A 55901-nucleotide genomic window follows, 5' to 3' on the forward strand; every position below is an offset into this window, starting at 1 on the left:
GGGGCCGCAGGCAGCACCGCCGCGGGCACGCCCAGCCGCTGCCGGCGACGCAGCCAGGCCCAGGCGCCGGCGCCCGCCAGCAGCGCCAGGCCGCCCAGCAGCCCGAGCAGCCGCCCGAGGTCGAGCCAGCCGGCCAGGCCGGCCGCGGCCACCGGCCGCACCGGCGCCGGCTCGGCCGGGAACAGCGCGACGGTCACGTTGTCGTACGGCAGGCCCTCGATCGAATTCACCACCAGCGCCTTGATCTGGCCCAGCCGCCCGCTCATGTCCACCTGCGGCCGGTGCTTGATGAACACCGAGGCCGAGGCCGGCGGCGGCTTGTCGGCCAGCGGGTCCTTGTCGGGCACCGCCAGGTGCACCCGCGCCACCACCACGCCGTCGATGCTGTTGAGGGTGTTGGCGATCTCCTGCGACAGCGCGTAGTTCAGCCGCGCCCGCTCCTCCAGCGGGGAGGACACGAAGCCCTCCTTCTTGAACACCTGGCCCAGGCTCTCGAAGCCGTCGCGCGGGTAGCCGTGGGCACCCAGCAGCGCGATGGCGCGGGTGAAGCTGTCCTTCGGCGCGGTGACGCTGAAGCTGCCCGCTTCCTTGCCCGACTTGTCGGCCTCGATGCCCTGCTGGCGCAGCACCGCCACCATCTCGTTGGCCTGCCGTTCGGACAGGCCGCCGTACAGCTCCTGCTCGCCGCAGCCGGCCAGCAGCAGGCCGGCCAGCGCCAGCGCGGCGGCACGGCAGCACAGGGAGGATCGGGCCGCGTTCATGCCTGCTGGCGGAACAGTTGCTGCAGCCCGTCGGAGGTGCGGTTGGCCGCGTTCGACATCAGCTGGCAATGGAACATGAACTCCTGGCAGCGCACCGTGAGCTGCACCATCTGCCCGGGGCTCATCGGCTGGCCGCCGGCCACCGCGGCGCTGGCCGCCTGCTGCAGGCCGGCGGCCTGGGTGTTGATGGCTTCCAGCGGCCGGAACAGCGCCTGCATGCCGCGGCCCGGCGCCTGCGTGGCCGCCGAGGGCTGCACCGTGGCGGCGCCGCCCGCCTGGCCGGCGCGTTCCATGGCCTGGGCGAAGGCGCCCATGTCGGCCAGCGACACGCCGTAGCCCGCGCGCAGGCCGGGCGCCGCCGCGGCGGCCGCCTCGGCGCCCGGCACGGCAAGGGTCGGAGAGCTGAGCATCGCGGCCCCGCTCAGTTCTTCTGCGCCATCGTCTTCAGCGCCTCGCCCGCCGAGGTGATCGTCGAGTGCGAGCTGGTGGACAGGAAGCCCATCTGCATCGCCTGCGTGCTGAGCATGGTGACGGTGGCGGGCTTGTCGTCGCCTTCCATGATGCGGCCGGAGATGGACTCCAGGTCGGCGGCCTTGCGGTCCAGCGACTGGCCCCAGGCGGTGGCCATCGCCTCGTACCAGCTGCCTTCGCGCTCGCGCGATGCGCCAGCACGGGTGGTCAACGGGGCCATCGCCATCATCGACAGCGGATCGATCGAACTGCTCATCATTGCGCTCCTGGTTGTCTATACAAGTCGAGGTCTCAGAACACGAGCGGCGTCACGGCGCCGTCCCGATCCAGCAGCACGCGGTGCCGCTCGATGCCGGCGATGCGATGCCCCGTGGGCAGCAGCGCACCTTCGAAATAGCGGGTGCCGTCGGCTGTCACCACATAGGGCGGCTCGCCCGGCACGATGGACGCCACCCGCTTGCCCGGGTCGTCCACCACGGGCGCGGAGGCCGGCGGCGCGGGCGGCGGCAGGTTTCGCGCCTCGATGGCGGCCAGGCCGGGCACGTCGCGCCGCGCGGCGTCGCGCACGCGGTCGAGCCGGCGGTCGTCGGCCTCGCGGGTGGTCACGGCCACCGCGCCCTCGCCCACCGGCCGCGCCTGCGCCGGCACGCCGTTGATGCGGTAGACGTCGGCCACCGCATCGGCAACCTGCTGGTTGACATGCACCTGCCAGCGCGTGGGCAGCGGCTGCGCGGCGAGCAGCTGCTCGGCCTGGGCGCGCTGGGCGCCGGTGTCCAGGTAGCCGCTGACCAGCAGGCCGCCGCCGTCGCCATCGGGGCGCACCTGCAGCTGGCGCAGGCCGGCGGCCTGCAGCAGGGCCTGCGCCTGGCGGCTTGCGGGCTCGGCCAGCGGCTCGGCCGGCGGCTGGGTGTAGGCCGAGGCCAGCATGCCGATCGACACCGTGGCCAGCGCGGCGCCGCCGGCCAGCAGGGCCTGCCAGCCGCGGCGGATGGCGGGGCCGCGGCCGGCCGCGGCATGCGGTGGCCCGCCCACCGGCCGGGCGGGCTGGGCGGGGCGGTCGCTCAGTTCGGCGGCCACCTCGAGGGGCGGCGCGTCGTCGGCAGGCGCCGCATCCGGCGCGGGCACCTCCACCGCGAACAGGCCGAAGCGCACCGGCCCGAGCTGCAGGTCGGCATCGGCGCGGCACTCACGCCGCTGGCCGGCGGCGATCGTCTCGCCGGCCACCGTCACCTCGCCGCGCAGCACCTCCACCGACAGGCCCTGCGGCTGCAGGCACAGCCGCACCGCAGCGGGCAGCGTGGCCAGGCCACGCAGCACGATGTCGCAGTCGGCGCTGCCGCCCACGGTGAAGGCGGTGCCGGCCGGCACGGGCGCTCGGGCGCCCTGCTGCGGGCCGTCCAGCACCTGCAGCTGCAGGCCCGGCGGCGCCGGCTCGGCCGGTGTCGGTGCGGAGGAGGTCAGGGTGTTCATGGCTGGCGTGGAGGCGGAACGTCGGGCGCGGGGGCCGGCGGCGGCAGCGCCTGTGGCGCGGGGTCGGCCGGCGGCAGCGCCGCACGGGCCTGGCGGCCGCTGGACAGCCGCGGCGAGATCAGGAACATGCGCTCCACCCGGCTGTTGCCCTGGCTGGTGCTGCGGAACAGGCCGCCCAGCACCGGCACGTCGCCCAGGCCGGGCACCTTGGTCACGCCGTCGTTGCTGGCCTCGCGGGTGATGCCGCCCACCAGCAGGCTCTCGCCCTCGAAGATCAGCGCCTGGGTGTTGACGGCCGAGCGCTCCACCACCGGCAGCGTGTCCACCACGCGGGTGCTGGACAGCGAGCCGTCCTCGATCGACACCAGCATCTTGATGCGCACCTCGCCGCCGTCCTTGAACACATGCGGCGTCACGCGCAGCGTGGTGCCGGCCGACACGTTGAACAGGTCCACGTCCTCGCGGCCCGCCACCCGCACGTAGAAGGTGCTGCTGTTGTCGAACACCGCCTCCACGTTGGACAGCGTGAGCACCTGCGGGCTGGACACCACCTTGGCCGCGCCCTGGTCCTCCAGCAGGTTGACGCGGGCGATGAATTCGCGCGCATCGCCCAGCACCGCGGAGACGAAGCCGCCTCGGCCCACCGGCGTGATGTCGGCCGGCGCGGTGCCCGGCGCCAGGCCGCGGTCGCTGGCGTCGCCGCGGCCGAACAGCAGCGAGCTGCGACCGCGCGAATAGCGCCAGTTGATGCCCAGCTCCTTCAGCCGCTCGGTGTTGACGTCGATGATCGTGGCCTCGATCTCCAGCGTCTGCGGCTCGATGTCGAGCGCGGCCACCAGCTGCTCGTACTGCGCCAGGCGGTCGGGCGCGTCGCGCACGATCACCGCGTTGAGCCGGGCATCGGCCTCCACCCGCACCATCGCGCCCTCGGCCAGCGACAAGGCCTGCGGCGCCATCGGCGGCAGGGCCGAACCGGCGGCCGGCGCGGCACCGGGCGCACCCGGCCCGCCGGCGCCCGCGCCATAGGCCGCTGCCAGCACCGGAAGCGAAGCCGCGCCGGCATCGGCCTGCGCAGCGCCCAGCGTGCCCAGGCCCTGCCCTGCCGCACCCGCCGAGCCACCCATCGGCCGCTGGCTGCGCTGGCCGCGCAGGCCCGGCACCGTGCCGCTGGAAGGCACCTCGTTGGACTGCACCGCCACCTGGCTGCGCGACTGCTGCGTCATCAGCGCCCGCACGATGCTGGCCACGCCGGGCAGCACCACCTGCCGGCCGCCGAAGCTGATGCTGACGTCCTGCGCCCAGGCATAGCGCAGGTAGAAGACCTTGAAGCCGCTGGGCGGGCCGGCGCGGTCGCTCACCAGCTGCGCCCGCGTGATCTCCTCCACCTGCTCGATGAAGCGCCGTGTGCCGCTGACGATCAGCGTGCCGTCCTCGGTGCTGCGCACGGTGTTGCGCGCATCGGGCAGCCGCATCTCCAGCACGTTGCGCTGCACCCGCGCCGCCAGCGAAGGCGCCACCGGCAGCGTGCGCGTGACCATGTCGGCCGGCGAGTAGATGTGCAGCACCGCGCCGTCGTAGTACTCCACCAGGTTGAAGGCGCGGGCGATGTTGCGCCACACCCGCGCCGCCGGGCCACTGAAGCTGCCGTTGACCGCGCCCTTCACGCTGGGGCTCACCGACACCGGCACGTCCACCAGGCCGAACAGGTCCTGCAGGAAGGCGGCGATGGGCTGCTCGCGCGCGGTGAGCTGCACCTCGCGCTCCGCGAACGGGATGGGCATGGCCTGCGCCGGCGGTGCGGCCATCAGCGTGAGCATCACCGCGGCCACCAGCGCGGCCAGCCAGGTCAGCCCCGTCAGCCAGGCGCGCTTCATGCGGCCTCCAGCAGGGTGGCGCCCGGGGCGGCCACACGGTCGGCCACGTCGAGCTGCAGCGTGGGCACCAGCTCGTGGAAACTCAGCACAGGGGTATCGAAGCATTCGTTCTCGATCAGCTTGCGCACATGGCGCCGGATGTCCACCGCCACCAGCAGCGCGGCCGGCCGGTGCGCCTGCACCGACTGCACCAGCGCCGCCATGACGGCCTGCGCGTGCTGTGGCTCCATCGCCAGCTGCTGCACGCCGTTGCTCACGCGCACGGCCTGTCGCAGCGCCTCTTCCAGCTCGGGCAGCAGCAGCACCGCGCGCAGCCGGCCGTCGGGCGCGCAGCGGTGGCTGAGCTGGCGCTTGAGCGCGATGCGGGCCAGCTCGGTCAGCGCATACACGTCCTTCTCGCGCTGCGCGGCATCGGCCAGCGCTTCCAGAATGTCGCGCGCATGGCGGATCGGCACTTCCTCTTCCACCAGCCGGCGCAGCAGTTCGGCCACGCGCTGCAGCGGCAGCGCACGCAGCACTTCCTTCACCACCTCGGGCATGTCCTGGCCGGCGCGGTGCAGGTAGGCGCTGGCCTCCTGCGTGCCGAGGAACAGCGCCAGGTGGCGGCGCAGCGCCTGCCGCACCGTCTCGGCCAGCACGGCGGGCACCGCATCGGTGGCCAGGCCGGCCGGCACCGCGCCGGTGGCGATCGGCACGTCGAAGGCCAGCAGCCGCCAGCCGGGGCCAGGCACCGCATGCACCGCCACCCGCGGCAGCGGCAGGCCCAGCTCGAGGTTGATGCGGTCGAGCATCGCTTCCAGCGCCTGCACCAGCCGGCCGGCCATGCCGCCCTGCAGCGCCTGCGCGGGCACTTCCATCTGCAGCGCCAGCGTAGGCCGCGGCACCGGCGGCGCGGTGTGCAGCACCGCCGGCGCCAGGTCCTTGCGGCGCAGGATGGATTCACGCGCCGGCCGCGACCAGGCCACCCAGCGTGCCCGCAGGGCCGGCAGCAGCAGCGCACCGCCCGCCGCGAAGGCCAGGCCCAGCACCCCGAACACGTACCACGGGAAGCTCGGCACCAGCGCCAGCAGCAGGCACAGCCCGCCGGCCACCAGCAGCACCCGCGGCTTGGCGCCCACCTGGCGCACGATGGCGTCGCCCAGGTGGCGGTCCTGCTCGTCGTCGGAAGCGCGGGTGACGATCAGGCCGGCGGCCATCGCGGCCAGCAGCGCCGGGATCTGCGCCACCATGCCGTCGCCGATGGTCAGCACCGAGTACTTCACCAGCGCCGCGCCCACCGGCATGCCCTGCTGCAGCACGCCCACGCCCAGGCCGCCCAGCAGGTTGATGACGATGATGACGATGCCCGCGATGGCGTCGCCCTTGACGAACTTCATCGCGCCGTCGAGGCTGCCGTGCAGCTTGCTCTCCAGCTCCAGCTCGCGGCGCTTGCGGCGGGCCTCGTCCTTGTCGAGCAGGCCCGAGCGCAGGTCGGAATCGATGGACAGCTGCTTGCCCGGCATCGCATCCAGCGAGAAGCGCGCCGCCACCTCGGCCACCCGCTCGGCGCCCTTGGCGATGACGATGAACTGCACCACGGTGATGATGAGGAACACCACCAGCCCCACCACGAGGCTGCCGCCGGCCACCATGTGGCCGAAGGCATCGATGATGTGACCGGCATGGCCTTCCAGCAGGATGAGCTTGGTGGTGGCCACCGACACCGCCAGCCGGAAGAGCGTGGTGATCAGCAACACGCTCGGGAACACCGAGAACTCCAGCGGCGAGCCGATGTACAGCGACACCAGCAGCAGCAGCACGCCGATGGCGATGTTCACCGCCACCATCGCGTCGATGACCAGCGGCGTCAGCGTGAGCACCATCATCGCCATGATGGCCAGCACGCCGGCCACCAGCAGCAGGTCGCTGACGCTCGAACGCCGCGGCGCGGCGCCGTGATGGGCGGCGGCCGTCATGGCTGCTGCAGGCCTTGCGCGGGCTGCCGCTGCACGAAGCCGGCCAGCCAGCGATAGCGCTGCATCACCTGCTGCACGTAGCCCCGGGTCTCGGCATAGGGCGGTATGCGCCGGCCATGTCGCTCCACCGCGCCCTCGCCGGCGTTGTAGGCGGCCAGCACCAGCGGCAGGTCGCCGTCGAAGCGGCGCTGCAGCAGCTTGAGGTAGGTGGCGCTGACCTCCAGGTTGGCCGCCGGTTCGTTCAGCATGGACTCGGCCTGCACGCCGAAGCGGCGCGCGGTCATCGGCATCACCTGCATCAGCCCGCGGGCGCCGGCGGGCGAGCGGGCCATCGCATCGTGGCGGGACTCCACATGCGCGATGGCATGCAGCAGCAGCGGATCGATGTCATGCCGGCGTGCGGTGTCGTCCACCAGCGGCGCGAGCTGCATCGCGCGGCGGGCATCGGGTGCCAGCACCGGCGTGAACTTCATCGGCAGCGGCGACGTGGCCGGCAGCGGCTCGGACGAACGCGGCAGGGCGCTGGCGGGCTGCGGCGGCACCGGCTGGCGTGCCAGCGGCGGCACCGACCGCGTGGCGGCTCCTTGGGCATCGAACAGCTGCAGCGCGGCGGCAGCCCGCGGCGCCTCGGCCGCGGCGGGTGCCGCGCAGGCCTGCGCCAGCGCCAGGCGGAACTTGGCGAGCTGCGCCGCACTCCAGGCCGTACAGCCTTGTGCCGCCGCGGGCGGAGCCATCGTCGCCAGCGCCATCAGCGCCATCCACCGGGCGGTGGTCACGGGCAAGGCCGGACGGCCTGCCGGCACGGGGTTCTGCACGAGCTGTTGCTTTGGCATGTGTGCAGTTTTTCCGGCCCCGGCCATGGCTTTCGTGACAGCCCGCGGTCCGATTGTTTCAAGCGTTTAACGCAGGGCCCACTGGCCGCGCCTGTGCTGCGGTGACTAACAACGCGCGAGCGCGCACGCTGCCGTAGACGGCAGGATCGCCGCCTTCTGGACCGGCCTGTGGTTGCAAGCGGTGACAACGCCCCGCCCTCGGCCCTGACGATGGCAACCCTGATGACCCGGGCCGCCAGGCAGGCTTGCAGCGCTTCATGCGGCTGTCATGCCCGCCGGGTCACCATGCCCCTCGACGCTCCCACTTCCCCACGATGGCCGACAAGAACGACGGCGGCGACAAGACCGAGCAGCCGACACCGAAGAAGCTCCAGGACGCCCGCAAGAAGGGGCAGGTGCCGAAGAGCAAGGACGTCACCAGCACGGTGGAGCTGCTGGCCTGGTTCGCCCTGGCCACGCTGGCCATCGGCCCGGTGACGCGGCAGCTCGCAGGCGTCATGGATGCGGCGCTGGCCAGCATCGGCCAGCCCTTCGCGCTGGCCGCGCCCAGCCTGGCCGCGCAGGCCCTGCAGGCGCTGCTGGTGCTCAGCGCCTGGCTGCTGCTGCCGGTGGGCGCGGTGGGGCTGCTGACCGAATTCCTGCAGGCCGGGCCGGTGTTCGCGCTCGACAAGGTCAAGCCGAAGATGGAGAACATGAACCCGGTCGAGGGCGTCAAGCGCATGTTCACGATGGACAACCTCATCGAGGTGGCCAAGGCGGTGGGCAAGACCGTGCTGCTGCTGGGCGTGGGTTGGCTGGTGCTGCGTTCGCTGCTGCCGCAGATCGCGCTGCTGCCGCTGTCCACCCGGCCGATGCTCGTGGGCACCGCGTTGTGGGAGGTGGCGCGGCCGATGCTGCTGTGGACGCTGCTGCTGTTCACCCTGGTGGGCGTGCTGGATGCCGCCTACCAGCGCTGGAGCTTCACGAAGAAGATGCGCATGAGCCGGCGCGACATCCGACAGGAAGGCAAGGACAACGAGGGCGACCCGATGATCAAGGCCCAGCGCCGGCAGGCGCACGAGGAATGGTCGCAGCGCAATGCGGCGCAGGCGGCACGCCAGGCCCATGTGCTGGTGGTCAACCCCATCCACGTGGCCATCGCCATCGACTACGACCGCGAGCAGTGCCCGGTGCCCACGCTGAGCGCCAAGGGCGAGGACGAAGCTGCCCGCGCGATGCGCGAAGCCGCGGAGGAAGCGGGCGTGCCCATCCTGCGCAACATCGGCCTGGCGCGCGACCTGCTGGCCCGCGGCGAGGTGGGCGAGCTGGTGCCATCCGACCTGTTCGACGTGATTGCCGAGGTGATCCTGTGGGCACGCGCCGAGCGCCAGCGGCAGGCGGCGCAGCCATGAGCGAGACCGCTGCCGCCAGCCCCAGCTTGTCTATGCAACTGCTCAGCACCGCGTTGGCGCTGGGCCTGGTGCTGCTGCTGGCCTGGGCCGGCCTGCGGCTGCTCAAGCGGCTGCAGACGAGTCGTGCCGGCGGCTCGCCTTCCACCGCGCCGGTGGTGCTGCACAGCGTCAGTCTCGGCCCGCGCGAGCGGCTGGTGAGCGTGCGCCACCGCGGCCGCGAGTACCTGCTGGGCGTGACGCCCGGCGCCATCAGCGTGATCGATGCCGACGTGCGCCCGGCCCCGCTGGACTCCATGCCCGAAGCGGGCCGGGGCCGACCCTAGCTATGGCGTGCACCAGCTACACGCCGGCCGCCGCAACGCATGCAATGCACTCCATCGGCGCTCGCAAGGTTGCGGCGCGATCACCCCCCACGAAGGAGAGACGAATGTCTGGAGCTTTGAAGAGCGTGTTTGGCGGCGGCAACATCTTCGGTTCGCTGCTGAGCCTGGCCAGCCTGGCCTTCCCGCCGCTGGCCATCGCCGGCTCGATGAGCAACCTGCTGACGCAGGCCATCGGCACCGCGGTGAAGATGGCCGCGGACACGCTGATGAAGGAATTCGGCATGCCGAAGTTCGTGCGCGACATCGTCAACACCGTGGTCGACGGTGCGGTGTCGGGCAACACCACCGATTCCGACCCCGAGGTGGACAACTTCGTCGAGCAGCAAGCCGGTGCCGAAGTGCAGCAGTTCGCCCAGGAATCGTCGCAGGCCATCGTGCAGCGCGCCATGGCCAAGATGCGTTCGGAAGGCCTGGAGAACAGCGACGAGAACCGCAGCAAGGCCCGCGGCAGCAGCCGCGCCGGCTCGGGCAGCTGGCTCGAAGCCATCGCCGCGGCCATGGGCGAGGTGCTGGGCGAGAAGGCCTCGAAGATGGTTGAATTGTCGAACAAGATCGCTTCGACGGCCGGCGAGGAAGGCAAGTCGGCCGCCAAGGCCAACGCCGCTGCCACCACCGAGATGCAGGCCACCAGCCAGATGTTCTCGCTGATGCAGAACGGCTTCTCCAACACCATCAAGGCGATTGGCGAAGGCCTGTCGCAGATGGCGCGCAAGGGCTGATCGACAGCACCTGCAGCCGCGGGGCCCTTCGGGGCCCCTTCGGCGTTTTCTACCACCACCGATGAACATGAAGGAGTGCAACAACATGATTCGACACGGCATGCGATGCGTGGCCGCGGGCCTGCTGGCCGCGGGCCTGGCCGCCACCACCGTGGCGCAGGCGCAGGACGCCTTCATGTTCCAGTCCGGCGTGTTCTCCAACATGATGATGCAGCCCAACGTGGACCGCATGCTCAAGCGCAACATGGCGCTGGCCCGCGGCGACGGCCAGCTGCTGCAGCGGGCCACCCGGCGCGGCGGCGCGGCCAGCCTGGCCTCCGGCGAGTTCGATCCTGCCGGCATGGACCGCGCCGCGGCCGGCGGGGTGAAGAAGCAGACCACCGTCTTCAAACCCGCAGGTGCCAGCCGCATGCCGGCGCTGCTGGCCGAGGCCTACCCCGAGGCCGCACGCGGCCAGGCCGAGCGCAGCTTCAAGCAGCTGCTGTCGGGCTACCAGCAGATCGAACGGCAGTTCAACATCCCGCGCAACGACGTGGCCGGCGCGGTGGCCGCGCTGCTGGCCGGCAGCTGGATGGCCTACCGCAATGCCGACTTCCCCGACGAGAACTTCACGCCGCTGGTGCGGCAGATGCGCGGCGTGATCGCCCGCAACCCGGACTTCGCCGCCGCCGATGCGCAGCAGAAGCAGGAGATGTACGAGCAGCTGGCCATCCTGGGCATGCTCACCGCCACCACGCAGATGGCGCTGAAGGAGAACCCCGGCACCCCCGATGCACAGCGCATCCAGGCCAACCTGCGCGAGGCCGGCAAGGGCTACCTCGAGCAGTTCCTCAAGACCGATGCGGACCGGGTGCAGCTGACCTCGCAGGGGTTGGAGCTGCGGTGATCGAGGCCCGGCGGCCCTGCCGCTAGGGTCCACCCCAGCTGGTGGCCGCCCCGACTCGCGGGCGCGGCGGGCGGGCGGCACAGTGGCCTGATCGCAGCCCTTCCGCGAAGCCGCACCATGCATGCATCGACCTCCCTCCACGGCGCCTCGGGCGCACAGGCCTCGGCCCGCGCGGCACTGGCTTCGGCCGACACGCCGGCGCGGCATGACGCACCCACCGGCCGCGAGATCGTCGCGGCCCACACCCGCGGCCTGCACACCGACCTCGACGCGGTGAACCGCACGCTGCGGGACCAGGCCCAGGCCCGGCCCGCCGAGGCTGGCCGGCTGGTGCGCGATGCGCTGGCGGCGGTGAGTGCCGACGACCGGCCCGAGCTGGCCCGCCGGCTCGGCGTGGCCGGGGCTTCGCCTTCGTCGGGCGGCTGGTGGTCGTCGGCTTCGGGCTGGGTGCATGGCGCCTTGGACGTGGCCGGCTTCGTGCCCGGCCTGGGCGCGGTGCCCGACCTGCTCAACGCCGGCATCTATGCGGCCGAAGGCGACATGGCCAATGCCGCGATGTCCGCCGTGGCCGCAGTGCCGGCCTTCGGCGATGCGGCCAAGGGCGCGAGCCTGGCGGTGCGGGGCGGCAGCGCGCTGGCCGAGCAGGCCGCGCGGCACGGCGACGAGGCGGCCGCCGCGGCCCGCCAGGCCGATGACGCGGCCACGCTGGCCCGCCGCACGGACGACGTGCCGCGCCCGGGCGCCAACCCGCCGCACCTCAACATCACCCACAACGGCTACACCTACCGCACCGATGCGCAGGGGCGGGTGAGCCATGTGAGCGGCCAGCTCACGCTGAACAAGGGCCAGTCGCGCAACACGCGGGCGCAACTGGAGGCCGGCGGTGCCGACCGGCTGCCCACCGACCAGGGCGGCCACTTCATCGCCCGCCAGTTCGACGGCCCGCGCGAGGCCATCAACCACTTCGCCCAGAACGGCAACTTCAACATGGGCGTGTACCGCAGCCTGGAGAAGGAGTGGGACCGGCTGCTGCAGCAGGGCCATGAGGTGAAGGTGACCATCGTGCCGCGCTACAGCGGCGATTCGCTGCGGCCCGACAGCCTGGTTGTGCGCTACGCTGTCGACGGCAACCCCGTCACGCGGGTGTTCAACAACGTGCCGGGCGGGCGCTGAGCACGCTGCCGCGGCGCCCTTCCGCATCACCGCAGAGCCCTCCGATGACCCCCCAGATCGAATCCTGCTACCAGCGCATCGCCGACGTGCTGGTGCCCGCGCTGCCCGAGGCCTTCGACCGCGCCTGGATCTATGCCGAGCTGATGGACGACACCAGCACGGCCACCGCCTACGTCAGCAGCGGCCCCGGCCATGCGGCCCTGATCGACGACCTGATGCTCGACGCCGACCTGGCCGATGCGATGGCCGCGCTGCGCGACGCCTGGGCCGCCAGCGGCCAGCCGCCGTTCTCGGTGGCGGTGTTCCAGCTCGATGGCAGCGGCCGCTTCGACCTCGACGTGAAGCAGCAGGACGTCAGCGACGCCGGCCAGACGCTGCAGCGCCGCAGCGCCTGGGAGAAGACGGTCTTCGGCCAGCAGCCGATCGAGACGATCAGCAGCTAACGCAGCGCCTGCCGCAGGCGCAGGCGCCGCGGCGTGTCGCGCACGGCAGGCCAGGCCTGCGCCGGCATCACGAACCAGCGGGCCGGCGCACCGTCGCATGGGCGCTCGCCGTCATCCACGAAGCCGAGTGTTCGCAGCACATGCTGCACCGGCCGGTGCGCCGGATGGCAGGCCGCCCACAGCCGCGGCAACCGCAGTTCTTCGAAGGCCCGGGCCAGCAGCAGCTCGCCGCCCTGGTGCACCAGGCCGCTGCCCCAGTAGGCGGGCAGCAGCCGGCAGCCGATCTCGATGCGATCGGGATCGTCGGCCATGCGCATCAGGTTGAACCAGCCGGCAAAGCGCGGCCGCGGCTGCGACAGCTGCTGCAGGGCGTGGTCGCTGAGCGATGCCCTCACCTGCGGATCGGCCAGTTCCGCAGCCGAGAGCGCCGGCGCCCAGTGCTCGGCGCACCAGATGCCCAGGCCCTCGTGGCGGCGGTAGTAGGCCTGCATGCGCTCGATGAACAGGCCCGCCACGCGGGGGTCGTCCAGCGGCATGTCGTCGACCAGCAGCGCACGCACGCGCGGGTCGCGGTGCATGGCCACGAGCGCCGCGCGGTCGGCGGGCTGGAACTCGCGAAGGCGCAGGCCGCACGGCGCGGGATGGGCGCCGTGGCCGGGTGCCGCGGCCGGCGGGGCCGGCATGTCCGGGGTGGGAGATGCGCCAGGGCGCTCGGCAAGGGCCTGCATGATCACCAGCTTAGGTTCTGCGCCCGTGCGCCGCGCGCTGGGTGCGGCCCCAGCTAGGGCGCGCCCGAGCTGTGCCGGGCGATGGTGGCCGCCTACGGTGCCAGGCTGGATCAGCTCCTCACCGGGAACCGCCCATGCTGCTGCAAGATGGTGTCCGCCGCGCGCCTGCCCCCGTCGCACCGCCGCCTCCACCGCCCCCTCCGCCTCCGCCGCCCGAGCGCCATGTGCAGCACACGGTGGCCCGTGGCGAGACGCTGGGCGAGATCGCCGCGCGCTACCGCATCGGCCAGGAACCGCTGCGCCAGGCCAACCCGGAGCTGGCCGACCCCGACCGCCTGCGCGTGGGCCAGCAGCTGCAGGTGCCCATCGGCGAGGGCCACGGCACCGAGCCGGTGGCGGTGCAGGTTCAGCCGGGCGAAACCCTGTCGCAACTGGCGGCGCAGTACCGCCAGCCGCTGCAGCAGGTGGCCGCGGCCAACCGCCATCAGCTGCCCGACCCCGACGTGATCCGCGTGGGCCAGCAGATCTGGATCCCCGGCGGCCATGCGTTGACGCCGGCACCTGCGCCGGACGCGGCGGCCGGCGTGCAGCCCGCCGGGCCTTCACCGCTGGAGCGTGCGGCGACCACCACCGATGCCGCGGCCCGCCGGCAGGCGCAGGCGCAGGGCGCCTACGACGACATGTCCGCCAGCACCCAGGGCCGCGGTGCCGCCCTGCCCTGGCTGGCCGACAACCTCGCTGCCAGCCGCCGGCAGCTGGACACCGCGGTGCGCGCCGAGCTGGCGCTGCGCGAAGCCGCGGCGGCGCCCCTGCTACCGCCGCTGGCCGCCGCGCCGCAGGCCGATCCCGCCCAGGCCATCCTGCAGCGCGGCAGCGCCACGGACGGCACGCGCACCGCGCTGCAGGCATCGCTGGAGCGGGTGGACATTCAGCGCCGGGTGGACGGCGTGCTGCAGGTGGCGCAAGGCCGCGGCAGCACCACCGAGTCGCTGCAGTCGCTGGATGCAGGCTGGCGCGCCGCATCGCCGGCGGTGCAGCAGGCGCTGCTGGCCGACCCGGCCGCGCGGGCGCTGATCGAGTCTGCGGCGAGCGAAGCGCTGCAGCCGCTGCGCGAGCCGCCAGCCGATGCCGCCGGACCGCAGGCCGGCGGCCTGCAGGCGATGACGCGGTTGGACGAACTGACCGCGCCGTTGTCGCCTGAGGTGGCCGCGCGGGTGGTGGCCGCTGCGGTGCCCGGCATCGACCAGGCGGTTCAGCAGGGCTGGCAGGCTGGCGGCCCGCCGTTCGGCCCTGGCGGCGTCGAACACCTGGTGGCGCTGCTGGGCCGCGTGGCCGGCACGCCAGCCGGCGACGCCGCCATCCAGCGCGTGGCCGAACTCGGCGTGTGGAACGAAGGTGGCGTGATCCAGGCGGTGGCGCAGGGCGCCAACCCCGCCTTTGCCGTGGCGCTGGCGCGGCAGCCGGGCATCGACGGGGAACGGGTGATGGCCGGCGTGCAGACCGGCATCTCGCTGTTCCACCAGAAGGTGGCCGACGACACCGACGCCTATGCCAAGCAGATGGACGAGCTGGCCTGGCTGGTGCAGAGCCACGGCGGCAGCATGACGCCGCAGCAGCTGGAACAGGCCATCGCCGACTACACCCAGGCCCGTGGTGCCGACTGGCAGGCGCAGACCGCCGCGATGAAGCAGCAGCTGGCCGACAACGGCCGTGACCTGCTGGCGCAGCTGCAGGCACTGCCGGCCGACGATCCGGTGGCCGCCGAGGTGCTGAACGACCCCAAGGCACAGCTTGCGATCAGCACCGCGCTGGGAGCGCATCCGGAACTGGCGCAGGGCCCGGCCGGCCAGCAGCTGCTGGGCTGGTTCACCAGTTCGCAATTCGCCTCGAATGCGAAGCTCACCGACCAGGCGCGCAAGCTGGTCAGCGAGGTGGCCACCGCGCATGTGCAATCGACGGTGCTGGCGCGCATCGGGGACTTCGACGCCAGCGACCCGGCCAGCGTCGCCCGCGCCCGCGCCGCGATCGAGAGCCTGCGCAGCCCGGCCTTGTCGCGGGCCTGGGGCGTCTCGGACAGCGCGCTCGACAAGGCCTTGAAGGCGCTGGACGACGCGGTGCCGGTGGCCGGCGAAAGTGCCGAGGAAGGCGCGGCGCGGCTGCGCGGGCTGGACCAGGCGCTGGGCAAGATCAGCGGCTTCGACAAGAGCACGATCGCCGGCCAGCTGCTGCGCGGCGCCGGCCTGGGCCTGGCCGGCGTGGGCCTGCTCGCCTCGCTGGAGCGGGCCGGGCTGGACCCTTCGCTGCGCAACCAGACCAAGGTGCTGGTGGATGCCGCCGGCCTGGGCCAGAAGGGGGCCGAGCTGCTGGTCGGCCTGGGCAAGGCCGACGCCGAATCGCTGGTCGGCCGACTGGGCAGCACCGCGGCCAGCCGCTTCCTCAGCGTGCTGACGGCGGCGGTGGACGTGTGGAGCGCGGCCGATGCATTCGGCCAGGGCGACATCCCGTCCGGCGTGCTGTACGGCGTGGGCGCCGGGGGCGGGCTGATGGCGGCGTTCGGCGCCGGCAGCATCGCCGGGCCGATCGGCATCGGGCTGGTGGTGGTGTCGGTGGTGGGCCTGGCGATCTGGAACGACCGCAAGCAGGCCAACCGGCATGAGCCCGGCAGCGACGGCGGCACCTCGCTGCGCTTCCTGCAGCATGCGGGCTTCAGCGAGCCGGCGGCCCGCGCGCTGGTGGACCAGAGCGGCGACGGGCACAGCGTGGTGCCGCTGCTGGCCCGCCATGCCGGCCTGCACGGCCTGGACCTGCAGGATCCGGCGCAGCACCAACGATTCGTTGACTGGATCAACCAGATGCCGCCGGAGCGCCTGGCCGCGCTGCGCGACAACCTGCACCGTACGATCGACGAATTCGAAGGCGATGCCGGGCGGCTGCCCGCCACCACGCCGGAGGATGCATGGATCGTCAGGGACACCGAGCAACGACCGTGGTTCGCCGTCTCGGGCGCGGCGCGGCCGGAATCGGCAGCGCAGATCGATGCGGTGCTGCGGGTGCTGGAACTGCCGCTGCCGCCGGCCGGATGAGCTGAGGCATGAGCCGGCTGCAGTGCCCCCATTGCGGCCTGCGGGCCTTGTCGGCCTGGCGCAAGCTGGCGCTGGGCCCGGCCGGACGCGCGCGTTGCCGATCGTGCGGATTGCGGGTGGGCGTGGCGCCGGTGCAAGCGCTGCTGGCGATGCTGCCCAGCGCCCTGGTGGTGCTGGCCGTGTTGACAGGCATCGTGCGACAACCCGGCCTGGCGGTCGGCGCAGCGCTGTTGGGCATGGCGTGCACCGCCCTTGCGCACCAGCGGATCCCCCTCGTGCGCCGCCAACTCACCGACCGCGCGGCGGTGCAGCGGGCGCGGGAACTGCACGTCGAGCGGTGAAGCGGCTGACCGTGGGCCGGCTCGTGGCCTCCAACCGCGCGCAGCCTGAAACGAAAAATGCCTGGCTTCCGGAGAAGTCAGGCATTCAGAGCGCGAGCGCTTGTGAGGTGGGGTGGCTGATGGGACTCGAACCCACGACGACCAGAATCACAATCTGGGACTCTACCAACTGAGCTACAGCCACCGCAGAGCCGATGAGTATAGCCCACTCGCGCGGGCCTTCAACCGTTATTTGCCGGCTGCGGAGGCGGCGTCGGCCGCCGGGGCCACGCCGGCGCCCTTGAACTCGACCTTGAAGCGGTTGCGCAAGGCCTTCTGATAGGCATCGGCCTCGGCCGCGCCCCAGGCCTGCGCATAGCGCGGCACCAGCTGCGCCACTTCCGGCGACTTGTCGTCCGGCGCGCGCACTTCGGTGATGCGCGCCACCACATAACCTTCGCCCGGCACCGCCACGCCGACGGCGGCGGGCAGCTTGCCGGCATCGGCACGCAGCACCGCGTCCAGCACCTCGCGCGGCAGGCCTTGCGGCTGCGCACGGGACACCTCCACCGCGGCCGGCAGCCCGGCGCCATCGGCGGCCTTCTGCACTTCGGCCAGGCGGGCTTCGCCGTCCTTGCGGGCCAGCGCCATCGCCTGCTCTTCCACCACCCGGTCACGCACCTGTGACTTCACTTCGGCCAGCGGCAGCACGCGCGCCGGGGTGTACTCCACCACGCGGGCCGAGGCGAGCTGGTTGGGGCCCACCTCCACCGCATCGGTGTTGCGCTTGCCCTGCGTGGCATCGGTGGAGAACACGGCCTCCAGCAGCTTGAGCGAAGCCAGCGCGCCGGTGGCGCCGGGCGCGGGCGTGCGCTGCACGGTCGCGGTCTGCTTGCTCAGCTTCAGGCGGTCGACCACCGGCTGCAATGTGTCGGCCTGCTCGTAGACGGTGTTGCTGAACTGCTCGGCCGCTTCGGCATAACGGCGCTGCGCCAGCTGCTTGCGCACCTCCGTCTCGATCTCGGCACGCACCGCGTCGAAGGGCTTCTTCTCGCCGCCGCGCACCGCATCCAGGCGGATGATGTGGAAGCCGAAGTCGCTTTCCACCACGTTGCTGATCTCGCCCTGCTTCATCGCGAAGGCGGCGTCCTCGAACGGCTTGACCATGGCGCCGCGGCCGAAGAAGTCCAGGTCGCCACCGCGCTCGGCCGAGCCCGGGTCGTCGGAGTTCTTCTTCGCCACCTCGGCGAAGGTGGCCGGGGCCTTGCGCAGCTCGGCCAGCAGGGCTTCGGCCTTGGCCTTGGCCTTCTGGCGGTCGGCAGCCGGAGCGTCCTTGTCGGCGGCCACCAGGATGTGGCTGGCCCGGCGCTCCTCGGCCGCGGTATAGCGGGCCGCGTTCTCGTCGTAGTACTTGCGCAGCTCGTCGTCCGGCACGGCCACGTCCTTGGCCAGGCTGTCCAGCGTCAGCACCACATACTCGATGCGGGCCTGCTCCGGCGCGCGGAAGAGGTCGCTGTGCGACTGGTAGTAGGCCTCCAGTTCGGCATCGGTGGGTTGCACCTTGGCCATGTAGCCGGCGCTGGCGAAGCGCTGCAGCTGCACCTGGCGGCGCTGCAGCAGCGTGTCCAGCGATTGCCGCGCCACGCTGGCCGGTGCGAAGGCGCTGCTCTCCACGCCGGCCATCACCTGCTTGAGCGCCGCATCCTGGCGCACGCTGGCTTCGAACGAAGCCGGCGTCAGGCCCTGCGCGGCCAGCAAGGCCTTGTAGGCGTCGACGTCGAAGCTGCCATCGGCGCGGCGCAGCGCCGCCAGCTGCGGCACGGCCAGCAGCTCGCGCTGCAGCCGCTCGTCGGTCACGGCCAGGTGCTGCTTGTTGACGGCGGCGAACATCACGCGCTCGCGCACGATCTGCTCCAGCGTCTCATGCTTGGCCTGCGGCGTGTCGAACAGCTTAGGGTCGATGTTGGGCATCTGCTGGCGGATGCGCTCGGCCTGCCGCTGATGCGCTGCGTCCCACTCGGCCTGGGTGATGGCCTGGCCGTCCACCTTGGCCACGGTGGCGTTGCCGCCTTCCATGAACTGCTCGTAGCCCTGGCAGCTGGCGACCACGAAGGCCGGGAAGATCAGGACCACCAGGATGCCCTGCAGCAGGCGGGTGTTGTTGCGGACGAACTCGAACATGCGGGAACGGCTTTCGGTGCAAAGAAGTCAGGGCCTAGATGGCACAAAGGCGAACCCGGGGTCCGCCTTTGCTTGGAGCTGGCAGCCCGGAGGCTGCGATTGTCGCTGGTGGGTGCTGACGGGTTCGAACCGCCGACCTACGCCTTGTAAGGGCGCCGCTCTACCGGCTGAGCTAAGCACCCGGTAACTGGTGGATCAGAGTGCGTCCTTCAAGCCCTTGCCGGGACGGAACTTGGGGACCTTCGCAGCCTTGATCTTAATCGTGTCGCCCGTGCGCGGATTGCGGCCGCTGCGCGCCGCGCGCTTGGTGACCGAGAAGGTACCGAAGCCGACGAGCGAGACGCTGCCGCCCTTCTTGAGCGTGGTCTTGACACCGCCGATCACGGCCTCGAGCGCCCTGCCCGCAGCAGCCTTCGAAATGTCGGCCTGCTTGGCGATGTGCTCGATCAGTTCACTCTTGTTCACGAAGGGGTCCCTCTTGGCTGTCGTACGAATGGTGGAGGCGGCTTGCGTGCGCCTCTGGCCTGCGAAGCTCGAGAGTGATCGGTGCGAACCGGGTCGAGCCAGGAGCGAACGATTACAGCCGTGCCTCCCCTGCAGTGTCAAGCGCGAGCGGCGGATTCTAAGCAGGGGAAACGGCACCCCCGAACAGGGGTGCGACAGGCCTTGCACAGCCTGTTTTCGATGCTGCGGAATGCTACCGGTCGTGTGGCGCCGGCGCCGCTCGGACCACCAGGGCGACACCCGCCGCGGTCATCGCCAGGCCGGCCAGCACCAGGGGGCCGAGGCCTTCGTCGAACAGCAGCCAGCCCATCACCGCGGTGCAGGGCGGCACCAGGTAGAGCAGGCTGGTGACGCGGGTGGCCGCGCCCTGCTGGATGAGCAGGTACAGCAGCGAGCTGCCGCCCAGCGTGAGCACCAGCACCGACCACGCCAGCGCGCCGATCAGCTCCGGATGCCATTGCAGCGGCGCCACGTCCACCGCCCACGACAGCGGCAGCGTGACCGCGAAGGCTGCGGCCAGCTGCACAAAATTGGCGGTGCGCACATCGCACGGCTGCACATGGCGCTTCTGGTACAGCGTGCCCACGGTGATGCCCAGCAGCGCGGCGACGGCCAGGCCCAGGTTGAAGGCGCCCAGCTCGCCCTGGCCCAGCTTGCGCCACACCACCAGCAGCAGGCCGGCCAGGCCGAGCAGCAGCCCGGCCCATTGGCGCGGCGCGACGCGCTGCTCCTGCCCGCTGGCCGACACCCACAGCGCGGTGAGCACCGGCTGCAGCCCGGCGATGAGCGCCACCGTGCCGGCCGAAGCACCGGCACGTACCGAGGACCAGACGCCGCCGAGGTACACCGCATGCATCAGCACGCCGGTGATGCCCAGGTGCAGCCACTGCGCACGCCCCTGCGGCCAGCTTGGCCGGCTGAGCGCGATCCACAGCCCGAAGGCCAGCACCGACAGGCCGTAGCGCCAGGCTAGCAGCGTGAGTGCCGGCGAATGCGGCATGCCGTAGCGAGCGACGATGAAGCCGGTGCTCCAGATGAGCACGAAGACCGGCGGCATCGCGGCCACCAGCGCCTGACTGCGGCGCTGCCCGGCGGTGGCGTTCACCGCACGTTGGCGCGGATGTCGGGGAGCGCTTTCTGCAGGTAATACACCATGGACCAGATGGTGAGCACGGCGGCGGCCCAGATCAGGCCGGCGCCCCAGATGCGCGTGTCGATGACGCCGAACAGCGAGCCGTCGTACAGCAGGAAGGGGATGGCCACCATCTGCACCGTGGTCTTGAGCTTGCCCAGCATGTGCACCGCCACGCTGCGGCGCGCGCCGATCTCGGCCATCCACTCACGCAGCGCGGAGATGGCGATCTCGCGGCCGATGATGATGAGCGCGACCATCGCATCGGCCCGATGCAGCCACACCAGGATGATGAGCGCGGCGCACACCAGGAACTTGTCGGCCACCGGATCGAGGAAGGCGCCGAACTTCGAGGTCATGTTGAGCCGGCGCGCCAGGTAGCCATCGGCCCAGTCGGTCAGCGCCACCACGATGAACAGCACGGTCGCAATCAGGTTGCGCATGCCGCTGTCCACGGGCAGGTAGAAGATGCCGACGATCAGCGGAATCGCGACGATGCGCGCCCAGGTCAGCAGTGTCGGCAGGTTGAAGAACATGGTCGATGCTACCTTGCGGACCCGGCAGGCTGCCCGAAGCGGGGCTCATTCATCCAGAAGGCGCGGTTTGAAGCGGCGGGCGTCGTTGAACAGGAACACCTCGCTGTAGACCCAGGGCTTGGGCAGGTGGCGCACGTCGCCGAAGGGCGCCGCACGCCGGACCGCCGCGATGGCGATGTCGATCGTGTCCACCGCCTGGCCCGGCCGGCGGGCCACCTTGATCTGGCGCACGCTCCCGTCGCCGTTGAGCTCGATCTCCAGCACCGGGATGGCCAGCAGCGGCTGCTGCACCTCGCCCATGTAGGTGATGTCGGGGTTGGCCTCGACCAGGCGCTGCGCGGCCTGCAGCTTGTACTCGGCCCAGTCGCGGCTTTGCTGGCGGGCAATGGCCGGCGTGCTGCTCAGCTCCGGCGCGCGGGTGGGCGAGGTGACGATGGCGCCCGGGCTGCCCGGGGGCGTGATGCTGCCGCAGCCGGCCAGCAGCGCAGCCGCCAGGCCCAGGCCGCCCAGGCCGCGCCAGCGCAGCCGTTCAATGCAATGCACGGTAGATCTCCTCCGCAAGTTGTCTGGATATGCCTTCGACGCCGCACAGCTCGTCGACGCTGGCATTGGCCACGCCGCGTGCGCCGCCGAAGCGCTGCAGCAGGCGGGCCCGCTTCTTCGGGCCGACGCCCGGAATCTCCTCGAGCTTGCTGCCGCCGGTGCGCACGCTGGCGCGCCGCGCCCGCATGCCGGTGATGGCGAAGCGGTGCGCCTCGTCGCGGATCTGCGCCACCAGCATCAGCGCGGCCGAATCGTGGCCCAGGTACACCTTGGGCCGGCCGTCGGCGAACACCAGCTCTTCGAGCCCCACCTTGCGGCCCTCGCCCTTCTCCACGCCGACGATGAGCGACAGGTCCAGGCCCAGCGCGGTGAACACCTCGCGTGCCATCGACACCTGGCCCTTGCCGCCATCCACCAGCACCAGGTCGGGCATGCGCAGCTTGCCGCCGCCCTCGCCCGGCGCCACGCCCTCTTGGGCCTGCGCGGCCAGGGCCTCGGCGATCTTGCCGTAGCGCCGCGTGAGCACCTGCCGCATCGCCGCATAGTCGTCGCCGCCGGTGATGCCGGCGATGTTGTAGCGCCGGTACTGCGCGTTCTGCATCTGGTGGTTTTCGAACACCACGCAGCTGGCCTGCGTCGATTCACCGGCGGTGTGGCTGATGTCGAAGCACTCGATGCGCAGCTGGTCCAGCGATTCCACGTCCAGCTGCAGCGCCTCGGCGAGCGCACGGGTGCGCTCGCGCTGCGAGCCCTCTTCCGCCAGCAGCCGCGCCAGCGCGATCTGCGCGCCCTTGTCGGCCATCTCCAGCCAGATGCGGCGCTGCTCGCGCGGCTGGTGCTGGGCACTCACGCGGGTGCCGCTCTGTGCGCTCAGCATCTCGATCAGCGCCTTGTCCACCGCATGGCTGAGCACCAGCAGGAAGGGCACCGCATTGCCCAGGTAGTGCTGGGCGATGAAGGCCTCCAGCACCTGAACCTCCACCGGCTGCGTGGGTGCGTCGTCCTCGGCTTCGGCCAGGGCGGTGGCGTCTTCCACATGGGCGGGAAAGTAGGCGCGGTCCCCGAGGTGACGGCCCCCGCGCACCATGGCCAGGTTGACGCAGGCACGGCCGCCCTGCACCCGCACGGCGAGGATGTCGACGTCCTTGTCGGAGGTGGTGAGGCTGCTGGTCTCCACCGACTGCTGGTGCAGCACCCGCGACAGCGCGCTGATCTGGTTGCGCAGGTCGGCGGCCTTCTCGAATTCCAGCGACTCGGCATGGGCCATCATGCGGCCCTGCAGGTCGTCCAGCACCTCCTGCGTCTCGCCCAGCAGGAAGCGCTCGGCATGGCTCACGTCGCGGGCGTAGTCCTCGGCCTGGATGAAGCCGACGCAGGGCGCGGTGCAGCGGTGGATCTGGTACAGCAGGCACGGCCGGCTGCGGTTGGCGAACACGGTGTCCTCGCAGGTGCGCAGGCGGAACACCTTCTGGATCAGCTGGATCGATTCCTTCACCGCCCACGCGCCCGGGTAGGGCCCGAAGTAGCGGTGCTTGCGGTCCACCGCGCCGCGGTAATAGGCCACCCGCGGGAAGCGCGTGGACAGCGAATCGCCTTCGTTGCCCGACGTGCGGGCACCGGTGATCTTCAGGTAGGGGTAGCTCTTGTCGTCCCGGAACAGGATGTTGAACTTGGGGTTCAACGTCTTGATCAGGTTGTTCTCGAGCAGCAGCGCCTCGGCCTCGGTGCGCACCACCGTGGTTTCCATGCGCGCGATGCGGCCCACCATGTGGCCGATGCGGCTGCCGCCGTGGTCCTTCTGGAAGTAGCTCGCCACGCGCTTCTTCAGGCTGCGGGCCTTGCCCACGTAGAGCACGGTGCCGTTGCTGTCGAAGTAGCGGTAGACGCCCGGCAGCGGCGGCAGGGCAGCCACCTCGGCCAGCAACCGGTCGCGCACCGCGGCGGCCTGTGCGGCGGTGTCGGAGGGCACTGCGGTGTCGGCGGGAACGGGGGACGGCTCGATCATCGGAGGGCGGATTGTGCCGCTTCGATAATCCCCGCATGCACCTGCAGCGCTGGGACCTCTTCTGCCGTGTGATCGACAACTACGGCGACGTGGGCGTGAGCTGGCGGCTGGCCGCCGACCTGGCCTCGCGCGGCCATGCGGTGCGGCTGTTCATCGACGATGCGCAGCCGCTGCAATGGATGGCGCCGGGCGGCGCGCCGGGTGTGCAGGTGCTGGCCTTCGACGCACCTGCCGATGCGGCCGACGTGGTGGTGGAGACCTTTGGCTGTGACCCGCCGCCGGCCTATGTGCAGCGCATGGCCGAGCGGGCCGTGCCGCCGGTGTGGATCAACCTGGAGTACCTCAGCGCCGAGGCCTATGTGGAGCGCAGCCACGGCCTGCCCTCGCCGCAGCGCAACGGCCTGACGAAGTGGTTCTTCTATCCCGGCTTCACGCCACGCACCGGCGGGCTGCTGCGCGAGCCGGGGCTGGCCGCCGCGCAGGCCGCATTCGACCGCGACGCCTGGCTGGGCACGCTGGGCATCGAGCGGCGGGCCGGCGAGCGGGTGGTCAGCCTCTTCGCCTATCCGCAGGCGCCTTTCGCGGGACTGCTGCAGCGGCTGGACACCGAGCCGACGCTGGTGCTGCTGTGTGCGGGCGCATCGCAGGCAGCGGCCCTGGCCCAGGCGCCTTGCGCGGCGCGGACCCTGCGCATGCAGGCGCTGCCCTGGCTGTCGCAGCCCGACTTCGACCGCCTGCTGTGGAGCGCGGACCTCAACTTGATGCGCGGCGAGGATTCCATCGTGCGGGCGATGTGGGCTGGCGTGCCCTTCGTCTGGCACATCTATCCACAGCATGACGAAGCGCATGTGACCAAGCTGGATGCGCTGCTGGACCGCATGACCGCCGCCACCGGCGACGACGCGACCGGCCGGCAAATGCGCGCGCTGTGGCAGGCCTGGAACGGCCTGGCGACCTGGCCAGACGAGTGGCCCGCGTCCCGACCCTGGCGCGCCTTCTGCCATGCCTGGCGTCAGCAGCTGCAGGCACGGCCGGACTTGGTGAGCCAGCTGGTCTCCTTTTGCGATGAAAAGGCCGCCGCAGGCTAGAATAGCGGGCTCTGCGCGTCGCCCTGAAGCCTGGCCTCCTGGCCGGCACCGGGACCCGCGCGACACCCGGCGTCGCGATCTGCCGCAAAACCGATACGCAATGCTTCGCAAGCTGCAGAACTGCCACCGCCACCTTCCCGCGTGAAGGCAGCGTGATGCAAGAGCGGCAAGCGACGCCCACCGAACCAAGAGAGCCGCTATGAAACTCGCACAGGAAATCCGCGCAGGCAACGTCATCATGCAGGGCAAGGACCCGATGGTGGTGCTGCGTACCGAATACAGCCGCGGTGGCCGCGGCGCCGCCACGGTGCGCATCAAGATGAAGAACCTGCTGAACGGCGGCGGGGCCGAAGTCGTCTTCAAGGCCGACGACAAGATGGACCAGATCATCCTGGACAAGAAGGAGTGCACCTACACGTACTTCGCCGACCCGATGTATGTGTTCATGGACGCCGAGTACAACCAGTTCGAGGTCGAGGCCGAGAACATGGGCGACGCCATCTCCTACCTGGAAGACAACATGCCGGTGGAAGTGGTGTTCTACGACGGCAAGGCCATCTCCGTCGAACTGCCCACCACCGTGGTGCGCGAGATCGAGACCGAGCCGGCCGTCAAGGGCGACACCTCGGGCAAGGTGATGAAGCCCGCCAAGATCGTCGGGACCGGCTTCGAGATCTCGGTCCCGCTGTTCGTGGAAAGCGGCGACAAGATCGAAATCGACACCCGCACGCACGAATACCGCAAGCGCGTCTGAGCGCTGCACGCGATGGCCTCGGCCGACTCGCTGGACAAGGGCACTTCGGTGCCCTTTTTTCATCGTGGCTTCGATGTGGAGGCCGCGGTGCAGGCACCGTTCCGCATGCAGCCCGGGCTGCGCCGACGCGCGGCCGATGCGCCGCTGCTCACGCCCTGCCGGCCCGGCGGGCGCCACCTGCAGGCCAAGCTGGCGGTGCTGGGCAGCGCATGGGCAGCCTGCCTCCAGCAGCAGCCGGGCTTCGACGCATTGCCGGCGCTGCGCCGCCTGGCGGCAGCGCTGGCGCAAGCCCATCCCGCTGCCTGGCGTGTGCAGGGCGGCACCTGGCAGGCGCTGCAGCTCGGATGGTCCGTCGATTCGACCAGTGGCATGCCGCATCCATCGGGCGGGCCGGCGGCCATTGGTGAGGTACTGCAGACGCTCCCGCCGGCCTGGCGCGCCGCGGGCCTGCTGGCCCTGGCATTCGAGGAAGACCTGGCGCTGCTTGACGGCCGCAGCGCCACCCTGCCATGGCTGGCGGTGGCCTTGCCCTCGCACTGGCGTCCGGCCGACAAGATCGGCCGCCACTTCGCCGAAGTCCATGCGCCGGTGGCCGACAACACGCTGCTGCTGGCCGCCGGCGCGCACCTGATGCGGCTGGTGAGCGATGTGGACCGCTGGGAGCGTTTCGTCTGGACGCTGACACCGCATGCCGGCCTCGACGCACATCCCGACCGCTGCGTGTCGGCCTGGCCGGCCGACCCCTCGGCCGTGGCCGACGCCGCCCACTGGCGCAGCGAACACCAGACCTTCTTCCCGCTGGGCGACGGGCTGGCGCTGTTCGGCATCCATGTCGCCACCGCTCCGATGAGCCAGGCGCTGGCCGCTCCAGTGCATGCACGGCAGGTGCATGCGGCGCTGGCGTCGATGAGTACCGCTGTCCTGACCTACCGCGGCATGGCCCAGGCACAGCCAGCGCTGCTGCACTGGCTGCAGCAGCGCGGCGCGGCATGCACATGACGACGCCGGCTGAACTCCTCCAGGCCGCAGACCTGCCCGGGCGATGGCAAGGGCGCCCGCGCTTCGTGTTGCTGGCGGCCGGCTGTGACGGTGCGGCGCTGCTGCAGGCCACGCTGGCCGCCTGGCGACACGATGCACTGCGCTGCCAGTGGCTGCACCTGGTGCTGCTGCTGCCGCAGGGCGGCATGCTGCACGGCATGCATGCCGTGCCGGGCATGCAGCGCCAGCTGCTGGAAGCAGGCGCAATCACGGTCGATGTGCTGCAGGGCTGCACGCTGCGTGAGGGCCTGCGCGCGCTGCGCCTGCAGGCTGATGCGCTGCTGCTGGGGGGCGAGTGGGACCGCCATCTGCTGCGCCGCCTGGGACAGTTGGCCGCGCCGCAAGCCATGTTGGCGGCACCGGCCGGCGTCGGCATGGCCGAAGGCTTGCGCGCCGCCGGCTTCCAGGTGAAGGCCGGTGCACCGCTGCTGCGGGCCTGTTATGCGCCACGGTTCCAGCCGCGTGGTGACCCGGCGCCCGCTTCGCCTGCCAGGCCGGGCGACGAGGTGCTGGTGCTCGGTGCCGGCCTGGCCGGTGCCGCCTGTGCGCAGGCACTGGCCCGCGCTGGCCTGCAGGTGCAGGTGCTGGAACGCCATGCCCAGGCGGCACAGGAGGCTTCCGGCAATCCGGGCGGGCTGTTCCACGGCATCGTCAACCCGCAGGACGGCCTGCATGCCCGCTTCAACCGCGCCGCCGCGCTGCAGGCGGCACGCCTGTACCGGCCGCTGATCGAGCAGGGCCGGGTGCCCGGCCGCATCGATGGCTTGCTGCGCCTGCAGGCCGATGGCCTCGACGCGTTGGCTATGCAGGCACAGGCGGATGCGCTGGGCCTGCCTGCCGCCTATGTGAAGGCACTGCATGCCGAAGCCGCAGCCCAGGCCAGCGGCCTTCCCTTGCGGACACCGGCCTGGTTGTATCAGGAAGGCGGCTGGCTCGACCCCGGGGCGATGGTGCGCTGGCTGCTCAACCAGCCCGGCATCACGCTGCATGCCGGCACTGCAGTGCACCAGCTGCAGCGCAGCGCCGATGGCGCCTGGCAGGCGCTGGATGCAGCTGGCTGTCTGCTGGGCCAGGCCCGGCACCTGGTGCTGTGCAATGCCCAGGATGCGATGCGCCTGCTGCCGGCCGCTGCCACCCCATGGCCGCTGGAGCATCAGCGCGGCCAGCTCACGCTGCTGCCGGCAGACCTGCCCGGCCTGCGCAGGCCGCTGCTGCCGGTGGCCGGCGGCGGTTATGCGCTGACCTTGCCAGACGGCAGCGTGCTGTGCGGCGCCACCGCCCAGGCCGGCGACACCGATGGCGGCCTGCGCGCCACCGACGAGGCGGCCAACCTGGCGCGTTATGCCGCCCTCACCGGCGCCGTGCTGCCTGCACCTCTGCAGCCGCTGCCTGGCCGCACCGCGTTCAGGTTGCTGGCAGCCGATCGCCTGCCCGTGGTGGGTGGCGTGCCGCAGCCCGGTGTGTTGAACGACCAGCCGCGACGCATCGCGCGCGTGCCGGGGCTGTTTGTCTGCACTGCGCTGGGATCGCGCGGCATCACCTGGGCGCCGCTGGTGGCCCAGGTGCTGGCGGCGCAGGTCACCGGCCTGCCGGCGCCGCTGGAGGCCGATCTGCTGGATGCCATCGACCCCGCGCGCTTTGCGGCGCGCCAGGCCCGCAAGCCCGCGCGCTGAACAAGCCGGCCGCCTCAGCGCGGCGTGGCCAGGTGCTGGTCGAGGAACTGCTCCATCGCCTCGAAGAAGGCCAGCCGGTGTTCATGGCGGCTCAGGTGGTGGTCGCCGCCCTCCTGCTCGATGTAGCGGTGCGGCTTGCCGGCGCTCTTCAGCGCGGCGGCCATCTCGCGGCTTTGCTCCACCGGCACCGAGCGGTCGGCCGTGCCGTGCACCAGCAGCACCGGCACGCGGATGCGCTCGGCCTGCAGTGCGGGCGAGGTGGCACGCAGCTGCGCACGGTCGCCCCAGAACTCGCCGATCATGCGGTCGCTGGCCCGCAAGCCGCCGATGTACTCCGACTGATGCAGGATGAGATCGGGCAGGTGCGACACGCCCGCAAAGCTGATGGCGCAGCGGTACAGCTCGGGCGTTTTCACCACGCCCATCAGCGCCGCATAGCCACCGTAGCTGCCGCCGACGATGCACACCCGGCCGGCATCGGCCACGCGTTGGCCGATGGCCCACTGCACCGCGTCGGTCAGGTCGTCCTGCATCTCCAGGCCCCAGCGGCGCAGGCCGGCCGCCTTGAAGGCGGTGCCATAACCGTCGGAGCCGCGGAAGTTGACCTGCATCACCGCATGGCCGCGGTTGGCCAGGAATTCCGTCCAGGCGTCGAAGTCGTCGTCGTCGCGGCTGTGCGGACCGCCATGCGGCAGCAGCACCATCGGCAGCGCTGCGCCGCCATCGCCCAACTTGCGGCCCTGCGGCAGTGTGAGGTAGACATTCAGTGGCAGGCCGTCGCGTGCGCGGATGGCGGTGCGCTGCTTGCCCACCAGCGTGGCGTCCGACAGCTCGGGGTAGGCGTCGGCCACCAGGGCGATGGTGCCCTTGTCCCGGTCGCCCACGAAGTACTGGCCGGGCTGGCCATTGCCGCTGGAAAACAGCAGGAAGCGCTGCCCGTCGTGGGCCATGTGGATGATGCGGTTGTAGCGGCCCGGCAGCGCCTGGTTCAGGCCCTTGAGCAGCGCGCGCCAGGGCGGCGACCACAGGGTGCCGCCGTCGCCGTCATCCTCGTCGTCTCCGGCCGGGCCCGCGCCGGCGATGCCCAGCACCTCGCCGCTGAGCGGCGCACGCAGCAGGCTGCCGCCCACGTCGTGCCGGGCATCGGCCAAGACCAGGGTGCGCGGCAGCGTGGCGTCGTCCAGCTGCACGCTGAAAACGGCGCTGCGACCCTCGTGCTGGGCATTGACGTACAGCCGCTGCGGATCCGTACCGAAGCCCATCGGCCAGACGCCGTCTTCCGACTTGTCGAAGCGCCACAGCGTGCGCCATGCGCCTCCTTGCGGCTCGGTGGCGCGCACCGACCAGTGACCGTCGGTATCGCTGAACACTCCCACACGCACGCGGTGCTGCGCATCGGTCAGCCAGCGCAGCGCACCGCGCTCGGGCGACATCACCGTGGAGCGGGCACCGGTCTCCACGTTCAGCCTGACCACGCCCAGCTCGTTGCTGTCCACCGAGCGCAGCTGCAGCAGTACATGGCGACCGTCGGACGGCAGCCAGTCGATCACCCGGTCCTGCTGCTGCTGCGTGCGCCGCACGGTGGTGATGCTGCTGCCGCGATCAAAGCGCGTGAGGTCGATCACGCCGCTGCCATCGGCCTTGACCGACACCAGCCGCGTTTCCACGGTGCCGGTGAATTGGCGGCGCGAAGCAAAGCGCAGGCTCACCACCAGCCGATCGTTGTTGACCCAGCGCGCCCAATTGAAGTGGTGGCTGGTGTTGTCGGTGCTGAGCACCGGCACCAGCTTGCCACCGGCCACTGGCCGCGTGGCCACCACGGTGCGGCCCTCCTGGTTCAACAACACTGCGATGCGCTGGCCGTCGGGCGAGAGCGTCATGCCGCTGAGCATCGGCAGCCGGGCGTAATGCGCCACCGGTGCGCGCTGCTGCGGCACCGCGGCAGAGGCCGGGAGCTCCGCCGGCTGCTGCGCCAGGCTGGTTGCGGCCATGCCGGCCATGAAGCAAGCCAGCAGCAGGTGCTGGAACGGCAGCGACAGGCGCATCAGCATGGTGTGGGGTCTCTCAGAAATTCAGCGTGCGCACACCGTCGGCGGTGCCCAGCAGGCACACGCTGGCCTTGTGCCGCGCAAAGATGCCGACGCTGACCACGCCGGGCCATTGGTTGACTTCCGTCTCCATCGCCGGGGGGTCGGTGATGGACAGGCCGCGCACGTCCAGGATGGGATGGCCGTTGTCGGTGATGACACCGGGCCGCAGCATGGCCTGGCCGCCCAGCCGGGCGAAGCGCCGCGTCACCTGCGCGCTGGCGGAGGCGATGATCTCCACCGGCAGCGGAAAGGCGCCCAGCGTGCGCACCAGCTTGGAGGCATCGGCGATGCAGATGAAGCGGGCGGCCAGGTCGGCCACCATCTTCTCGCGCGTGAGCGCGGCGCCGCCGCCCTTGATCATGTAACCGCGGTCGTCGATCTCGTCGGCACCGTCGATGTACACCGGCAGGTGCTCGATGCCGTTGGCGTCGAACACCGGGATGCCGTGCGAGCGCAGCCGCTCGGTGCTCTGCTCCGAGCTGGACACCGCGCCCGCAATCTGCCCCTTGATGGCGGCCAGCGCGTCGATGAACTTGTTGACCGTGGAGCCGGTGCCCACGCCCACGATGCTGCCGGGCACCACGTGCGCCAGCGCCGCCTGGCCGACGAGGGCCTTGAGTTCGTCTTGATTCATGCCGCGGATTATCCAAGCCGCGACACGGCGTGCACCAAGCGCAACGGACAATAGTGACCATGATCCTTCCCTATGCCCTTCCCCGCGCGGTGCTCTTCGGCATGGATGCCGAGCGCGCGCACGACCTCACCCTGGACAGCATCGCAAGGCTGCAGAACACGCCGGCGCAGTGCCTGTGGGCCCAGGCCCGCGTGGCCGATCCGGTCACCGTGGCCGGCCTGCGCTTTCCCAACCGCATCGGCCTGGCCGCCGGGCTGGACAAGAACGGCCGCTGCATCGACGGCTTCGGCGCGATGGGCTTCGGCTTCATCGAGGTGGGCACCGTCACGCCCAAGGGCCAGCCCGGCAACCCGAAGCCGCGCATGTTCCGCCTGCAGCAGGCCGATGCGCTGATCAACCGGCTGGGCTTCAACAACGAGGGGCTGGACGCGTTCATCCGCAACGTGCAGCGCGCGCGCAGCTTCCGCGCTGCGGGCGGTGTGCTGGGCCTGAACATCGGCAAGAACGCCAGCACGCCCATCGAGCGCGCGGCCGACGACTACCTGGCCGGCCTGCAGGGCGTGTTCGCCCACGCCGACTACGTGACGGTGAACATCAGCAGCCCCAACACGCAGAACCTGCGCTCGTTGCAGAGCGACGAGGCGCTGGACGCGCTGCTGAGCGCGCTGCAGGAGCGCAAGCAGGCGCTGGAAGCCGCGCAGGCCGACCGCAGCCGCCGCGTGCCGATGTTCGTAAAGATCGCGCCCGACCTCGACGAGACGCAGGTCAAGTTCATCGCCGGCACGCTGCGCCGCACCGGTGTGGATGGCGTGATCGCCACCAACACCACCATCGCCCGCGACGCGGTGCAGGGCCTGCCGCATGCGAACGAGACCGGCGGCCTGTCGGGCAAGCCGGTGTTCGAGGCCAGCAACCGCGTGATCGCCGCGCTGCGCGCCGAGCTGGGCAGCGGCTATCCCATCATCGGCGTGGGCGGCGTGATGAGCGGTGCGGATGCACGGGCCAAGCTGGCCGCGGGGGCGGACCTGGTGCAGGTCTACACCGGGCTGATCTACCGCGGGCCGGCGCTGGTGCGCGATGCGGCGCTGGCGATGCGCGGGCCGATCGGGGCGGCTTGATCTGGATCAGCCGGGGTTGCGGCAGGGCTGCCTACATTGGCCTCACCATGCCCAAGACCATCGACATCATCCGCCAGGAGCATGCCGCGCTGGCGGCGATGCTGCGCTCCATCCTGCTGCTGCTGGCGCAGTCCCGCCGCGAGAACACGCTGCCGGACTTCGGCGCGCTGCGGGCCATGCTGTTCTACGTGGACGAGTTTCCGGAGCAGCGCCACCACCGCAAGGAATCGGAGCTGCTGTTCCCCAAGCTGCGGGCGCGCACGCCGCTGTCACGCGACCTGCTGGACGAACTCGACCACCAGCATGCGCGCAGCGAACGTGCAGTGCGCGACGTGGAGCATGCGCTGCTGGGCTTCGAGATGATGGGCGAGCCGCGCCGCGGCCACTTCGAGCGTGCGGTGCAGTGGTACGTCGACCACTATCGCGCCCACATGGCGCTGGAGGAGCAGCAGATGCTGCCGCTGGCCGAGCGGGTGCTGACGCCGGCCGACTGGGCCGAGCTGGACGAGGCCTTCGGGCAGAACCAGGATCCGTTCGCAGGCCATGAACCGGCGCCGGACTATGCGGCGCTGTTCAGCCGCATCGTGAACCTGGTGCCGGCGCCCATTGGCCTGGGGCCGGCGGGGCGCGCCGCGGGTTGAGGGCTGCCGCATGGCACCGCTGTGCCGCAAGGCCCTGCCGGAGGACTTTCCTGCCCTGCAGCAGATGCTGGAGCTGTACCAGTACGAGCTGTCGGACATCTGGCCACAGGACCTGGATGCCCAGGGCCGCTACGGCTACGACCTGGGCCGCCACCGCGAGGGCCTGCGCTTTCATGCCTACGTGGTGCTGCAGGCTGATCTCTATGCGGGGTTCGCCCTGGTCGCGCCTGCGGGCGTCACGCGCAGCGCCGGCTGCTGGATGGAGCAGTTCTTCGTGCTCAAGCGCCATCGGCGCGAGCGCATCGGCGAGGCCCTGGCGCGCTTCGTGTTCAGCGCCCATCCGGGCCCGTGGGAGGTGGGACAGATGTTCGACAACCTCGTGGCGCAACAGTTCTGGCGCCGGGTCATCGCGGAGGTGGCGCAGGGCTCCGTGGCCGAGCTGCGGTGGACCGAAGGCTGGTGGCAGGGTGTCGTGCAGCAGTTCGAAGTGGCGCCCGCCGCTTGATGGCGGCGGGCCACCGCTCAATGCCGCGGCACGCCCTCAATGCAGCGGCACCCCCGTCTTCTGCTGCAACTCCTCCAGCGTCACCCCCGGAGCGATCTCGACCACCTTCAGGCCTTGCGGCGTCACGTCCAGCACCGCCAGGTCGGTGATGATGCGGTTGACCACGCCCACGCCGGTCAGCGGCAGGGTGCACTTGGGCAGGATCTTCAGGTCGGTGGTGCCGTCCTTTTTGCGGGCCACGTGCTCCATCAGCACGATCACGCGCGGCACGCCGGCCACCAGGTCCATCGCGCCGCCCATGCCCTTGACCATCTTGCCGGGGATCATCCAGTTGGCCAGGTCGCCGTCCTCGCTGACCTGCATCGCGCCCAGGATCGACAGGTTGATCTTGCCGCCGCGGATCATCGCGAAGCTGTCGTGGCTGCCGAAGATGCTCGAGCCCGGGATGGTGGTGACCGTCTGCTTGCCGGCGTTGATGAGGTCGGCGTCCACCTGGTCTTCCGTGGGGAAGGGGCCGATGCCCAGCATGCCGTTCTCGCTCTGCAGCCACACCTCGATGCCCGGCGGCTGGTGGTTGGCCACCAGCGTGGGCAGGCCGATGCCCAGGTTCACGTAGAAGCCGTCCTGCAGTTCGGCCGCGGCCTTGGCGGCCATCTCGTCATGCGTCCAGGCCATGGTCAGGCTCCCTTCTTCTCTGTGATGGTGCGCTTCTCGATGCGCTTCTCGGGCGTGGCGTTGACCACGATGCGGTGCACGTAGATGCCGGGCAGATGGACGTCGTCAGGGTCGATGTCGCCGGTTTCCACCAGGTGCTCCACCTCCACCACCGTGACCTTGCCGGCCATCGCGCAGGCCGGATTGAAGTTGCGCGCCGTGCGGCGGAACACCAGGTTGCCGCTCTTGTCGGCCTTGTACGCCTTGACCAGCGACACGTCGGGCGTCAACGCACGCTCCAGCACGTAGACATGGCCGTCGAACTCGCGGGTTTCCTTGCCTTCGGCCACCAGGGTGCCCACGCCGGTGCGGGTGAAGAAGGCCGGGATGCCGGCGCCGCCGGCGCGCAGCTTCTCGGCCAGCGTGCCCTGCGGCGTGAACTCGAGCTGCAGCTCGCCGGCCAGGTACTGGCGCTCGAACTCCTTGTTCTCGCCCACGTAGCTGGAGATCATCTTCTTGATCTGCCGCGTTTCAAGCAGCTTGCCCAGGCCGAAGCCGTCCACGCCGGCGTTGTTCGAGATCACCGCCAGGTCCTGCACGCCGCTGGCCTGCAGCGCGTTGATCAGCGCCTCGGGTATGCCGCACAGGCCGAAGCCGCCGACGGCGAGCAACTGGCCGCTCTTGACCACCCCATCGAGTGCCGCCGCGGCACTAGGGAAAACCTTGTTCATCTGCAAGCTCCTGGAACGGGACGGGCGAGCGTACTACGTATAGGATTAAGTAACAGATACGCAGAATCGCCTAAGGAGGAGCATGGACAAGAAGCCGCCGCCTGTCACGCCCATGGGCATCGAGCCGCTGCAATCCGCGCTGGGCGAGCTGTTCGCACCCTGGGTGCGCGAGCTGGCGCTGCAGGTCACGGCCACCGGGCCCGGCAGCGTCACGCTGCGGCTGCCCGTCACGCCGCACCATGTGCATGGCGGCGGCGTGCTGTGCGGGCAGACCTTGATGTCGGCCGCCGACACCGCGATGGTGCTGGCGGTGATGACGAAGCTGGGTGCCTTCAAGCCGATGACCACCGTGCAACTGCAGACCAGCTTCCTGCGTGCGGTGCCCGGCGACGCCGGCCACGCGGTGGTGCAGGCCCGGGTGCTGAAGATGGGCCGCAGCCTGGCCTTCGGCGCCATCGACATCCACACGCCCGACGGCCAACTCGCCGCGCAGGCCACCACCACCTACGCGCTGCTGTAGCCATGGCGGCCGAGCCCACCGAACTGGCGCTGGACTACCGCACCGCCTTCGACCAGGCGCCGGTGGGGCTGGTGCTGTCGCGCCACCGGCTGATCGTCGACTGCAACCGGCAGGTGCTGGAGATCTTCGGCGCCACGCGTGAAGACCTGCTCGGCCATTCCTTCGAGCGGCTCTATCCCACCCACGACGAGTTCGAGCGCACCGGCGCGCGCATCGTCGCCAGCCTGGGCCCGGGCGGGCGCTATGCCGACGAACGGGTGATGAAGCGCCTGGGCGGCCCTGCCGCGGGCGAGCTGTTCTGGTGCCATGTCTCGGGCCGCGCGCTCGACCCCAGCCGGCCGCATGCCGCGGGCATCTGGTCGTTCGAAGACCTCTCGGCGCAGCGCCGCGTGAGCTGCGACCTCACCGCCCGCGAACGCGAGATCTCCGCGCTGCTGATCGACGGCCTGACCAGCAAGTTGATCGGCAAGAAGCTGGGCATCAGCCCGCGCACGGTGGACGTGTACCGCGCCCGCCTGATGCGCAAGTACTCGGCCGCCACCACGCCCGAGCTCGTCCACAAGATGCTGCGGGCCTGAAGCGCCGCGGACCACCCCTTCAGATGATCACCGTCCACCACCTCGAAAAATCCCGTTCGCAGCGCGTGCTGTGGCTGCTCGAAGAAATGGGCCTGCCCTACGAGCTGCGGCTGTACAAGCGCCACCCGCAGACGATGCTGGCACCACCCGAGCTGCAGTCGGTGCATCCGCTGGGCAAGTCGCCGGTGATCACCGACGGCGACATCACGATGGCCGAGTCGGGCGCCATCATCGAGTACCTGACCCAGGCTTACGAACAAGGCCAGGCGCTGGTGCCGGCGCGCGGCAGCGCCGAATGGCGGCGCTACATCTACTGGCTGCACTTCGCGGAGGGTTCGATGATGCCGCCGCTGCTGCTGAAGCTGATCTTCAACCGCGTGCGAACGGCGCCGATGCCGTTCTTCGTCAAGCCGATCGCGCGCGGCATCGCCGACAAGGTGACCGGCGCCTTCGTCGAGCCCAACCTGAGGCGGCTGCTGGCCTTCATGGAAGCCGAGCTGGGCGGCCGGCCGTGGTTCGCGGGCGAGCAGTTCAGCGCCGCCGACGTGCAGATGAGCTTTCCGCTGGAAGCCGCCGCGGCGCGCGGCGGGCTGGACGCCAGCTACACCAACCTCAGCACCTGGCTGGCGCGAGTGCATGCGCGGCCGGCGTACAAGCGGGCGATCGACAAGGGCGGGCCTTTCTCGATCCCCGGCTGACCGACAGGCTCAGCCCGCGTCCGTCACCGCCAGCGCCCGCAGCCAGTCGGGCAGCGGGATCGAGCGCTCGGTCTTCATGTCGGTCCACACCAGCTTGCCGCCGCCGGTGGCGCAGGGCTGGCCGGGCTCGTCGGCGCGCTCCAGGGTGAAGAAGGTCTCGATGCTGCTGCGGCCTGCCTGGCCGACGTAATGGCGCGCCACCACGTCGCCCGGGAAGCGCAGCTGCCGCAGGAAGCTGCAGAAGGCGTTGACGATGACCGGGCCGGTGCCGTCCTCGTAGACGGCGCTGTCGGCCAGGCGCAGCCAGTCCAGCCGCACCGTCTCGAAGTACCGGAAGTACAGCGTGTTGTTCACATGGCCGGCGGCGTCCATGTCGCCCCAGCGCACCGGGATGACCAGGGTGTGCACCAGCTGCTTGTGTTCAGGCAGGTCGAAGCGCATGTCCAGACCCGTCATGCGTTGCTGGGGCCGGGCTCCATCCCCAGCTCCGCCGCCATGCGCTGCACCAGCGTGCGCAGCGCGGCCACCTCGGCCTGCAGCGCGGCGAAGTCCTCTGCGCTGACGGCCGGCGTGGCGGATGCGGGCAGCGGCGGCAGCGGGCCGGTGCCCACCGCCACGGCCGGCACGTTGGCCTCGCCGCACAGCAGGTGCGCCCAGCGCGGCTCGCGCCCGCCCGGGGAGCGCGGCAGCTTGATGACCCGCGGCGGGGTCTTGCCCATCAGCTCGTCGAGAAAGGCTTCCACCGAACCGGTGTCGGCAAAGCGGTGCAGCCGCTCGGTGTTGGCGCGCAGCTCGGCCGCGGTCTGCGGGCCACGCAGCGCCAGCACCGCCAGCAGCGCGGCGGCGGCGCCGGGCACGCCCAGGCCGCGCGCGGCATTGTGCTCGTAGCGGGTGACGCGGGTGCCGCTCACCTCGTTGACCAAATGCTGCTCGCGCAGGCCTTCCAGCGCGGCCAGCACCTCGGTCTCGCTCAGGTTCATCACCGGGTCGCGGGCGGTCTTCTGGTTGCAGCCGGCGGCCAGCGCATTGAGCGACAGCGGATAGGTGTCGGGCACGGTGGACTGCTTTTCCACCAGCACGCCCAGCACCCGGGCCTCGGCCAGCGTCAGGTCGCGTTGGCTCATCGCGGTGTCACACCCCGAAGCCGTCGTCGGCGGCGATCACCGCGCCGTTGATGAAGTGGCTCTCGTTGGCGCACAGCATCATCAGCGCGGTGTCCAGGTCCTGCGGCTGGCCCACGCGCTTGCGCGGCAGCATGGAGATCAGCTTCTGGCCGGCGTCGCTGCTCCAGTGCTTGTGGTTGATCTCGGTGTCGATGTAGCCGGGGCACAGCGCATTCACGTTGATGCCGTAGCGTCCCCACTCCAGCGCCATCGCCTTGGTCATGTGCACCACGGCGGCCTTGCTCATCGCGTACACGCCGATCTTGCCCAGCACCTTCAGCCCGGCCATCGAGGCCACGTTGACGATGCGCCCGCCGGTGTAGGTGCCGGGGGCCGAGCCGCTGGCCCGCGCGATCATGCGCTTGGCCACTTCCTGCGCCACGAAGAACGAGCCGCGGGCGTTGGTGTTCATCACGTAGTCGAAGTCTTCCGGCGTCACGTCCGTCAGCTTCTGCGTGGTGCTGACGCCGGAGTTGTTGACCAGGATGTCGATCGCGCCGACCTCGGTCTCGGCATGCGCCACCGCGGCACGGATGCTGGTGGGGTCGGTCACGTCCATGCCCACCACGTGGGCGTCGCCGCCGGCGCCTTCGATCTCGGCGCGCAGCGTCTTCAGCCGGTCGATGCGGCGGGCGCTCAGCACCACGGCCGCGCCGGCCTCGGCCAGCACCTTGGCGAAGTGGCAGCCCAGGCCGCTGGATGCGCCGGTGACCAGGGCCACGCGGCCCGACAGATCGATCTTGTAGCTCATGCGCAGGGCTCCTCGAGCGGGGCATTCTTCATTCGGATCGGATGACGATAGCACGCACCCCCGGCCGCCCGTAACGGCCCGCGGCACGGCCGGAAGCCGTCTGGTGACGGCCACTTAGAATCGCCGGTCGCACAGAAGTCACGAACCCGAGACAAGGAACGTCGGATGACCCCGCAGGAGATTCTTGAGCAATTCGGCCCGCGCGAGGCCATGGAGTACGACGTGGTGATCGTCGGCGGCGGACCCGCCGGCCTGGCCACCGCCATCCGGCTCAAACAGCTTGCGGCCGAACAGTCGAAGGAGGTGTCGGTCGTCGTCCTCGAAAAAGGCAGCGAGCCTGGCGCGCACATCCTGTCGGGTGCGGTGATGGACCCCATCGGCCTGAACGAGCTGCTGCCCAACTGGAAGGAGCTCGGCGCGCCGCTCAACCAGCCCGTCACCGGCGACGAAGTGCTGTTCATGAGCGAGACCGGCGCCACCCGCACGCCGGGCTGGCTGGTGCCCGACTGCTTCCACAACGAAGGCAACTACGTCATCAGCCTGGGCGCGGTCACCAAGTGGCTGGGCGAGCAGGCCGAGGGCCTGGGCGTGGAGATCTTCCCTGGCTTCACCGCGGCCGAGGTGCTCTACAACGACGACGGCTCGGTCAAGGGCATCGCCACCGGCAACCAGGGCATCGGCAAGGACGGCCAGCCCACCGACGCCTTCCAGCTGGGCATGGAGCTGCACGGCAAGTACACCGTGTTCGCCGAAGGCTCGCGCGGCCACCTGGGCAAGCAGCTGATCGCGCGCTTCAAGCTGGACGAAGGCAAGGACCCGCAGAGCTATGCGCTGGGCGTGAAGGAGCTGTGGGAAGTGCCGGCCGACAAGGCCAGGCCGGGCCTGGTGGTGCACACCGCCGGCTGGCCGATGGAGCCCGACACCTATGGCGGCGGCTTCCTCTACCACCTGGAGGGCAACAAGGTCACGCTGGGCTTCGTCACCGGGCTGGACTACAAGAACCCCTACCTCAGCCCGTTCGAGGAAATGCAGCGCTGGAAGGCGCACCCCAGCATCCGTGTCCACATCGAAGGCGGCAAGCGCATCGGCTACGGCGCGCGGGCCATCACGGCCGGCGGCATCCTCAGCCTGCCCAAGACGGTGTTCCCGGGCGGTGCGCTGGTGGGCTGCGACGCGGGCTATCTGAATGCCGCGCGCATCAAGGGCAGCCACGCTGCCATCAAGACCGGCATGCTGTGCGCCGAAGCCGCCTTCGAGGCCGTGACCAGCGGTCGCCAGCAGGACGAGCTGAGCGCCTACCCCGCCGCCTTCGAGCAGAGCTGGCTCAAGCGCGAGCTGGACCAGTCGCGCAACTTCAAGCAGTGGTTCAAGCGCGGCGTGTACGTCGGCTCGCTGATGACCGGCATCGAGCAGTGGCTGCTGCCCCGCCTGGGCGTCAAGAGCCCGCCGTGGACCATCCACCGCAAGGTGGCCGACCACACCCGGCTGCTGCCGGCGGCCGAGTGCCAGCCGATCGTGTATCCCAAGCCCGACGGCAAGCTCACCTTCGACCGGTTGTCCTCGGTGTTCATCAGCAACACCAACCACGAGGAGAACCAGCCGGCGCACCTGACGCTGAAGGACGCCAGCGTGCCGGTGGCCATCAACCTGGCCAAGTACGCTGGCCCCGAAGGCCGCTACTGCCCGGCGGGCGTGTACGAGTACGTGAAGAACGCCGACAACACCGACCGCCTGCAGATCAATGCCCAGAACTGCGTGCACTGCAAGACCTGCGACATCAAGGACCCCACGCAGAACATCGTGTGGGTGACGCCGGAAGGCGGCGGCGGACCCAACTACGCCGGCATGTAAGGGCCGCAGCCTCGCCGTGACCGAGGACGAAGCGCGCCGCATCACGCTGCTGCGCGCCTTCGAGGCGCCGATGGCCGCGCCCTGGACCGAGGCGGATGCCGCCGCGGCCAGCGCCGAAGCGGCCCGCGCGGTGGGCGAACAAGCCGCGCCCGGGCGCTACCTGGCCGCCCGCGCCCAGGCGGGCCTGGCCCTGCTGCTGCCAAAGGAGCCTGCCGCCGCCCGGCTGCTGCAGGCCAGCCGCGGCGCGCGCTGGCCCGGGCCGCTGCTGGTGGTGCTGGCGGCCGGCCTCGGGCTGGCAACGCAGGCCCTGGGGCCGACGCAGCAGCTCAACCTGCTGGCACCGCCGCTGCTGGGCCTGCTGGCCTGGAACCTGTTGGTCTACCTGGCGCTGGCGGCCGCGGCGCTCAACCGTCTTGCCCGGCGCAAGCGCGCGTTTCATGGCGCATCGAGCGCAGGCACCCTGGCGTCCGCCCAAGACCTGCCCGGCCACGTCGCCGCGCCGCCGCCTGTCGGCCTGCGCCGGCTGCTGGCCGCGCCCGCCTGGAGAGCCGCCGCGGGCCACCCGGCCCTGCGGCGATTCGCCGAGCGCTGGTCGGCCCAGTCGGCGCCCTTGTGGTCGGCCCGCGCGGCCGTGTGGCTGCACGCGGCGGCCGCGGCGCTGGTGGCCGGCGTGCTGGCCTCGATGTACCTGCATGGCCTGGCCTTCGAGTACCGCGCCGGCTGGGACAGCACCTTCCTCTCGGCCGATGCGGTTCACCGGCTGCTGAACGGCGTGCTGGGCCCGGCCTCGGCGCTCAGCGGCATCCCCCTGCCTTCGGCCGCCGAACTGGCCGGCCTGCGCTTATCCGCAGGGCCGGGCGAGAACGCCGCCCGCTGGATCCATCTGCATGCACTCACCGCCGCCGGCGTGGTGCTGCTGCCGCGGCTGGTGCTGGCGCTGGGCGCCGCGATCCGCGTCCACCGGCTGGCGGGGCACTTTCCGCTGCCCATCGACGATGCCTACAGCCAGCGCCTGCTGCGCAGCCACCGCGGTGGCGCGGTGCTGCTGCGGGTGCAGCCCGTGCAGTACCGGCTGCCGGCGGTGGCCATCGACGGCCTGCAGCGGGTGCTGCGCCACAGCTTCGGCGAGCAGGCGCGGCTGCAGCTGGCCGAGCCGCTGCACGAAGGCGACGACGCCGGCCACGGCGCGCCGCCGGCGATGCTGCTGTTCGCCCTCAGCGCCACGCCGGAGCGTGAGACCCACGGCGCCGCCGCCGAAGCCTGGCCCGCCGCCCGCCTGCTGGTCGACACCTCCGGCTTCGCGCAGCGCTTCGGCGCGGCGCGGGCGCAGCAGCGGCGCGAGGCCTGGCAGCGCATGCTCGCCGGCCTGGGCCGCACGCCGGTGTTCATCGACCTTGCCCATCCCGACCTGGCCGCCGCCGAGGCCGCGCTGCAGGCCGTGCCCGCATGACCGGCAGCAGCGCGCCCACCGAGGCCATCGGGCTCAGCCTCGTGTCCCACACCAACGTGGGCAAGACCACGCTGGCCCGCACGCTGCTGGGCCGCGACATCGGCGAGGTGCGCGACGAAGCCCATGTGACCGAGACCGCCGAGCGCCACACCATGCTTTCCACGCCCGAGGGCCAGCGGCTGGAGCTGTGGGACACGCCCGGCTTCGGCGACAGCGTGCGGCTGCTGCGCCGGCTGGAGCAGGCCGGCAACCCGATCGGCTGGTTCCTGGCGGAGGTGTGGGACCGCTTCCGCCACAAGCCCTTCTGGTCGGCCCAGCGCGCCATGCGCAATGTGCTGGAGCAGGCCGACGTGGTGCTGTACCTGGTGAACGCGGCCGAGTCGCCCGACGACGCGACCTACGTCGATGCCGAGCTGCGGGTGCTGCAGCTGCTGGGCAAGCCGGTGGTGGTGCTGCTGAACCAGCTGGGCCCGCCGCAGCCGCGGCCGCTGGAGGAGGCGCAGCGCCAGGGCTGGCAGCAGCGCGTGCAGCGACCGGTGCTGGCGCTGGATGCCTTCGCCCGCTGCTGGGTGCAGGAAGGGCGCCTGCTGCAGGCGGTGGGTGATGCCCTGCCTGCGGCGCGGCACCCGGCCATGGCGGCGCTGCAGGCCGCCTGGCTGCGCCGCAGCCAGGGCGTGTGGCACGAGGCCATGGCCGAGCTCGCGCACCGCCTGGCCCGCGCTGCGCTGGACCGCGAGGCCCTGCCCGCCGGCGGCCTGGGCGCGCGGCTGAAGGAGCTGGGCGTGGCCGTGGGCCGCAGCATCGGCCTGCAGCCCGACGAGGCCGGCGGCCCGCAGGCGCGGGCGATGGAAGCCCTGGCCGCCCGCGTGGCCGAGGACACCCGCGGCTCCACCGACCGGCTGATCGCGCTGCACGGCCTGCAGGGCCGGGCGGAGGCGGATGCGGTGCTGTCCCGCGTGGCGGCGCAGTTCGCGCTGCGCGCGCCGGTGGACGAAGGCCGGGCCGCCCTGTGGGGCGGCGCGGTGACGGGCGCGCTGGCCGGCCTGAAGGCCGACCTGCTGACCGGCGGCCTGACCCTGGGCGGCGGCATGCTGGCCGGCGGGCTGCTGGGCGCGCTGGGCGCGGCCGGCCTGGCCCGCGGCTTCAACCTGATGCGCGGCGTGGAGGCGCCCAGCGTGGCCTGGTCGGACGCCGCGCTGGACGAGATGGTGCACGGCGCGCTGCTGGGCTACCTGACGGTGGCGCACTTCGGCCGCGGCCGCGGCGGCTGGACGGCCACCGAGCATCCCCCCTTCTGGAACGAGGCGGTGGCCGCCGCCATCGCCAGCCACCGGCCGGCGCTGCACCGCCTGTGGGCGGCGCGGGCGGAGGCCGGCGTGGCCGTCTCCGCCGAGGCCGCCCGCCACACCCTGCAGGCCGGGCTGCAGGCGTGGCTGGTGACCGTCAGCGCCGAACTGCTGCGCGGGCTGTATCCGGACGACGCCGGCGCGCTGCAGCCGCCGGCGGGCTGATCAATCCCAGCGCAGCAGCCAGTCGGCACGCGCCCGGGTGGCCTCGATGCGGCGGGCGTTCGGCTCGTCGCTGGCGTCCACCCAGGCCCGCGCCGCCTCCGGTGAGCGGCCGAATTGCACATGCCGCGCCACCAGCCGCCGCAGCCGGGTCGGCTCGTCGCCTTCCACGTACCAGGCCTGGGTGAGCAGCGGGCGCACCGCGGCCCAGGGGCCGTCGTCGAGCAGCAGGTAGTTGCCCTCGGTGATCACCAGCGGCACCTCGGGCGCCACCGCGATGGCGCCGGCCACCGGCTCCTCGATCTCGCGCCGGAACTCGGGCGCATACACGGTTTCGCCGGGCACGGCGGCATGCAGGCGGCGCAGCAGGGCGGCGTAACCGGCGGCATCAAAGGTGTCGGGCGCGCCCTTGCGCTGGTCGCGGCCCAGCCGCTGCAGCTCCGCCTGCGCCAGGTGGAAGCCGTCCATCGGCACCACCACCGCCCTGCCGCCCAGCGCGGCGGCCAGGGCTTGCGCCACCGTGGACTTGCCCGCGCCGGGCGTGCCCACCAGCCCCAGCACCGCCCGGCGACCACTGGCCAGCAGCGCCTCAGCGCGGGCCAGGGCCTCGGGCGGCAGCGCCGCGGCCGGAGCGCAGCGGCTTGTTACCTGTGCTGGAAATCCTGCGGCAAGCTTTGTCATCCGAAATCCATCTTGCGTCGTTAGAGGTGCCACGCGGCGCCAACAAGCCGTGAGACAGCCCCGCATGATGATCCAGAAATCCGCTCATCCCGTGCAGCCCGCCGGCTCCCGCCGCAGCGAGCCCTTCGAGCCCCCGGCAGACAAGGGCCAGAAGTTCGAGCCCTTCCTGATTCCCGCCATGGGCCGCGACCGCCGCAGCATGGCGCGCGAACTGCGCATGGACCAGCGCCGCTGACCCAGCGCGGCAGCGGCCCGGCCCACCCGGGGGCCTGGGCTACACTGCCGCCCGCCAGGAGAGAGCCGCTGCGGCATCCCAACGCAACGGCCGCCGAAGGCGCAGGGGCACAAGCTCCGAACGCTCAGGCAAAAGGACTGGCAAGACGCCCCGTCGGGGCGTTCCTCACTGGAGAGAGGCGGGCCGCGAGCCCGCCCACCGAAGGGGCAAGCCGTGCCGCCGCACCACGCGGGGCCCGGCCAATCTCTCAGGTAAAGCGGACAGCGAGGGCATCACCCCACCCAGAACGCCCGACGGCGGTTATGGTGGGTGATCGATGGCCTCTTCGCTTCCCCTTTCACCCCGGGAGACATCCGATGTCCGCTGAACTGCTCCAGACGCCGCTGCATGCGCTGCACGTGGAACTGGGCGCCAAGATGGTGCCCTTCGCCGGCTATGCGATGCCGGTCAACTACCCCGGCGGCATCCTCGCCGAGCACCGGCAGTGCCGCGATTCGGCGGCGTTGTTCGACGTCTCCCACATGGGCCAGCTGCGGCTGCCCGATGCCGCCGCCGCGGCCGCCGCGCTCGAGACCCTGGTGCCGGCCGACATCGTCGACCTGGGCGTGGGCAGGCAGCGCTACACCCAGCTCACCAATGCCTCGGGCGGCATCCTCGACGACCTGATGGTCACCCGGCGCGAGAAAGACCTGTTCCTGGTGGTCAACGCCGGCTGCAAGGCCGACGACATCCGCCACCTGCAGACCCACATCGGCCACCGTTGCCAGGTCATCCCGCTGCCCGACCGTGCCTTGCTGGCGCTGCAGGGCCCGAAGGCGGTGCAGGCGCTGGCGCGGCTGAATGCCGACGTGGCCCGCCTCACCTTCATGACCGGCGGCAGCTTCGCGCTGAACGGCGTGGAGTGCTTCATCACCCGCTCCGGCTACACCGGGGAGGACGGCTTCGAGATCTCGGTGCCCGCCGAGGAGGCCGTGGCCCTGGCCCGCCAGCTGCTGGAGCAGCCGGAAGTCAAGCCCGCCGGCCTGGGCGCGCGCGACACGCTGCGGCTGGAAGCCGGCCTGTGCCTGTACGGCCATGACATCGACACCACCACCTCGCCGGTGGAAGCCGGCCTGGCCTGGTCCATCCAGAAGGTGCGGCGCCCCGGCGGCGCGCGGGCCGGCCACTATCCCGGCGCGGCGGTGATCGAGAAGCACCTGGCCGGCGGTGCGCCCAGCAAGCGCGTGGGCCTGGTGGGGCTGGAGCGCATCCCGGTGCGCGAAGGCGCCACCCTGCACGACGCCCACGGCCACAAGCTGGGCCGCGTGACCAGCGGCACGCTGGCGCCCACGGTCAACCAGCCCATCGCGATGGCCTACCTGGCCGCCAACCATGCACAGCCCGGCAACGAGGTGCATGCCGACGTGCGCGGCAAGCGCCTGCCGATGCGGGTGAGCGCGATGCCCTTCGCGCCCCACCGCTACCAGCGCTGAACCCCTTCCATCCCACCCCACGAACCCCAGGAGCGAGCACATGACGATTCAGTTCACCAACGACCACGAGTGGATCAATGCCGGCGACACCGATGCCGCCATCGTCGGCATCACCCAGCATGCGCAGGACGCGCTGGGCGACGTGGTGTTCGTCGACCTGCCTGAAGTGGGCAAGACCTTCGAGAAGGGCGACGTGGCCGGCGTGGTGGAGTCGGTGAAGGCCGCGGCCGACCTGTTCATGCCCGTCACCGGCGAGGTGGTGGAAGTGAACGAGGCGCTGCGGGCCGACCCGTCGCTGGCCAATTCCGACCCGATGGGCGCGGGCTGGTTCTTCAAGGTGCGCGTGGCCGATGCCGGCCAGCTGGGCGGCCTGATGGACGAGCCGGCCTACCAGGCCCTGCTCAAGACCCTCTGATCCCTCTTCCCTGCCCGCGAGCCTTTCCATGCTGATGCCTGCCCTCCAGCCGCTTGGCGACCTCGAGAACGAGGCCGAGTTCACCGCCCGCCACATCGGCCCCGACGCGGCCGACGAGGCGCACATGCTGTCGGTGATCGGGGCGGCCTCGCGCCGCGCGCTGATCGACGCCATCGTGCCGCGTGCCATCGCCCGCGGCACGGCCATGACGCTGCCCGCGCCGCTGACCGAGGCGCAGGCGCTGGCCGAGCTGAAGACGGTGGCCGCGCGCAACCGGCTGCTCAAGAGCTTCATCGGGCAGGGCTACCACGGCACGCTGACGCCACCGGTCGTGCTGCGCAACATCCTCGAGAACCCGGCCTGGTACACCGCCTACACGCCCTACCAGGCGGAGATCTCGCAGGGCCGCATGGAAGCGCTGCTGAACTTCCAGACCATGGTGACCGACCTCACCGGCATGGCCATCGCCAATGCGTCGATGCTGGACGAGGCCACCGCCGCGGCCGAGGCCATGACGCTGGCGCTGCGGGTGGGCAAGAGCAAGAGCACCACCTTCTTCGTGGCCGACGACGTGCTGCCGCAGACGCTGGCCGTGGTGCGCACCCGCGCCGAGCCGCTGGGCCTCACGGTGCAGGTGGGCCCGGCCGAGGAGGCCGGCAGCGTGCAGGCCTTCGCCGCGCTGCTGCAGTACCCGGGCGTCACCGGCCGCGTGCGCGACCTGCGCCCGCTGATCGACGGCGTGCATGCCCAGGGCGGGCTGGCCATCGTCGCGGCCGACCTGCTGGCGCTGGCGCTGCTGCTGCCGCCGGGTGAACAAGGCGCCGACATCGTGGTGGGCAACACCCAGCGCTTCGGCATGCCGATGGGCGCCGGCGGCCCGCATGCGGCCTACATGGCCACCCGCGACGAATTCAAGCGCTCGCTGCCCGGCCGACTGGTGGGCGTGAGCGTGGACGCGCACGGCGCCCCGGCCTACCGGCTGGCCCTGCAGACGCGCGAGCAGCACATCCGCCGCGAGAAGGCCACCTCCAACATCTGCACCGCGCAGGTGCTGCCGGCCGTGGTGGCCAGCATGTACGCCGTGTACCACGGGCCCGAGGGCCTGAAGCGCATCGCCCGCCGCGTGGCCAGCTACACCGCGCTGCTGGCTGCGGAGCTGCAGCAGGCCGGCTTCACGCTGGCCCATGCCGAGGCCTTCGACACCCTGGAAGTGGCCACCGGCGAACGCACCGGCGCACTGCTGGCCGCGGCCGCCTCGGCCGGCATGAACCTGCGCCGCGCCAGCGCCGGCTCGCTGGGCATCACGCTGGACGAGACCACCACCCGCGCCGACCTGGCCGCGCTGCTGCGCGTGTTCACCGGCCGGGCCGATGCACAGCCCGACTTCGCGCTGCATGAGCGCGGCATCGCCCCGCTGATCGCGCCGCAGCTGCTGCGCGGCAGCGCCTACCTCACGCACCCGGTGTTCAACACCCACCACAGCGAGACCGAGATGCTGCGCTACATCCGCAGCCTGTCGGACAAGGACCTGGCGCTGGACCGCACGATGATCCCGCTGGGCTCGTGCACCATGAAGCTGAATGCCACCAGCGAGATGATCCCCATCACCTGGCCGGAATTCGCCAACGTGCATCCCTACGCACCGGCCGACCAGCAGCAGGGCTACGCGCTGCTGAACCAGCAGCTGTGCGACTGGCTGGTGCAGGCCACCGGCTATGCCGGCGTGAGCCTGCAGCCCAACGCCGGCTCGCAGGGCGAGTACGCCGGCCTGCTGGCCATCCGCGGCTGGCATCTCTCGCGCGGCGACGCGCAGCGCACCGTGTGCCTGATCCCCGAATCGGCCCACGGCACCAACCCCGCCAGCGCCCAGATGGTGGGCATGCAGGTGGTGGGCGTGAAGTGCGACGAGATGGGCAACGTCGACCTGGCAGACCTGCAGGCCAAGTGCGAGAAGCACGCCGACCGCCTGGCCGCGGTGATGATCACCTACCCCTCCACCTACGGCGTGTTCGAGCCGCGGGTGAAGGAGCTGTGCGCGCTGGTGCACCGGCATGGCGGCCGGGTGTACGTGGACGGCGCCAACATGAATGCGCTGGTGGGCGTGGCCGCGCCGGGCGAGTTCGGCGGCGACGTGAGCCACCTCAACCTGCACAAGACGTTCTGCATCCCGCACGGCGGCGGCGGCCCGGGCGTGGGCCCGGTGTGCGTGGCGGCCGACCTGGTGCCCTTCCTGCCGGGTGCCGGCAGCGTGGGCGCGGTCTCGGCCGCGCCGCTGGGCAATGCGGCGGTGCTGCCCATCACCTGGATGTACATCCGCATGATGGGCAGCGAGGGCCTGACGGCGGCCACCGAGACCGCCATCCTCAGCGCCAACTACGTGGCCGCCCGGCTGGCCGACCACTACGACATCCACTTCAGCGGCGAGCTGGAAGGCATCAAGGGCGGCGGCGTGGCACACGAGTGCATCCTCGACCTGCGCCCGTTGAAGGACAGCAGCGGCGTCAGCGCCGAGGACGTCGCCAAGCGGCTGATCGACTACGGCTTCCATGCGCCCACGCTCAGCTTCCCGGTGGCCGGCACGCTGATGGTGGAGCCCACCGAGAGCGAGCCGCTGAAGGAGCTCGACCGCTTCTGCGACGCGATGATCGCCATCCGCGAGGAGATCGCCAAGATCGAGCGCGGCGAGTGGCCGCGCGACGACCAGCCGCTGAAGAATGCGCCGCACACCGCCGAGGCCCTGCTGGCCGCCGACTGGACGCATGCCTACAGCCGCGAGCAGGCCGCCTACCCGGTGGCCGCGCTGCGGCGGGGCAAGTACTGGTCGCCGGTGGGCCGGGTGGACAACGTCTACGGCGACCGCAACCTGTTCTGCAGCTGCGTGCCGATGAGCGAGTACGCCGAGGGCTGAAGCGCCCCGCGGCCGGCCCCGTGCCGGCCGCCAAATGGCGACAGCGTGGCACGGCGGCGACGCCTGCTGGCACGGTGCGCGCTTATCCTGCCGCCATCGCCTCCACTGGGCTTGCACCGCATGGCCGTTTCCGCCTTCGACCTCTTCAAGATCGGCATCGGGCCGAGCAGCTCGCACACCGTCGGCCCGATGCGGGCAGCCCGGCTCTTCACCCTGCGGCTGGCGCATGAGGGCCTGCTGCTGCGCACCGCCCGCGTGCAGTCGCAGCTCTACGGCTCGCTCGGCGCCACCGGCAAGGGCCACGGCAGCGACAAGGCGGTGCTGCTGGGCCTGGCCGGCCATGAGCCGGACACGGTGGACGTGGACGCGGTGCCCGCGCTGCTGGCCGCCATCACGCAGCAGCAGGCGCTGCTGCTGCACGGCGAGCACCGCGTGGCCTTCGATGCCGCGTCCGACCTCGTCTTCCATCGCCGCGAGAGCCTGCCCTTCCATGCCAATGGCATGCGCTTCACCGCCTTCGACGCCGCGGGCGCCGAGATCGCCAACCGGGTGTACTACTCGGTGGGCGGCGGCTTCATCGTCAGCGACGAGGTGGCCGCCGACGGCAGCAAGCACAAGGTCATCGCGCCCGACACCACCGCGCTGCCGCTGCCGTTTTCCAGCGGCGCCGAGCTGCTGCAGGTGTGCGCACGTGAGGGCCTGAGCATCGCCGGCGTGATGCGCGCGAACGAGCGCCACTGGCGCACCGATGCCGAGATCGACGCCGGCCTGCTGAACATCTGGGCGGTGATGCAGGCCTGCGTGCAGCGCGGCTGCCGCACCGACGGCGTGCTGCCCGGCGGCTTCAAGGTCAGGCGCCGGGCCGCCGGGTTGCATGCGGCGCTGACCAGCCAGCCCGAGGCCGCGCTGCGCGACCCGCTGCAGGTGCTTGACTGGGTCAACCTTTATGCGCTGGCCGTCAACGAGGAGAACGCCGCCGGCGGCCGCGTGGTCACCGCGCCCACCAACGGCGCGGCCGGCATCGTGCCGGCGGTGCTGCACTACTACGCGCGCTTCGTGCACGGCGCCACCGATGCCGGCGTGGTCGACTTCCTGCTCACCGCTGCGGCCATTGGCATCCTCTACAAGGAAAACGCCAGCATCAGCGGCGCCGAGGTGGGCTGCCAGGGCGAGGTGGGCGTGGCCTGCTCGATGGCCGCCGGTGCGCTGTGCGCGGTGATGGGTGGCACGCCCGAGCAGGCCGAGAACGCCGCCGAGATCGGCATGGAACACCACCTGGGCCTGACCTGCGACCCGGTGGGCGGCCTGGTGCAGATCCCCTGCATCGAGCGCAACGCCATCGCCTCGGTGAAGGCCATCAATGCCGCCCGCATGGCGCTGCGCGGCGACGGCACCCACCATGTGTCGCTGGACAAGGTCATCAAGACGATGCGCGAGACGGGCGCCGACATGCAGACGAAGTACAAGGAAACCGCCCGCGGCGGCCTGGCCGTCAACATCGTCGAATGCTGATGCAACACGGCCGCGGCTGGATCATCGCCACTGCCCTGTCCACGCTGCTGGTGTGCAGCGCAGTGGCCACCGTCTATTCGCTGCAGGTGCGGCGCGCGGCCGAATCGGCCCTCACCACCCTGGCGCTGAAGGAAGCCGCCTCCGACGTTCACGAGGCCTTCCACCACCTCACGCTGGGCGGCGCGCCGGGCTCGCCCTGGCAACGCGAACGTGGCACCGCGCTGCTGGACGCGGCGGCGCTGGGCATCCACCGGGTGGCCCGCGGCACCGGCGAGGCGCAGCTGATGCAGGGCCTGGTACAGGCCATCGACGCCCTGCGCGGCCTGCCGCCGCCCGAACGCGAGCCGGGCGCCATCGCGCTGGACATCCAGGCCCAGCGGGCGCTGCACCAGGTGCATGAGCAGATGGCCCGGCTGGACAAGGCGGTGCAGGCCCGCGACCGCGAGGCCAACCGCCGGCTGGGCTGGATCTTCGATGCCACGCTGTTGCTGTCGGGCGCCTTCCTGCTGGGCCTGTGGCGGGCCATGCTGCGCAGCGACCGCGCCCGCAGCCAGGCCGAGGCCGCGCTGGCCGACAGCGCCGAGCGGCTGCGCAGCACGCTGGCTGCGCTGGCCGAGGCGGTCATCACCGTCGATGCGCAGGCGCGCATCGTGCACTGCAATGCGGCCGCGCACCGCCTGCTGGCCGGCCGCGTGCCGCCGGGCGAGGCCTTCGACCCCATCGGCCTGCCGCTGGGCAGCCGCTGGCCGGCGCTGCATCCCGACGGCCGGCCGATGCCCCGGCCCGAGACCCCCAGCGGCCGCGCGCTGGCCACCGGCCAGCCGCAGCGCGGCCAGCTGATCGCGGTGGACTTCGACGGCCGGGGCTCCCGCCTGTACAGCGTCAATGCCGAGCCGCTGCTGGAGCACGGCCGCGTGAGCGGCGCGGTGATGTCGCTGGTGGACGTGACGGTGCAGCACGAGGCCAGCGCGCAGCTGGCCTCGCACTCCGACCGGCTGGAGGAGCTGGTGGAGGCCCGCACCCGCGAGCTGCAGTCGGCGCTGGACGCACGCCGCGAGACCGAACGTTTCACCGAGGCCATCCTCGACGCGCAGCCCACGCTGGTGGCCTACTGGGGCCATGACCTGCGGCTGCGCTTTGCCAACCGCGCCTACCTGGACTGGTTCGGCCTGCAGCGCGAGTCCTGCATCGGCGGCACCGTGCCGCAGGTGCTGGGCGAGGAGACGCTGCAGCGCCAGATCGGCTCCATCCGCCGCGTGCTGGAAGGCGAGGTGGTGGAGATGGAGCTGGACATGACCGACGCCGGCGGCCGTGTCGGGCACTTCTGGGTGTACCGGGTGCCGCAGCGGCTGCACGGCAAGGTGGAAGGCTGGTTCTTCATCGCCACCAACATCACCGAGCTGGTGGAGGCCAAGCGCTTCACCCGGCTGGTGGCCGACAGCATCCCGGGCGTGATCGGCTACTGGGGCCCCGACCTGCGCTGCCGCTTCGCCAACCGCGCCTATGCAGACTGGTTCGGCAAGGGCCCGGAGGAAGTGATCGGCATGCGCGCGCAGGAACTGGTGAGCGCCGAAAGCTGGCGCGTGGCCGAGCCCCACATCCAGGCCGCGCTGCGTGGCGAGCGGGTGGAATACCAGCGCCAGATCACCCGCGCCGACGGCCGCACCGTGGATGCGCTGCTGAGCTACATCCCGCACTGGGTGGAAGGCCGCGCGCACGGCTTCTTCGTGGCCATCACCGACATCAGCGCGCTCAAGCAGGCGGAGACGCAGCTGGCCTACCTGAACAGCCAGCTGGAGGCCCGCGCCGAGCAGGCCGAATCGGCCACTAGCGCCAAGAGCGCCTTCCTGGCCAACATGAGCCATGAGATCCGCACGCCGATGAACGCCATCATCGGCCTGACGCACCTGATGTCGCGCGACACCCGCGACACGCTGCAGCGCGACCGGCTCTCCAAGATCGACAGCGCCGCCAAGCACCTGCTGCAGCTGATCAACGACATCCTGGACCTGTCGAAGATCGAGGCCGGCAAGATGGTGCTGGACGACACCGAGTTCTCGGTGGACGCGCTGATGAGCAGCACCTTCGACATGGTGGGCGACCGCGCGCGCGAGAAGGGCCTGGAGCTGGTGCTGGACACCGACCACCTGCCGCCGCGGCTGCGCGGCGACCCCACGCGGCTGTCGCAGGCGCTGGTGAACCTGCTGGGCAATGCGGTGAAGTTCACGCAGCACGGCTGGGTGCGGCTCAAGGCCGAGCTGCTGGCCGAGGACCGCCACCGCCTGCAGGTGCGCTTCGAGGTGTCGGACACCGGCGAGGGCATCACGCCGGCCGACCAGGCGCGGCTGTTCAATGCCTTCGAGCAGGCCGATGCCTCGGCCACGCGCCGCCATGCGGGCACCGGCCTGGGCCTGGCCATCACCCGCCACCTGGCCGGGCTGATGGAGGGCGAGGTGGGCGTGCACAGCGCGCCGGGCGCCGGCAGCACCTTCTGGTTCACCGCCTGGCTGGGCCGCGCGGCCGAGGCCGGCGAGCTGGCCGCCCCGCCGCCGCTGAACGACCTGCGCGCGCTGGTGGTGGACGACCTGCCCGAGGCCCTGCATGCGATCGAGGACCGGCTGCGCAGCTTCGGCCTGGAGGTGGACGGCATGCCCGACGGCGAATCCGCGGTGCGCCAGGTGACCGGGCGCATGAAGGCCGGCAAGCCCTACGACGTGTTCCTGATCGACTGGCACATGTACCCGCTGAACGGCGTGGACACGCTCAACCGCCTGCGCCAGACGCTGGGCAGCGGCATGCCGCCCAGCATCCTGGTGACGGCCTTCGACCAGCCCGACATGTGGCAGCAGGCCCGCGCCGCCCGCTATGACGCGGTGCTGGTCAAGCCCCTCACCGCCTCCGCGCTGCAGGACACGCTGGCCCGGGTGCTGCGCCAGCGCGGCGACACCCTGCTGCCCGAAGGCGGCCTGACCAGCGAGCAGGAAGCCCTGCTGCGCCAGCACCATGCCGGCCAGCGGGTGCTGCTGGTGGAGGACAACGCGGTGAACCAGGAAGTGGCGCACCAGCTGCTGCGGGTGGCCGGCCTGGAAGTGGAGACCGCCGAGCACGGCGCCCGCGCGCTGGAGCTGTGCCGGGTGCGCGACTACGACGCCATCCTGATGGACATGCAGATGCCGGTGATGGACGGCCTGGAGGCCACCCGCGCCATCCGTGCGCAGCTGGGCCGCGGCCTGCCCATCATCGCGATGACGGCCAATGCCTTCGGCGAGGACCGCGTGGCCTGCTTCGCCGCCGGCATGAACGACCACCTGGCCAAGCCGGTGGACCCGGTCAAGCTCTATGCCACGCTGCTGCGCTGGCTGCCGCAGCGCCAGCGGCTGCCGCGCCGGCTGCTGTCGCCGGCCACGCCGGCGGCCACCGCGGCCGAAGGCGGCCCGCGACCGCTGGACGAGCGCCTGGCGGCCATCGGCGGACTGGACCTGCCGGCCGCGCTGCGCAACCTGGGCGACCAGCTGCCCGCGCTGGCCCAGGTGCTGCGGCAGTTCGCGGCCAGCTATGCCAACGGCCTGCCGATGCTGGCCGACGCGCAGGCCGACCAGCGCCAGCGCCGCCAGGCCAGCCATTCGCTGCGCGGCGCCTGCGCCAGCATCGGCGCCCGCGGCCTGGTGCAGGCGCTGGAGCAGTACGAGTCGCAGCCCGCCCCGCCCGAACTGGGCCGCGAGATCGACGAACAGCTGCGCGCGCTGGTGGCGGCCATCCGCGCGCAGCTGGATTGAGGCGGCGCGCGGGCGGCTAGATGCCGTCCCCGCCCGAGGTGCCGGGCCGCGGCGGGCAGTCGAAGAAGATGCGCACGTTGCAGCGGGCGCAGATGTCGGGATCCAGCCGCGGCACGATGTCGGCCAGGGCGCTGCGCTTGTCCTTGTACAGGTGGTCCTCGCCCAGCCGGTCGATGAAGCCGGTGGCCTGCCAGGCCTGCATCACCGGCGGGCGCGGCCGGTGGAAGTAGAGGTCGCCGCCCATCGCGCGGCGGGCGGACAGTTCGTCGTTCCAAAGCTCGGCACCGGCCAGGTCGATGAAGTTCATGCTCTTGCTCATCACCAGCAGGTGCCGGGGCGCCTCGGGGCCGCGGCGCAGTTCGTGCAGCCGGTCGGCCACGTGGGCGGTGGCACCGAAGTACACCGAGCCTTCCATGCGCAGCAGCTTGAGCTGCGGGCACTCGGGCAGCGTGCCGGGCGGGTGGCCGTCGATCACCACGAAGGGCCGGTCGTGCGCGCTGGGGTGGTCGAAGCCCATGGTGCGCATCGCCGGCCGCGAGGTGCGGTACAGGTACGACACCAGCGACAGCATGGTGCCCAGCAGGATGGCCACCTCCAGCCGCAGCGTGACCGTGGCCACCAGCGTGGCCGCGGCAATGCCGAACTCGCTGCGGCTGAGCGCCCACAGCCGCTGCCAGCGCGGCAGGTCGAACAGGCCCCAGGCCACCAGCAGCAGCAGCCCGGCGATGGCCGCCATCGGGATCAGCGCCAGCACCGGCGCGCTGAAGGCCACCAGCGCCACCAGCAGCCCCGCGGAGAACACCGCGGCCATCGGCGTGCGGGCGCCGGCCTCCAGGTTGGGCATCGATCGGTTGAGCGAGCCGCAGGACACGTAGCTGGAGGAGAAGCTGCCGACGATGTTGGACAGGCCCTGGCCGATGAACTCACGGTTGGCATCGATGCGCTGGCCGCTGCGCGCAGCCACCGCCTTGGCGATGGAGAACGACTGGCCCAGCGCCACGATGGTGAGCGCGAAGGCCAGGCCGGCCAGCTCCGGCACCTGGCCCCAGGACACCTGCGGCACCGTCAGCGGCGGCCAGGGCGACTCCACCGCCCCCACGGTGCGCACCGGCGGCCACAGCGTGCCCTGCGCCAGCCACCAGCCGGCCAGCGTGCCGGCGGCCAGGCCCAGCAGCATGAAAGGCGAGCCGCGCCGCCACCGGCGCAGTGCCAGTGCGGTGCCCAGCGCCAGTGCGCCCACCAGCACCGCGGCGGGATTCAAGCCCTGGATGCGGCGCGCCACCTCCAGCAGCACCGTGCCGGCGCCCTGCCCGGCCGGCAGCGCGATCCCCAGCAGGTCGTGCGACGCATGCACCGCGATGAGCAGCGCCGCGCCGGCGGTGAAGCCCTGCAGCGCCGCCGGCGAGATGAAGTTGGCCAGCGTGCCCAGCCGCAGCAGGCCGATCAGCGCCTGCATCACGCCCACCATCAGCGTGACCACCAGCGCCAGCTGCACGTACTGCGGCGTGCCCACCGCGGCCAGCGGCGCCAGCATCGCGTACAGCGCCAGCGAATTGGCATTGGTGGGCCCGGACACCACATGCCGGCTGGAGCCGGCCAGCGCCGCCACGGCGCAGGGCAGCACCGCGGTGTACAGCCCGTACTCCGGCGGCAGCCCGGCCAGCGTGGCGAAGGCGATCGCCTGCGGCAGCACCAGCACCGCGCCCAGCAGGCCGGCCAGGGCGTCGGCCTTCAGCGTGCCGCGGGACAGGTCTCCCACCCAATCGCCGAACAGCCGGGCCGCGGCGCGCTGCAGGGGGTGGACAGGGCGGGCGGTGGAGGCGTGGCGCGGCGCGTCGAAGGGCATGCGGCAGGACGGAGGGCAGGAACGGGTTGGTGGCTGCAGGCGGTTGCCTGCCAGCCCGGGCCATGATAGGGCGCGCCCGGCAGGCCCCAGAGCGGTGCCGCGCGGCTGGAACGGCGCATGCATGCTGCAGCGCATCAACGTCGCCGCTGGAGGCCTGCATGCTGGACACCACCACCACACGCTTCTCCCACGTCAAGCCGGGCGACACGCCCTGGCGCGG

At 71.5% G+C, this 55901-nt stretch carries 51 protein-coding genes, 2 tRNA genes and 2 riboswitches (1 of these 55 running past the window's edge); of the genes, 28 read left to right on the plus strand and 25 right to left on the minus strand.

Annotation, left to right across the window (positions count from 1 at the left end):
- The 7 genes from sctJ to VO99_RS30910 form a co-directional block, all read right to left on the minus strand.
- A partial coding sequence (sctJ, locus tag VO99_RS20200; RefSeq protein ID WP_046114737.1) for a type III secretion system inner membrane ring lipoprotein SctJ occupies positions 1-761 on the minus strand: 761 nt, incomplete at its 3' end.
- On the minus strand, positions 758-1171 hold the full coding sequence (locus VO99_RS20205) for an EscF/YscF/HrpA family type III secretion system needle major subunit (RefSeq protein WP_046114738.1): 414 nt from the start codon (positions 1169-1171) through the stop codon (positions 758-760). The genes VO99_RS20205 and sctJ, both read right to left, overlap by 4 nt.
- A gap of 11 nt (positions 1172-1182) precedes the next feature.
- Complete coding sequence (locus VO99_RS20210) at positions 1183-1488, minus strand: hypothetical protein (RefSeq protein ID WP_046114739.1); 306 nt, start codon at positions 1486-1488, stop codon at positions 1183-1185.
- Positions 1489-1523: 35 nt separating this feature from the next.
- Positions 1524-2702 (minus strand): SctD/MshK family protein, encoded by a 1179-nt coding sequence (locus tag VO99_RS20215; RefSeq protein ID WP_046114740.1) that lies wholly within the window; start codon positions 2700-2702, stop codon positions 1524-1526.
- Complete coding sequence (gene sctC / locus VO99_RS20220; RefSeq protein WP_046114741.1) at positions 2699-4576, minus strand: type III secretion system outer membrane ring subunit SctC; 1878 nt, start codon at positions 4574-4576, stop codon at positions 2699-2701. Before sctC ends, VO99_RS20215 begins: the two co-directional genes overlap by 4 nt.
- A complete protein-coding gene (locus VO99_RS20225) occupies positions 4573-6531 on the minus strand; it encodes an FHIPEP family type III secretion protein (protein WP_046114742.1) in 1959 nt (652 codons plus the stop codon). Before VO99_RS20225 ends, sctC begins: the two co-directional genes overlap by 4 nt.
- On the minus strand, positions 6528-7307 hold the full coding sequence (locus tag VO99_RS30910; protein ID WP_198157000.1) for a lytic transglycosylase domain-containing protein: 780 nt from the start codon (positions 7305-7307) through the stop codon (positions 6528-6530). Before VO99_RS30910 ends, VO99_RS20225 begins: the two co-directional genes overlap by 4 nt.
- Before the next feature lie 371 nt (positions 7308-7678).
- Between VO99_RS30910 and sctU the strand changes: the two genes are divergently transcribed.
- The 6 genes from sctU (at position 7679) to VO99_RS20260 (ending at position 12359) form a co-directional block, all read left to right on the plus strand.
- The gene (gene sctU, locus VO99_RS20235) at positions 7679-8755 is read left to right on the plus strand and encodes a type III secretion system export apparatus subunit SctU (RefSeq protein ID WP_046114743.1); all 1077 of its coding nucleotides are present in this window, start codon (positions 7679-7681) and stop codon (positions 8753-8755) included.
- The gene (locus tag VO99_RS20240; RefSeq protein ID WP_083440776.1) at positions 8752-9078 is read left to right on the plus strand and encodes a flagellar biosynthetic protein FliO; all 327 of its coding nucleotides are present in this window, start codon (positions 8752-8754) and stop codon (positions 9076-9078) included. The genes sctU and VO99_RS20240 overlap by 4 nt, the downstream gene beginning before the upstream one ends.
- 104 nt (positions 9079-9182) lie before the next feature.
- Entirely contained in the window at positions 9183-9857 is a 675-nt protein-coding gene (locus VO99_RS20245; RefSeq protein ID WP_157039668.1) for a hypothetical protein, read from the plus strand.
- Positions 9858-9942: 85 nt separating this feature from the next.
- Positions 9943-10743, plus strand: a complete 801-nt coding sequence (locus VO99_RS29080) for a DUF6683 family protein (RefSeq protein WP_157039669.1) — start codon at positions 9943-9945, stop codon at positions 10741-10743.
- A gap of 117 nt (positions 10744-10860) precedes the next feature.
- The gene (locus tag VO99_RS29085) at positions 10861-11916 is read left to right on the plus strand and encodes a DNA/RNA non-specific endonuclease (protein ID WP_052736490.1); all 1056 of its coding nucleotides are present in this window, start codon (positions 10861-10863) and stop codon (positions 11914-11916) included.
- A 44-nt stretch (positions 11917-11960) separates the two neighbouring features.
- Positions 11961-12359 (plus strand): immunity protein YezG family protein, encoded by a 399-nt coding sequence (locus tag VO99_RS20260; protein WP_046114745.1) that lies wholly within the window; start codon positions 11961-11963, stop codon positions 12357-12359.
- On the opposite strand, the gene VO99_RS20265 is transcribed toward VO99_RS20260, so the two are convergent.
- Positions 12356-13087 carry a GNAT family N-acetyltransferase gene (locus VO99_RS20265; protein WP_157039670.1) on the minus strand — a complete coding sequence of 244 codons (732 nt, stop codon included), beginning with the start codon at positions 13085-13087 and terminating at the stop codon, positions 12356-12358. The genes VO99_RS20260 and VO99_RS20265 overlap by 4 nt on opposite strands.
- A gap of 224 nt (positions 13088-13311) precedes the next feature.
- Here VO99_RS20265 and VO99_RS20270 point away from each other — a divergent pair, with 224 nt between their 5' ends.
- Positions 13312-16170, plus strand: coding sequence for a LysM peptidoglycan-binding domain-containing protein (locus tag VO99_RS20270; protein WP_046114747.1), 2859 nt, complete (start codon positions 13312-13314; stop codon positions 16168-16170).
- 8 nt (positions 16171-16178) lie between these two features.
- On the plus strand, positions 16179-16511 hold the full coding sequence (locus VO99_RS20275) for a hypothetical protein (RefSeq protein WP_046114748.1): 333 nt from the start codon (positions 16179-16181) through the stop codon (positions 16509-16511).
- 108 nt (positions 16512-16619) lie between these two features.
- Here VO99_RS20275 and VO99_RS20280 read toward each other — a convergent pair.
- The 8 genes from VO99_RS20280 to uvrC form a co-directional block, all read right to left on the minus strand.
- A tRNA-His gene (locus VO99_RS20280) sits at positions 16620-16695 on the minus strand.
- Between the two features lie 44 nt (positions 16696-16739).
- Positions 16740-18671 carry a SurA N-terminal domain-containing protein gene (locus VO99_RS20285; RefSeq protein ID WP_046114749.1) on the minus strand — a complete coding sequence of 644 codons (1932 nt, stop codon included), beginning with the start codon at positions 18669-18671 and terminating at the stop codon, positions 16740-16742.
- A 106-nt stretch (positions 18672-18777) separates the two neighbouring features.
- Positions 18778-18853, minus strand: a tRNA-Val gene (locus tag VO99_RS20290).
- Positions 18854-18866: 13 nt separating this feature from the next.
- Positions 18867-19166 carry an HU family DNA-binding protein gene (locus VO99_RS20295; protein ID WP_502528732.1) on the minus strand — a complete coding sequence of 100 codons (300 nt, stop codon included), beginning with the start codon at positions 19164-19166 and terminating at the stop codon, positions 18867-18869.
- 202 nt (positions 19167-19368) lie between these two features.
- A complete protein-coding gene (locus tag VO99_RS20300; RefSeq protein ID WP_046114812.1) occupies positions 19369-20232 on the minus strand; it encodes a DMT family transporter in 864 nt (287 codons plus the stop codon).
- A gap of 44 nt (positions 20233-20276) precedes the next feature.
- Positions 20277-20843: a CDP-diacylglycerol--glycerol-3-phosphate 3-phosphatidyltransferase gene (gene pgsA / locus VO99_RS20305; RefSeq protein WP_046114751.1), complete on the minus strand. Its 567-nt coding sequence runs from the start codon at positions 20841-20843 to the stop codon at positions 20277-20279.
- 45 nt (positions 20844-20888) lie between these two features.
- Positions 20889-21386 (minus strand): hypothetical protein, encoded by a 498-nt coding sequence (locus VO99_RS20310; protein ID WP_157039671.1) that lies wholly within the window; start codon positions 21384-21386, stop codon positions 20889-20891.
- Positions 21373-23391, minus strand: coding sequence for an excinuclease ABC subunit UvrC (gene uvrC / locus VO99_RS20315; protein WP_046114752.1), 2019 nt, complete (start codon positions 23389-23391; stop codon positions 21373-21375). The genes VO99_RS20310 and uvrC overlap by 14 nt, the downstream gene beginning before the upstream one ends.
- A 35-nt stretch (positions 23392-23426) precedes the next feature.
- Between uvrC and earP the strand changes: the two genes are divergently transcribed.
- From earP to mnmC1, 4 genes are all read left to right on the plus strand, one after another.
- Positions 23427-24479: an elongation factor P maturation arginine rhamnosyltransferase EarP gene (gene earP, locus VO99_RS20320; protein ID WP_046114753.1), complete on the plus strand. Its 1053-nt coding sequence runs from the start codon at positions 23427-23429 to the stop codon at positions 24477-24479.
- A gap of 199 nt (positions 24480-24678) precedes the next feature.
- Positions 24679-25233 (plus strand): elongation factor P, encoded by a 555-nt coding sequence (gene efp / locus VO99_RS20325; RefSeq protein ID WP_046114754.1) that lies wholly within the window; start codon positions 24679-24681, stop codon positions 25231-25233.
- 12 nt (positions 25234-25245) lie between these two features.
- A complete protein-coding gene (locus VO99_RS29090; protein WP_052736491.1) occupies positions 25246-26232 on the plus strand; it encodes a heme-dependent oxidative N-demethylase subunit alpha family protein in 987 nt (328 codons plus the stop codon).
- Positions 26223-27944, plus strand: a complete 1722-nt coding sequence (gene mnmC1 / locus VO99_RS20335; protein WP_157039672.1) for an FAD-dependent 5-carboxymethylaminomethyl-2-thiouridine(34) oxidoreductase MnmC1 — start codon at positions 26223-26225, stop codon at positions 27942-27944. Before VO99_RS29090 ends, mnmC1 begins: the two co-directional genes overlap by 10 nt.
- Positions 27945-27958: 14 nt before the next feature.
- Here mnmC1 and VO99_RS20340 read toward each other — a convergent pair whose 3' ends face one another.
- Both VO99_RS20340 and rpiA read right to left on the minus strand, forming a co-directional pair.
- Positions 27959-29995, minus strand: a complete 2037-nt coding sequence (locus VO99_RS20340; protein WP_052736493.1) for an alpha/beta hydrolase family protein — start codon at positions 29993-29995, stop codon at positions 27959-27961.
- Positions 29996-30008: 13 nt separating this feature from the next.
- Complete coding sequence (rpiA, locus tag VO99_RS20345; protein ID WP_046114755.1) at positions 30009-30668, minus strand: ribose-5-phosphate isomerase RpiA; 660 nt, start codon at positions 30666-30668, stop codon at positions 30009-30011.
- A 59-nt stretch (positions 30669-30727) separates the two neighbouring features.
- Between rpiA and VO99_RS20350 the strand changes: the two genes are divergently transcribed.
- From VO99_RS20350 to VO99_RS29095, 3 genes are read left to right on the plus strand one after another with little or no spacing between them, the layout of a single operon-like run.
- Positions 30728-31786, plus strand: a complete 1059-nt coding sequence (locus VO99_RS20350) for a quinone-dependent dihydroorotate dehydrogenase (RefSeq protein WP_046114817.1) — start codon at positions 30728-30730, stop codon at positions 31784-31786.
- 47 nt (positions 31787-31833) lie between these two features.
- On the plus strand, positions 31834-32427 hold the full coding sequence (locus VO99_RS20355; RefSeq protein ID WP_046114756.1) for a hemerythrin domain-containing protein: 594 nt from the start codon (positions 31834-31836) through the stop codon (positions 32425-32427).
- A gap of 10 nt (positions 32428-32437) precedes the next feature.
- Complete coding sequence (locus tag VO99_RS29095) at positions 32438-32932, plus strand: hypothetical protein (RefSeq protein WP_052736494.1); 495 nt, start codon at positions 32438-32440, stop codon at positions 32930-32932.
- A gap of 36 nt (positions 32933-32968) precedes the next feature.
- Here the strand turns inward: VO99_RS29095 and VO99_RS20365 are convergent, their stop codons facing one another.
- Entirely contained in the window at positions 32969-33607 is a 639-nt protein-coding gene (locus tag VO99_RS20365; protein ID WP_046114757.1) for a CoA transferase subunit B, read from the minus strand.
- 2 nt (positions 33608-33609) lie between these two features.
- Positions 33610-34317, minus strand: coding sequence for a CoA transferase subunit A (locus VO99_RS20370; protein ID WP_046114758.1), 708 nt, complete (start codon positions 34315-34317; stop codon positions 33610-33612).
- 82 nt (positions 34318-34399) lie between these two features.
- On the opposite strand from VO99_RS20370, the gene VO99_RS20375 reads away from it, so the two are divergent.
- The 3 genes from VO99_RS20375 to VO99_RS20385 are packed head-to-tail and all read left to right on the plus strand — an operon-like array spanning position 34400 to position 36113.
- Positions 34400-34837 (plus strand): PaaI family thioesterase, encoded by a 438-nt coding sequence (locus VO99_RS20375; protein WP_375136410.1) that lies wholly within the window; start codon positions 34400-34402, stop codon positions 34835-34837.
- A 2-nt stretch (positions 34838-34839) separates the two neighbouring features.
- Positions 34840-35415: a LuxR C-terminal-related transcriptional regulator gene (locus VO99_RS20380; protein ID WP_046114759.1), complete on the plus strand. Its 576-nt coding sequence runs from the start codon at positions 34840-34842 to the stop codon at positions 35413-35415.
- Between the two features lie 23 nt (positions 35416-35438).
- Positions 35439-36113, plus strand: coding sequence for a glutathione S-transferase (locus VO99_RS20385; RefSeq protein WP_046114760.1), 675 nt, complete (start codon positions 35439-35441; stop codon positions 36111-36113).
- A 9-nt stretch (positions 36114-36122) separates the two neighbouring features.
- Here the strand turns inward: VO99_RS20385 and VO99_RS20390 are convergent, their stop codons facing one another.
- Genes VO99_RS20390 through VO99_RS20400 form a run of 3 tightly spaced genes read right to left on the minus strand, consistent with a single transcriptional unit; the run spans position 36123 to position 38027 of the window.
- On the minus strand, positions 36123-36569 hold the full coding sequence (locus VO99_RS20390; RefSeq protein ID WP_310733665.1) for an acyl-CoA thioesterase: 447 nt from the start codon (positions 36567-36569) through the stop codon (positions 36123-36125).
- On the minus strand, positions 36566-37237 hold the full coding sequence (locus VO99_RS20395; RefSeq protein ID WP_046114762.1) for a YceH family protein: 672 nt from the start codon (positions 37235-37237) through the stop codon (positions 36566-36568). The genes VO99_RS20390 and VO99_RS20395 overlap by 4 nt, the downstream gene beginning before the upstream one ends.
- A 7-nt stretch (positions 37238-37244) precedes the next feature.
- Positions 37245-38027: an SDR family oxidoreductase gene (locus VO99_RS20400; RefSeq protein WP_046114763.1), complete on the minus strand. Its 783-nt coding sequence runs from the start codon at positions 38025-38027 to the stop codon at positions 37245-37247.
- Between the two features lie 165 nt (positions 38028-38192).
- Here VO99_RS20400 and VO99_RS20405 point away from each other — a divergent pair, with 165 nt between their 5' ends.
- From VO99_RS20405 to VO99_RS20415, 3 genes are read left to right on the plus strand one after another with little or no spacing between them, the layout of a single operon-like run.
- Positions 38193-39878 (plus strand): electron transfer flavoprotein-ubiquinone oxidoreductase, encoded by a 1686-nt coding sequence (locus VO99_RS20405; protein WP_046114764.1) that lies wholly within the window; start codon positions 38193-38195, stop codon positions 39876-39878.
- Positions 39879-39894: 16 nt separating this feature from the next.
- Positions 39895-41328 (plus strand): DUF2868 domain-containing protein, encoded by a 1434-nt coding sequence (locus tag VO99_RS20410; RefSeq protein ID WP_046114765.1) that lies wholly within the window; start codon positions 39895-39897, stop codon positions 41326-41328.
- Positions 41325-42839, plus strand: coding sequence for a GTPase (locus VO99_RS20415; protein WP_046114766.1), 1515 nt, complete (start codon positions 41325-41327; stop codon positions 42837-42839). The genes VO99_RS20410 and VO99_RS20415 overlap by 4 nt, the downstream gene beginning before the upstream one ends.
- Here the strand turns inward: VO99_RS20415 and VO99_RS20420 are convergent, their stop codons facing one another.
- Entirely contained in the window at positions 42840-43517 is a 678-nt protein-coding gene (locus tag VO99_RS20420) for a nucleoside/nucleotide kinase family protein (RefSeq protein ID WP_046114767.1), read from the minus strand.
- A 67-nt stretch (positions 43518-43584) separates the two neighbouring features.
- Between VO99_RS20420 and VO99_RS30405 the strand changes: the two genes are divergently transcribed.
- From VO99_RS30405 to VO99_RS29100, 6 genes are all read left to right on the plus strand, one after another.
- Positions 43585-43752: a hypothetical protein gene (locus tag VO99_RS30405; protein ID WP_232315435.1), complete on the plus strand. Its 168-nt coding sequence runs from the start codon at positions 43585-43587 to the stop codon at positions 43750-43752.
- A 45-nt stretch (positions 43753-43797) separates the two neighbouring features.
- Positions 43798-43898, plus strand: a riboswitch (glycine riboswitch).
- 12 nt (positions 43899-43910) lie between these two features.
- A riboswitch (glycine riboswitch) is annotated at positions 43911-44026 on the plus strand.
- An 82-nt stretch (positions 44027-44108) separates the two neighbouring features.
- Positions 44109-45224 carry a glycine cleavage system aminomethyltransferase GcvT gene (gene gcvT, locus VO99_RS20425; RefSeq protein WP_046114768.1) on the plus strand — a complete coding sequence of 372 codons (1116 nt, stop codon included), beginning with the start codon at positions 44109-44111 and terminating at the stop codon, positions 45222-45224.
- 40 nt (positions 45225-45264) lie between these two features.
- A complete protein-coding gene (gcvH, locus tag VO99_RS20430) occupies positions 45265-45639 on the plus strand; it encodes a glycine cleavage system protein GcvH (protein WP_046114769.1) in 375 nt (124 codons plus the stop codon).
- Positions 45640-45667: 28 nt separating this feature from the next.
- Complete coding sequence (gene gcvP, locus VO99_RS20435) at positions 45668-48547, plus strand: aminomethyl-transferring glycine dehydrogenase (protein WP_046114770.1); 2880 nt, start codon at positions 45668-45670, stop codon at positions 48545-48547.
- Between the two features lie 120 nt (positions 48548-48667).
- Positions 48668-50059, plus strand: coding sequence for an L-serine ammonia-lyase (locus tag VO99_RS20440; protein ID WP_046114771.1), 1392 nt, complete (start codon positions 48668-48670; stop codon positions 50057-50059).
- Positions 50053-53835: a PAS domain-containing hybrid sensor histidine kinase/response regulator gene (locus VO99_RS29100; RefSeq protein ID WP_052736495.1), complete on the plus strand. Its 3783-nt coding sequence runs from the start codon at positions 50053-50055 to the stop codon at positions 53833-53835. The genes VO99_RS20440 and VO99_RS29100 overlap by 7 nt, the downstream gene beginning before the upstream one ends.
- Before the next feature lie 16 nt (positions 53836-53851).
- Here VO99_RS29100 and VO99_RS20450 read toward each other — a convergent pair whose 3' ends face one another.
- Positions 53852-55681, minus strand: a complete 1830-nt coding sequence (locus tag VO99_RS20450; RefSeq protein ID WP_083440779.1) for a SulP family inorganic anion transporter — start codon at positions 55679-55681, stop codon at positions 53852-53854.
- A 158-nt stretch (positions 55682-55839) separates the two neighbouring features.
- Between VO99_RS20450 and VO99_RS20455 the strand changes: the two genes are divergently transcribed.
- Positions 55840-55901 carry the beginning of a cupin domain-containing protein gene (locus VO99_RS20455; RefSeq protein ID WP_046114772.1) on the plus strand. The gene runs 358 nt beyond the window's last position, so the window shows 62 of its 420 coding nt (coding positions 1-62); it begins with the start codon at positions 55840-55842; the stop codon falls past the right edge of the window.

The organism is Aquincola tertiaricarbonis, assembly GCF_000969605.1.
GTDB classification, from domain to species: Bacteria; Pseudomonadota; Gammaproteobacteria; order Burkholderiales; family Burkholderiaceae_C; genus Aquincola; species Aquincola tertiaricarbonis.

Coding starts and splice junctions, on each gene's coding strand:
- VO99_RS20205 (WP_046114738.1), bottom strand. CDS start 1,171: ATGCTCAGCTCTCCGACCCTTGCCGTGCCGGGCGCCGAGGCGGCCGCC.
- VO99_RS20210 (WP_046114739.1), bottom strand. CDS start 1,488: ATGAGCAGTTCGATCGATCCGCTGTCGATGATGGCGATGGCCCCGTTG.
- VO99_RS20215 (WP_046114740.1), bottom strand. CDS start 2,702: ATGAACACCCTGACCTCCTCCGCACCGACACCGGCCGAGCCGGCGCCG.
- sctC (WP_046114741.1), bottom strand. CDS start 4,576: ATGAAGCGCGCCTGGCTGACGGGGCTGACCTGGCTGGCCGCGCTGGTG.
- VO99_RS20225 (WP_046114742.1), bottom strand. CDS start 6,531: ATGACGGCCGCCGCCCATCACGGCGCCGCGCCGCGGCGTTCGAGCGTC.
- sctU (WP_046114743.1), top strand. CDS start 7,679: ATGGCCGACAAGAACGACGGCGGCGACAAGACCGAGCAGCCGACACCG.
- VO99_RS20240 (WP_083440776.1), top strand. CDS start 8,752: ATGAGCGAGACCGCTGCCGCCAGCCCCAGCTTGTCTATGCAACTGCTC.
- VO99_RS20245 (WP_157039668.1), top strand. CDS start 9,183: ATGTCTGGAGCTTTGAAGAGCGTGTTTGGCGGCGGCAACATCTTCGGT.
- VO99_RS29080 (WP_157039669.1), top strand. CDS start 9,943: ATGATTCGACACGGCATGCGATGCGTGGCCGCGGGCCTGCTGGCCGCG.
- VO99_RS29085 (WP_052736490.1), top strand. CDS start 10,861: ATGCATGCATCGACCTCCCTCCACGGCGCCTCGGGCGCACAGGCCTCG.
- VO99_RS20260 (WP_046114745.1), top strand. CDS start 11,961: ATGACCCCCCAGATCGAATCCTGCTACCAGCGCATCGCCGACGTGCTG.
- VO99_RS20265 (WP_157039670.1), bottom strand. CDS start 13,087: ATGCAGGCCCTTGCCGAGCGCCCTGGCGCATCTCCCACCCCGGACATG.
- VO99_RS20275 (WP_046114748.1), top strand. CDS start 16,179: ATGAGCCGGCTGCAGTGCCCCCATTGCGGCCTGCGGGCCTTGTCGGCC.
- VO99_RS20285 (WP_046114749.1), bottom strand. CDS start 18,671: ATGTTCGAGTTCGTCCGCAACAACACCCGCCTGCTGCAGGGCATCCTG.
- VO99_RS20300 (WP_046114812.1), bottom strand. CDS start 20,232: ATGCCGCCGGTCTTCGTGCTCATCTGGAGCACCGGCTTCATCGTCGCT.
- pgsA (WP_046114751.1), bottom strand. CDS start 20,843: ATGTTCTTCAACCTGCCGACACTGCTGACCTGGGCGCGCATCGTCGCG.
- uvrC (WP_046114752.1), bottom strand. CDS start 23,391: ATGATCGAGCCGTCCCCCGTTCCCGCCGACACCGCAGTGCCCTCCGAC.
- earP (WP_046114753.1), top strand. CDS start 23,427: ATGCACCTGCAGCGCTGGGACCTCTTCTGCCGTGTGATCGACAACTAC.
- efp (WP_046114754.1), top strand. CDS start 24,679: ATGAAACTCGCACAGGAAATCCGCGCAGGCAACGTCATCATGCAGGGC.
- VO99_RS29090 (WP_052736491.1), top strand. CDS start 25,246: ATGGCCTCGGCCGACTCGCTGGACAAGGGCACTTCGGTGCCCTTTTTT.
- mnmC1 (WP_157039672.1), top strand. CDS start 26,223: ATGCACATGACGACGCCGGCTGAACTCCTCCAGGCCGCAGACCTGCCC.
- VO99_RS20340 (WP_052736493.1), bottom strand. CDS start 29,995: ATGCTGATGCGCCTGTCGCTGCCGTTCCAGCACCTGCTGCTGGCTTGC.
- rpiA (WP_046114755.1), bottom strand. CDS start 30,668: ATGAATCAAGACGAACTCAAGGCCCTCGTCGGCCAGGCGGCGCTGGCG.
- VO99_RS20350 (WP_046114817.1), top strand. CDS start 30,728: ATGATCCTTCCCTATGCCCTTCCCCGCGCGGTGCTCTTCGGCATGGAT.
- VO99_RS20355 (WP_046114756.1), top strand. CDS start 31,834: ATGCCCAAGACCATCGACATCATCCGCCAGGAGCATGCCGCGCTGGCG.
- VO99_RS29095 (WP_052736494.1), top strand. CDS start 32,438: ATGGCACCGCTGTGCCGCAAGGCCCTGCCGGAGGACTTTCCTGCCCTG.
- VO99_RS20365 (WP_046114757.1), bottom strand. CDS start 33,607: ATGGCCTGGACGCATGACGAGATGGCCGCCAAGGCCGCGGCCGAACTG.
- VO99_RS20370 (WP_046114758.1), bottom strand. CDS start 34,317: ATGAACAAGGTTTTCCCTAGTGCCGCGGCGGCACTCGATGGGGTGGTC.
- VO99_RS20375 (WP_375136410.1), top strand. CDS start 34,400: ATGGACAAGAAGCCGCCGCCTGTCACGCCCATGGGCATCGAGCCGCTG.
- VO99_RS20380 (WP_046114759.1), top strand. CDS start 34,840: ATGGCGGCCGAGCCCACCGAACTGGCGCTGGACTACCGCACCGCCTTC.
- VO99_RS20385 (WP_046114760.1), top strand. CDS start 35,439: ATGATCACCGTCCACCACCTCGAAAAATCCCGTTCGCAGCGCGTGCTG.
- VO99_RS20390 (WP_310733665.1), bottom strand. CDS start 36,569: ATGACGGGTCTGGACATGCGCTTCGACCTGCCTGAACACAAGCAGCTG.
- VO99_RS20395 (WP_046114762.1), bottom strand. CDS start 37,237: ATGAGCCAACGCGACCTGACGCTGGCCGAGGCCCGGGTGCTGGGCGTG.
- VO99_RS20400 (WP_046114763.1), bottom strand. CDS start 38,027: ATGAGCTACAAGATCGATCTGTCGGGCCGCGTGGCCCTGGTCACCGGC.
- VO99_RS20405 (WP_046114764.1), top strand. CDS start 38,193: ATGACCCCGCAGGAGATTCTTGAGCAATTCGGCCCGCGCGAGGCCATG.
- VO99_RS20415 (WP_046114766.1), top strand. CDS start 41,325: ATGACCGGCAGCAGCGCGCCCACCGAGGCCATCGGGCTCAGCCTCGTG.
- VO99_RS20420 (WP_046114767.1), bottom strand. CDS start 43,517: ATGACAAAGCTTGCCGCAGGATTTCCAGCACAGGTAACAAGCCGCTGC.
- VO99_RS30405 (WP_232315435.1), top strand. CDS start 43,585: ATGATCCAGAAATCCGCTCATCCCGTGCAGCCCGCCGGCTCCCGCCGC.
- gcvT (WP_046114768.1), top strand. CDS start 44,109: ATGTCCGCTGAACTGCTCCAGACGCCGCTGCATGCGCTGCACGTGGAA.
- gcvH (WP_046114769.1), top strand. CDS start 45,265: ATGACGATTCAGTTCACCAACGACCACGAGTGGATCAATGCCGGCGAC.
- gcvP (WP_046114770.1), top strand. CDS start 45,668: ATGCTGATGCCTGCCCTCCAGCCGCTTGGCGACCTCGAGAACGAGGCC.
- VO99_RS20440 (WP_046114771.1), top strand. CDS start 48,668: ATGGCCGTTTCCGCCTTCGACCTCTTCAAGATCGGCATCGGGCCGAGC.
- VO99_RS29100 (WP_052736495.1), top strand. CDS start 50,053: ATGCTGATGCAACACGGCCGCGGCTGGATCATCGCCACTGCCCTGTCC.
- VO99_RS20450 (WP_083440779.1), bottom strand. CDS start 55,681: ATGCCCTTCGACGCGCCGCGCCACGCCTCCACCGCCCGCCCTGTCCAC.